58 protein-coding genes, 1 tRNA gene and 3 pseudogenes (1 of these 62 running past the window's edge) are annotated in these 55382 nt (G+C 63.0%); 43 read left to right on the top strand and 19 right to left on the bottom strand.

The features are described 5' to 3' along the window. Nucleotides 1-495 carry the end of a tetratricopeptide repeat protein gene (locus EOA78_RS17150; RefSeq protein ID WP_245477539.1) on the top strand. The gene continues 699 nt to the left of window position 1, outside the view, so 495 of the gene's 1194 nt are visible here — the last part of the coding sequence; its start codon lies off the left edge, out of view; the stop codon is at nt 493-495. Between the two features lie 7 nt (nt 496-502). Here the strand turns inward: EOA78_RS17150 and EOA78_RS17145 are convergent, their stop codons facing one another. Beyond that, nucleotides 503-1510: an aldo/keto reductase gene (locus EOA78_RS17145; protein WP_127316146.1), complete on the bottom strand. Its 1008-nt coding sequence runs from the start codon at nt 1508-1510 to the stop codon at nt 503-505. Nucleotides 1511-1717: 207 nt separating this feature from the next. Between EOA78_RS17145 and EOA78_RS17140 the strand changes: the two genes are divergently transcribed. The 8 genes from EOA78_RS17140 to EOA78_RS17105 all read left to right on the top strand — a co-directional run bounded on the left by EOA78_RS17140 (nt 1718) and on the right by EOA78_RS17105 (nt 11913). Further along, entirely contained in the window at nt 1718-1942 is a 225-nt protein-coding gene (locus EOA78_RS17140; protein ID WP_029351283.1) for a hypothetical protein, read from the top strand. A gap of 100 nt (nt 1943-2042) precedes the next feature. Beyond that, nucleotides 2043-4520, top strand: coding sequence for a DNA ligase D (gene ligD, locus EOA78_RS17135; RefSeq protein ID WP_127316145.1), 2478 nt, complete (start codon nt 2043-2045; stop codon nt 4518-4520). Nucleotides 4521-4609: 89 nt separating this feature from the next. Beyond that, nucleotides 4610-5524 carry a Ku protein gene (locus EOA78_RS17130; RefSeq protein WP_127316144.1) on the top strand — a complete coding sequence of 305 codons (915 nt, stop codon included), beginning with the start codon at nt 4610-4612 and terminating at the stop codon, nt 5522-5524. Beyond that, nucleotides 5521-6615, top strand: coding sequence for a tetratricopeptide repeat protein (locus tag EOA78_RS17125; protein ID WP_127316143.1), 1095 nt, complete (start codon nt 5521-5523; stop codon nt 6613-6615). The genes EOA78_RS17130 and EOA78_RS17125 overlap by 4 nt, the downstream gene beginning before the upstream one ends. 73 nt (nt 6616-6688) lie before the next feature. Then, the gene (locus tag EOA78_RS17120) at nt 6689-7327 is read left to right on the top strand and encodes an alpha/beta family hydrolase (protein ID WP_127316142.1); all 639 of its coding nucleotides are present in this window, start codon (nt 6689-6691) and stop codon (nt 7325-7327) included. 10 nt (nt 7328-7337) lie between these two features. Continuing rightward, nucleotides 7338-8108 carry an exodeoxyribonuclease III gene (locus tag EOA78_RS17115; protein ID WP_127316141.1) on the top strand — a complete coding sequence of 257 codons (771 nt, stop codon included), beginning with the start codon at nt 7338-7340 and terminating at the stop codon, nt 8106-8108. A 125-nt stretch (nt 8109-8233) separates the two neighbouring features. Beyond that, nucleotides 8234-9799 (top strand): WD40 repeat domain-containing protein, encoded by a 1566-nt coding sequence (locus EOA78_RS17110; RefSeq protein WP_127316140.1) that lies wholly within the window; start codon nt 8234-8236, stop codon nt 9797-9799. A gap of 98 nt (nt 9800-9897) precedes the next feature. Beyond that, complete coding sequence (locus EOA78_RS17105) at nt 9898-11913, top strand: amidase (RefSeq protein ID WP_127316139.1); 2016 nt, start codon at nt 9898-9900, stop codon at nt 11911-11913. A 191-nt stretch (nt 11914-12104) separates the two neighbouring features. Here the strand turns inward: EOA78_RS17105 and EOA78_RS17100 are convergent, their stop codons facing one another. Next, nucleotides 12105-12404 carry a hypothetical protein gene (locus EOA78_RS17100; RefSeq protein WP_245477537.1) on the bottom strand — a complete coding sequence of 100 codons (300 nt, stop codon included), beginning with the start codon at nt 12402-12404 and terminating at the stop codon, nt 12105-12107. 211 nt (nt 12405-12615) lie between these two features. Between EOA78_RS17100 and EOA78_RS17095 the strand changes: the two genes are divergently transcribed. The 6 genes and pseudogenes from EOA78_RS17095 (at nt 12616) to EOA78_RS17075 (ending at nt 18531) form a co-directional block, all read left to right on the top strand. Continuing rightward, on the top strand, nt 12616-14238 hold the full coding sequence (locus EOA78_RS17095; protein ID WP_127316137.1) for an ABC-F family ATP-binding cassette domain-containing protein: 1623 nt from the start codon (nt 12616-12618) through the stop codon (nt 14236-14238). A gap of 138 nt (nt 14239-14376) precedes the next feature. Beyond that, a pseudogene (locus tag EOA78_RS36005) lies at nt 14377-14562 on the top strand (ABC transporter ATP-binding protein); the annotation flags it as partial. 109 nt (nt 14563-14671) lie between these two features. Further along, nucleotides 14672-15976: a mechanosensitive ion channel domain-containing protein gene (locus EOA78_RS17090; RefSeq protein ID WP_127316136.1), complete on the top strand. Its 1305-nt coding sequence runs from the start codon at nt 14672-14674 to the stop codon at nt 15974-15976. 122 nt (nt 15977-16098) lie between these two features. Further along, a complete protein-coding gene (locus tag EOA78_RS17085) occupies nt 16099-17235 on the top strand; it encodes a KamA family radical SAM protein (RefSeq protein WP_127316135.1) in 1137 nt (378 codons plus the stop codon). A gap of 171 nt (nt 17236-17406) precedes the next feature. Continuing rightward, nucleotides 17407-18078 carry a BA14K family protein gene (locus EOA78_RS17080; protein ID WP_127316134.1) on the top strand — a complete coding sequence of 224 codons (672 nt, stop codon included), beginning with the start codon at nt 17407-17409 and terminating at the stop codon, nt 18076-18078. Nucleotides 18079-18201: 123 nt separating this feature from the next. Then, nucleotides 18202-18531: a DUF2934 domain-containing protein gene (locus tag EOA78_RS17075; RefSeq protein WP_127316133.1), complete on the top strand. Its 330-nt coding sequence runs from the start codon at nt 18202-18204 to the stop codon at nt 18529-18531. A gap of 277 nt (nt 18532-18808) precedes the next feature. On the opposite strand, the gene EOA78_RS36000 is transcribed toward EOA78_RS17075, so the two are convergent. Next, nucleotides 18809-18994, bottom strand: coding sequence for a hypothetical protein (locus tag EOA78_RS36000; protein WP_164783791.1), 186 nt, complete (start codon nt 18992-18994; stop codon nt 18809-18811). A gap of 136 nt (nt 18995-19130) precedes the next feature. On the opposite strand from EOA78_RS36000, the gene EOA78_RS17055 reads away from it, so the two are divergent. Then, on the top strand, nt 19131-19391 hold the full coding sequence (locus EOA78_RS17055; protein ID WP_127316132.1) for a hypothetical protein: 261 nt from the start codon (nt 19131-19133) through the stop codon (nt 19389-19391). A gap of 3 nt (nt 19392-19394) precedes the next feature. Beyond that, entirely contained in the window at nt 19395-19655 is a 261-nt protein-coding gene (locus EOA78_RS17050) for a hypothetical protein (RefSeq protein WP_127316131.1), read from the top strand. Here EOA78_RS17050 and EOA78_RS17045 read toward each other — a convergent pair. Beyond that, nucleotides 19652-20365 carry an SOS response-associated peptidase gene (locus tag EOA78_RS17045; protein WP_127316130.1) on the bottom strand — a complete coding sequence of 238 codons (714 nt, stop codon included), beginning with the start codon at nt 20363-20365 and terminating at the stop codon, nt 19652-19654. The two genes, EOA78_RS17050 and EOA78_RS17045, sit on opposite strands and share 4 nt — an antisense overlap. A gap of 277 nt (nt 20366-20642) precedes the next feature. On the opposite strand from EOA78_RS17045, the gene EOA78_RS17040 reads away from it, so the two are divergent. From EOA78_RS17040 to minE, 4 genes are all read left to right on the top strand, one after another. Then, nucleotides 20643-21080: a hypothetical protein gene (locus EOA78_RS17040; protein ID WP_127316129.1), complete on the top strand. Its 438-nt coding sequence runs from the start codon at nt 20643-20645 to the stop codon at nt 21078-21080. A gap of 168 nt (nt 21081-21248) precedes the next feature. Then, complete coding sequence (gene minC / locus EOA78_RS17035) at nt 21249-22007, top strand: septum site-determining protein MinC (RefSeq protein ID WP_127316128.1); 759 nt, start codon at nt 21249-21251, stop codon at nt 22005-22007. A 110-nt stretch (nt 22008-22117) separates the two neighbouring features. Next, on the top strand, nt 22118-22933 hold the full coding sequence (gene minD / locus EOA78_RS17030; RefSeq protein WP_029351318.1) for a septum site-determining protein MinD: 816 nt from the start codon (nt 22118-22120) through the stop codon (nt 22931-22933). Next, nucleotides 22930-23202, top strand: coding sequence for a cell division topological specificity factor MinE (gene minE / locus EOA78_RS17025; protein WP_029351320.1), 273 nt, complete (start codon nt 22930-22932; stop codon nt 23200-23202). The genes minD and minE overlap by 4 nt, the downstream gene beginning before the upstream one ends. A gap of 390 nt (nt 23203-23592) precedes the next feature. Here the strand turns inward: minE and EOA78_RS17015 are convergent, their stop codons facing one another. Continuing rightward, nucleotides 23593-23817: a sulfotransferase gene (locus EOA78_RS17015; protein ID WP_245477540.1), complete on the bottom strand. Its 225-nt coding sequence runs from the start codon at nt 23815-23817 to the stop codon at nt 23593-23595. 1180 nt (nt 23818-24997) lie between these two features. Then, a complete protein-coding gene (yghU, locus tag EOA78_RS17005; protein ID WP_127316127.1) occupies nt 24998-25864 on the bottom strand; it encodes a glutathione-dependent disulfide-bond oxidoreductase in 867 nt (288 codons plus the stop codon). A 286-nt stretch (nt 25865-26150) separates the two neighbouring features. Here yghU and EOA78_RS17000 point away from each other — a divergent pair, with 286 nt between their 5' ends. Then, entirely contained in the window at nt 26151-27053 is a 903-nt protein-coding gene (locus EOA78_RS17000) for a S1C family serine protease (RefSeq protein WP_127316126.1), read from the top strand. A gap of 45 nt (nt 27054-27098) precedes the next feature. Here EOA78_RS17000 and EOA78_RS37065 read toward each other — a convergent pair whose 3' ends face one another. Together EOA78_RS37065 and EOA78_RS16995 are read right to left on the bottom strand one after the other, a co-directional pair. Continuing rightward, nucleotides 27099-27278: a hypothetical protein gene (locus EOA78_RS37065; RefSeq protein ID WP_245477536.1), complete on the bottom strand. Its 180-nt coding sequence runs from the start codon at nt 27276-27278 to the stop codon at nt 27099-27101. Next, a complete protein-coding gene (locus EOA78_RS16995; RefSeq protein WP_245477534.1) occupies nt 27268-27708 on the bottom strand; it encodes a hypothetical protein in 441 nt (146 codons plus the stop codon). Before EOA78_RS16995 ends, EOA78_RS37065 begins: the two co-directional genes overlap by 11 nt. Before the next feature lie 256 nt (nt 27709-27964). Between EOA78_RS16995 and EOA78_RS16990 the strand changes: the two genes are divergently transcribed. After that, nucleotides 27965-28564 carry a YdeI/OmpD-associated family protein gene (locus tag EOA78_RS16990; RefSeq protein ID WP_127316125.1) on the top strand — a complete coding sequence of 200 codons (600 nt, stop codon included), beginning with the start codon at nt 27965-27967 and terminating at the stop codon, nt 28562-28564. Between the two features lie 434 nt (nt 28565-28998). Continuing rightward, entirely contained in the window at nt 28999-31095 is a 2097-nt protein-coding gene (locus EOA78_RS16985; protein WP_127316124.1) for an EAL domain-containing protein, read from the top strand. A 140-nt stretch (nt 31096-31235) separates the two neighbouring features. Here EOA78_RS16985 and EOA78_RS16980 read toward each other — a convergent pair whose 3' ends face one another. From EOA78_RS16980 to EOA78_RS16965, 4 genes are all read right to left on the bottom strand, one after another. Further along, complete coding sequence (locus EOA78_RS16980) at nt 31236-31565, bottom strand: GYD domain-containing protein (protein ID WP_127316123.1); 330 nt, start codon at nt 31563-31565, stop codon at nt 31236-31238. Between the two features lie 398 nt (nt 31566-31963). Beyond that, nucleotides 31964-32173, bottom strand: a complete 210-nt coding sequence (locus EOA78_RS16975; RefSeq protein ID WP_127316122.1) for a hypothetical protein — start codon at nt 32171-32173, stop codon at nt 31964-31966. A gap of 197 nt (nt 32174-32370) precedes the next feature. Then, the gene (locus tag EOA78_RS16970; RefSeq protein WP_065009113.1) at nt 32371-32553 is read right to left on the bottom strand and encodes a DUF3606 domain-containing protein; all 183 of its coding nucleotides are present in this window, start codon (nt 32551-32553) and stop codon (nt 32371-32373) included. A 158-nt stretch (nt 32554-32711) separates the two neighbouring features. Further along, nucleotides 32712-32785, bottom strand: a tRNA-Gln gene (locus EOA78_RS16965). 125 nt (nt 32786-32910) lie between these two features. On the opposite strand from EOA78_RS16965, the gene EOA78_RS16960 reads away from it, so the two are divergent. Further along, entirely contained in the window at nt 32911-33297 is a 387-nt protein-coding gene (locus EOA78_RS16960; RefSeq protein WP_127316121.1) for an ester cyclase, read from the top strand. A gap of 238 nt (nt 33298-33535) precedes the next feature. Here EOA78_RS16960 and EOA78_RS16955 read toward each other — a convergent pair whose 3' ends face one another. Both EOA78_RS16955 and EOA78_RS16950 read right to left on the bottom strand, forming a co-directional pair. Then, nucleotides 33536-33880, bottom strand: a complete 345-nt coding sequence (locus tag EOA78_RS16955; RefSeq protein WP_245477531.1) for a hypothetical protein — start codon at nt 33878-33880, stop codon at nt 33536-33538. Nucleotides 33881-34492: 612 nt separating this feature from the next. Next, complete coding sequence (locus EOA78_RS16950; RefSeq protein ID WP_127316120.1) at nt 34493-34966, bottom strand: Lrp/AsnC family transcriptional regulator; 474 nt, start codon at nt 34964-34966, stop codon at nt 34493-34495. Between the two features lie 151 nt (nt 34967-35117). Here EOA78_RS16950 and EOA78_RS16945 point away from each other — a divergent pair, with 151 nt between their 5' ends. Continuing rightward, nucleotides 35118-35870, top strand: coding sequence for a tryptophan 2,3-dioxygenase family protein (locus EOA78_RS16945; RefSeq protein ID WP_127316119.1), 753 nt, complete (start codon nt 35118-35120; stop codon nt 35868-35870). Nucleotides 35871-35894: 24 nt separating this feature from the next. On the opposite strand, the gene EOA78_RS16940 is transcribed toward EOA78_RS16945, so the two are convergent. After that, entirely contained in the window at nt 35895-36731 is an 837-nt protein-coding gene (locus tag EOA78_RS16940; RefSeq protein WP_127316118.1) for a DMT family transporter, read from the bottom strand. Continuing rightward, the gene (locus EOA78_RS16935; protein WP_127316149.1) at nt 36728-37318 is read right to left on the bottom strand and encodes a TetR/AcrR family transcriptional regulator; all 591 of its coding nucleotides are present in this window, start codon (nt 37316-37318) and stop codon (nt 36728-36730) included. Before EOA78_RS16935 ends, EOA78_RS16940 begins: the two co-directional genes overlap by 4 nt. A 241-nt stretch (nt 37319-37559) precedes the next feature. On the opposite strand from EOA78_RS16935, the gene EOA78_RS16930 reads away from it, so the two are divergent. Then, nucleotides 37560-37985, top strand: coding sequence for a DoxX family protein (locus EOA78_RS16930; RefSeq protein ID WP_127316117.1), 426 nt, complete (start codon nt 37560-37562; stop codon nt 37983-37985). A gap of 155 nt (nt 37986-38140) precedes the next feature. Next, entirely contained in the window at nt 38141-38494 is a 354-nt protein-coding gene (locus EOA78_RS16925) for a hypothetical protein (RefSeq protein ID WP_127316116.1), read from the top strand. 36 nt (nt 38495-38530) lie between these two features. On the opposite strand, the gene EOA78_RS16920 is transcribed toward EOA78_RS16925, so the two are convergent. Then, complete coding sequence (locus EOA78_RS16920; RefSeq protein ID WP_077382773.1) at nt 38531-38836, bottom strand: hypothetical protein; 306 nt, start codon at nt 38834-38836, stop codon at nt 38531-38533. A gap of 260 nt (nt 38837-39096) precedes the next feature. Then, nucleotides 39097-39558: a hypothetical protein gene (locus tag EOA78_RS16915; RefSeq protein ID WP_127316115.1), complete on the bottom strand. Its 462-nt coding sequence runs from the start codon at nt 39556-39558 to the stop codon at nt 39097-39099. Between the two features lie 329 nt (nt 39559-39887). Here EOA78_RS16915 and EOA78_RS16910 point away from each other — a divergent pair, with 329 nt between their 5' ends. The 8 genes and pseudogenes from EOA78_RS16910 to EOA78_RS16875 all read left to right on the top strand — a co-directional run bounded on the left by EOA78_RS16910 (nt 39888) and on the right by EOA78_RS16875 (nt 46711). Then, a complete protein-coding gene (locus EOA78_RS16910) occupies nt 39888-40292 on the top strand; it encodes a hypothetical protein (RefSeq protein WP_127316114.1) in 405 nt (134 codons plus the stop codon). A 3-nt stretch (nt 40293-40295) separates the two neighbouring features. Continuing rightward, nucleotides 40296-40694, top strand: coding sequence for a hypothetical protein (locus EOA78_RS16905; RefSeq protein ID WP_245477529.1), 399 nt, complete (start codon nt 40296-40298; stop codon nt 40692-40694). Then, nucleotides 40636-41292 (top strand): annotated as a pseudogene (locus EOA78_RS16900) (terminase family protein); the annotation flags it as partial. The gene EOA78_RS16905 and the pseudogene EOA78_RS16900, both read left to right, overlap by 59 nt. 270 nt (nt 41293-41562) lie before the next feature. Further along, nucleotides 41563-42297 (top strand): annotated as a pseudogene (locus EOA78_RS16895) (terminase family protein); the annotation flags it as partial. 30 nt (nt 42298-42327) lie between these two features. Then, nucleotides 42328-42897, top strand: coding sequence for a hypothetical protein (locus EOA78_RS16890; RefSeq protein ID WP_127316111.1), 570 nt, complete (start codon nt 42328-42330; stop codon nt 42895-42897). 443 nt (nt 42898-43340) lie between these two features. Further along, entirely contained in the window at nt 43341-44504 is a 1164-nt protein-coding gene (locus EOA78_RS16885) for an acyltransferase (RefSeq protein WP_127316110.1), read from the top strand. A gap of 156 nt (nt 44505-44660) precedes the next feature. Further along, nucleotides 44661-46391, top strand: coding sequence for a portal protein (locus EOA78_RS16880; RefSeq protein WP_127316109.1), 1731 nt, complete (start codon nt 44661-44663; stop codon nt 46389-46391). Beyond that, the gene (locus EOA78_RS16875) at nt 46388-46711 is read left to right on the top strand and encodes a hypothetical protein (protein ID WP_029351760.1); all 324 of its coding nucleotides are present in this window, start codon (nt 46388-46390) and stop codon (nt 46709-46711) included. Before EOA78_RS16880 ends, EOA78_RS16875 begins: the two co-directional genes overlap by 4 nt. Nucleotides 46712-46935: 224 nt before the next feature. On the opposite strand, the gene EOA78_RS16870 is transcribed toward EOA78_RS16875, so the two are convergent. After that, nucleotides 46936-47250 carry a YMGG-like glycine zipper-containing protein gene (locus tag EOA78_RS16870; protein ID WP_127316108.1) on the bottom strand — a complete coding sequence of 105 codons (315 nt, stop codon included), beginning with the start codon at nt 47248-47250 and terminating at the stop codon, nt 46936-46938. Nucleotides 47251-47555: 305 nt separating this feature from the next. On the opposite strand from EOA78_RS16870, the gene EOA78_RS16865 reads away from it, so the two are divergent. The 7 genes from EOA78_RS16865 to EOA78_RS16835 form a co-directional block, all read left to right on the top strand. Further along, nucleotides 47556-48128 (top strand): hypothetical protein, encoded by a 573-nt coding sequence (locus EOA78_RS16865; RefSeq protein WP_127316107.1) that lies wholly within the window; start codon nt 47556-47558, stop codon nt 48126-48128. Nucleotides 48129-48647: 519 nt separating this feature from the next. Further along, on the top strand, nt 48648-49253 hold the full coding sequence (locus tag EOA78_RS16860) for a hypothetical protein (protein ID WP_245477528.1): 606 nt from the start codon (nt 48648-48650) through the stop codon (nt 49251-49253). A gap of 102 nt (nt 49254-49355) precedes the next feature. Further along, nucleotides 49356-50345, top strand: coding sequence for a Coat protein (locus tag EOA78_RS16855; protein WP_127316106.1), 990 nt, complete (start codon nt 49356-49358; stop codon nt 50343-50345). 296 nt (nt 50346-50641) lie between these two features. Next, on the top strand, nt 50642-50905 hold the full coding sequence (locus tag EOA78_RS16850) for a hypothetical protein (protein WP_127316105.1): 264 nt from the start codon (nt 50642-50644) through the stop codon (nt 50903-50905). Nucleotides 50906-51281: 376 nt separating this feature from the next. Further along, the gene (locus tag EOA78_RS16845; protein ID WP_029351743.1) at nt 51282-51875 is read left to right on the top strand and encodes a hypothetical protein; all 594 of its coding nucleotides are present in this window, start codon (nt 51282-51284) and stop codon (nt 51873-51875) included. Then, nucleotides 51875-54328: a hypothetical protein gene (locus EOA78_RS16840; protein WP_127316104.1), complete on the top strand. Its 2454-nt coding sequence runs from the start codon at nt 51875-51877 to the stop codon at nt 54326-54328. The genes EOA78_RS16845 and EOA78_RS16840 overlap by 1 nt, the downstream gene beginning before the upstream one ends. A gap of 368 nt (nt 54329-54696) precedes the next feature. Beyond that, the coding region (locus EOA78_RS16835; RefSeq protein ID WP_245477527.1) for an RNA ligase family protein at nt 54697-55382 on the top strand (686 nt) is incomplete at its 3' end.

The raw sequence follows: 55382 nt of genomic DNA, 5'->3' as shown, positions 1-55382 counted from the left end.
TGCGCTCACGCATGCCTTGGCAATGTCAAGGCATGCCTTGGCGATCTCGAAGGAGCGGAGCGCGCGCACCTGCGCGCACTCGAATACGGTTCCAATCACGCCGGCATACTGTCGCTGCTAGCCGGCAGCAAGGCGCTTGTCGTCGGCGATCCGGCCGAGGCGATCCCGCTCATCGAGCGTGCCATGCGCCTCAATCCATTGGCCCCGCCCTGGTATTTCGGCATGCAAGGCCGCATCCTGTTCGTCGCTGGCAGACACGGGCAAGCCATTGCGGCGCTCCGCAGGAGTTCGCCGGAGTCGCCGGATGTGCTGATGTTCCTGGCGCTTTCGCATGCGGCGATGGGCGAGACCCGCGAGGCGGCGCACGCCGCGGCCCGCTTGAGAGCCGAATTTCCGGGGTTTTCGGTCGAACGCTTCATCGCAGGCTACCCCGTGACCAACTGGGACGCGTTGCTTGCCATCCGCCGCGCTGCCGAGCTGGCGAAGCTGCCGTAGATGCCACCTACCGGTCGATCATGCTCATGGTGCGCTCGTTGTAGCGCTCACCCGCGACCTTGTCCGGCGCCAGCGCGTCGTCGAGCGCCTGCATTGCGGCGGCGTCGAGCTTGATCGCGGCGGCGGCGACATTCTCCTCGAGGTACTTTCTGCGCTTGGTGCCGGGGATCGGCACGATGTCGATGCCGAAGTCGCTGCCCTTGTGCAGCAGCCAAGCCAGTGCGATCTGGCCGGGCTTGACGCCCTTGGCCGCGGCGATGTCGCGGACAATCCCGGCTGCCTGCACATTGGCGTCGTAGTTGGCGCCCTGGTAGCGCGGGTCGCCGCGCCGGAAGTCGCCCTCCGGGTAGTCCTCGGCGCGCTTGACGTCGCCGGTGAGAAAGCCGCGGCCAAGCGGCGCGAACGGCACCAGGCCGATGCCGAGTTCACCGAGCAGCGGTATGATCTCCGGTTCCAGATTGCGTTCCCACAGCGAATATTCGCTCTGCACCGCCGACACCGGATGCACGGCATGCGCCCGGCGGATGTTGGCCGCACCCGCCTCCGACAGGCCGAAGAAGCGCACCTTGCCTTCAGTGACTAGTTTGCTGACAGCACCCGCCACATCCTCGATCGGCACCGCCGGGTCGACGCGGTGCTGATAGAGCAGGTCGATATGGTCGGTGGCGAGCCGGCTGAGCGAGCCGTCCACCGCCTCCCGGATATGCTCGGGCCGGCTGTTGCGGTCTGTGCCGATCTGCCTGCCGTTTTCGATACGGAAGCCGAATTTGGTGGCGATCGTCACCTCGTCGCGCCGGCCCTTCAGGGCGCGGCCGAGCAGTTCCTCATTGGTGTGCGGGCCATAGACTTCCGCCGTATCGAGGAAGGTGCAGCCGAGCTCGATGGCGCGGTGCAGTGTGGCGATCGATTCCGCCTCGTCGGCGGGGCCGTAGGACTGGCTCATGCCCATGCAGCCGAGGCCGATCACCGATACCTGCAGCCCCTGGCTGCCGAGCTTGTGTGTGCTCAAGGTCATAGATGAGATCTCCGGATAGTGTCAGGGTTCGTATACATCAGGACTATTGCGTCAGGACCATATAGAGCTCCCGCTCAGTTTCCATAGTCGCTCGGGAAGGGTAGCCTGAACGCGAGGCGATCAAACCCCAAATTGACACGACACCCGGTCTCGGCCATCCTTATGCCAGCCGCCTTCTCCTGCGGCGGCGTGTGTATGAGCGAGTCCATGGCCAGTTCCGTCACCAGCCAGAATTCCAAGCGTGCCGCGGTGCGCAAGGCGCTCGACCGCCACAAGGTCTATATCACCGCACAGAGCTTTTCCGCCGGCGCCTACAAAGCGCGTGTCCTCGTCGACGGCGAGGCCTATTGGGTCGACGAATTCCGGCTGAGCCAGCTCCAGCAGGGTCTGTCGCCGGCCGAGCTCGAACTAACGCCGGCCACCGACGATTGAGCTGTGCGAGGCTCGACATCGGCCTGCCGCATGCTGACAAAATGATTCAAGCGATGCGGGTCAAGTCCTTGTTTTTGCGCAGCCGGCTTGGCATGCGGACATGACGCCGAAACTCAAGGCCTATCGCGCCAAGCGCGAATTCAGCAAGACGCCGGAACCCGTCGGCGGGCTGGTTGCCGGAGAAGGCAATCGCTTCGTCGTGCACAAGCATCACGCCACCGCTGACCACTATGACCTACGCTTGCAAGTCGGCGACGTGCTGAAGAGCTGGGCGGTGCCTCGCGGCCCGTCGCTCAACCCCGCCGACAAGCGGTTGGCGGTCGAGACCGAGGACCATCCGCTTGAATATATCGACTTCGAGGGCGTCATTCCCGAGGGCGAATATGGCGGCGGACCGATGATCGTCTGGGACACAGGCGTGTGGGCGCCGATGGACGATGTCGAAAAGAGCCTGCGGACCGGTTCCTTCAAGTTCCGTCTCGCCGGCGAGAAGCTCAATGGCGGCTGGATGCTGACCAGGCTAAAGGCCAAGCCCGGCGACGACGAGAAGAAAAACTGGCTGCTGTTCAAGGAGCGCGATCTCGCCGCCGATACAGCGCTCGACATCCTTGCCGAGCGGCCGGAAAGCGTCAAATCGGGACGGCGCATCGAGGAACTGGTCGAAACGCCGAAGCCAGTCCCCAAACCTGCGAAACCGGTCGTGCTGAAGCCCGGCACTTTGCCGGGCGCCGTCAAGGCGCCACCGCCTCCCCGGATCGGGCCGCAGTTGGCCACGCAGGTTCCGAAGCCGCCTGGCGGCGATGACCCCGCGGACCGCACCGGCGAAATCTGGCTGCACGAAATCAAGTTCGACGGCTATCGCACCATGGCGCATCTGGCTGAGGGCGAGGTGCGGCTGATCACACGCGCCGGTCTCGACTGGACCAGGCGCTACGGCGACCTGCCGCATGCCTTCGCCAGGCTGCCATGCCGTGAGGCTGTTATCGATGGCGAGATCGTCGTGCTCGACGCCAAGGGCATCAGCCGCTTCGCTCTTTTGCAGGAGGCGCTGGCCGAAGGCGCCGGCAACAAGCTCCACTTCTACGCCTTCGATCTCTTGCATCTCGACGGCTGGGACCTGAGAAAAGCGCCGCTCGGCCGGCGCAAGGCGCTGCTGTCGCAATTGCTGTCCGGCTTGGGCGCCAACTCCGCCATCCAGTTCAGCGACCACGTCGAAGGCGATGGCCAGGCGCTCTACGCCCAGGCTTCCGAGATGGGATTGGAAGGCGTCGTCTCCAAGCGCGCCACGGCAATCTACCAGAGCGGCCGCACCAAGACCTGGACCAAGATCAAGGCGCTGAAGAGCGGTGGCTTCATCATCGCCGGCTATACCACCTCCGATGCAGCCGAGGGATTGGCCGCACTCGGCCTCGGCGAATTCGAGGATGGCGAACTGCACTATCGCGGCAAGGTCGGCACCGGCTTCGACGCCGCCACCGCCGCCGACCTGCTGGCTCGGCTGGAGCCCTTGCGCGCCGGCGCGTCTGCACCCGAAGGGGTTCCGCGCGAGATCATGCGCGAGATGAACTGGGTGCGACCGCTGCTTTCGGCCCATATCCACTATGCCAACCGGACCACCGATAATGCGCTGCGCCATGCGGTGTTCCGCGGACTGCGCGACGTCGGCCTATCGACGCCGGTGTCGGCCAAGCGCAAGCGGCTGATTGCGGAAGCCGATCTCGCCACAATCTGGGTGACCAATCCGACGCGGCGGTTGTTCGGCAAGACCGGACCGACCAAGCTCGACATCGCCGTCTACTACGCGCTGGTCGGCGACTTCATGCTGCCGCACATCCTCGGCCGCCCAGTGTCGCTGGTGCGCTGCCCGACCGGCAAGCCGCAGGACTGTTTCTTCCAGCGCCATGCCTTCACCGGCATGCCTTCATCGGTGGCGACCTTCGAGGCGACCAATTCCGAGGGTGAGAGCAAATCCTATTTGTCGGTGGAAGATGCCAAGGGCTATCTGGCGCTGGCGCAGTTCGGCGTAGTCGAGTTTCACACCTGGGGCACCCACCGCACGCGGCTAGACAAGCCCGACCTGATCGTCTTCGACCTCGACCCGGGCGAGGGGATTAGCTGGCGCGAGGTGGTCGAGGCGGCAGTGCATATCCGCGCCGAGCTGGAGGCGATGGGGCTGATGCCGTTCGCGAAAACGTCGGGCGGCAAGGGCATACACATCACCGTGCCGGTGACGCAAAAACAGAACTGGAAGAAACTGCACCAGGCGACCAGCGCCATTTCCTCGGCATTGGCCGCCTCCGCGCCGGACACTTTCACCACCACCATGGGCAAGGACAACCGCAAGCGGCGCATCTTCATCGATTTTCACCGCAATGCGCGCGGCCACACCTCGGCGGCACCCTATTCGCTGCGCGCCCGCACCAACCTGCCGGCCTCGACGCCGGTGAGCTGGTCCGATCTGGAATCCATCGACGCTCCGGAAGATTTGAATTATTCTTCGCTGCCGGGCCTTCTGGCCACCTCCGGCGATCCTTGGGCCGACATGGAAGATTTCGCTAGGGATTTACCGGTATTGTGAGGGCGATGTAGGTTTTGCGCAGCGTCGTTCGTCCTTTGGACGAAGCGCTGCGAACAGTTCGACAGTGCACGGCCGCGTAGGAGAGTTTCATGGCGCCCAGGGCAAGTTGGAAAGGTTACCTCAAGCTCAGTCTCGTCAGCTGTCCGGTCCGGCTATATCCGGCTACGAGTGCCAGCGAGCGGATCAGCTTCAATCAGCTGCACAAGGACACCCACAACCGCATCAATATGAAGCCGGTCGATCCCGAGCTCGGGCTGGTCGAGCGCTCGGATCTGGTCAAGGGCTACGAATACGAGGATAAGCAGTACATCATCATCGACGATGCCGACCTCGAGGCGGTGCGCATCGAATCCAACCACACGATGAACATCGAAGCCTTTGTCGACGAGCATTCGGTCGACGTCATCTACCAGGACGCGCCCTATTATCTGGCGCCCGATGGCGCGATGGCGGAGGAAACCTTCGCCGTGCTCCGCGAAGCGATGCGCAAGTCGGGCAAGCTGGCGATCGCGCGGCTGGTGCTGTCCAGCCGCGAGCGCGTCGTGACGATCGGCGCGCGCGAGAACGGCATGTTCGTCTGCACCTTGAGGAACCCGAATGAAGTGCGCGGTACGGCTGAATATTTCGGCAACATCCCGGCCGGAAAACCCGACCCGGAAATGCTGCAGCTCGCCGAAGCACTGATAAAGCAAAAGGAAACCACCTTCGATCCGAAGAATTACGAGGATCGCTACGAGATCGCGCTGATGGCGATGATCCGCGAGAAGCTCAAGGGCCACAAACCGATCATCGCCGCCGCCCCCGAGCGCGGCAACGTCATCAATCTGATGGATGCGCTGAAGGCCAGCTTGTCGCAATCCGCCAAGCCGCCTGCTAAGTCGAAGAGCAAGGCAGATGAGGCAGCCAAGCCTGCCGCGAAATCCGCCAAGGCTGGCGCCGGCGCGGCCAAGGAAAACCCGCTCAAGGCCAACCTTCTCAAAGCAGTCGGCAAGAGCAAAGCGTGACGGCTCTTGCCGGCACCGTCTTCGGCACCATCGGCGCGCTGGCGGCGTTTCCGCTTCGGCTAGCGGCGCGCGAGGTCGAGCGCCAGCTGGGCCAGCTGCGGCGCGGCGTCAACAGGCGCACCACCCATGTCGTGTTCGGTCGCTTGTATCTCGCCCAGGCAGGGGATGCCGAGATCGAGCGCCGCGTCGCTGCTGAGCGCGCGTTCGGCCGAAAGCTGATCAGCGAAAACGGTTTTTTGCGCCTGCTCGGGCTGATGAAGCCGCCGGAGGCCTCGGCCATGTCGCGGCAGTCACTTCTCGATCAATCGCGACTGGCTGCATCCGATCTCGACCTTCTCAGCCTGTTCGATGCCTTCGAGCATGATTGCGAACCTTATTCCTTCCGCGATCTGATCCTAGCCCGCAAATATGCCGGGCTGATTGCCGGCGGCGCCTCATGGGGAGCGATCGCGCGTTCGGTGCACCGCTCCGGCCCGGTCGCCTCGCTCACCGCCAAGTCGCTGAATGTCGGCTCACAGCGCGGGCGTGCGGATGCGATCTACCTCGATGGTGGCCAGAGCGAACTCGACGGCCAATTGCTGTTCGACTTGGGGTCGCCGGATGACGACACGCTGGAAGAACTGTTCGCCGAGGCTGAAGCCGCGGAAGAGGCTGAACGTCACGAACAGGCGGCGGCGCTCTACCAGCGCTGCTTGGCCATCGACCCGACCGACGCCATCGCCGCCTTCAACCGCGCCAACTGCCTGCGCGCCTCCGGCCACGCGGCCGAGGCTGCGCATGACTATGCCCGCGCCATCAAGTGTGACCCCGGCCTTGTCGAGGCCTGGTTCAATCTGGCCGGGCTGATGACCGAGCAAGGCCGCGAGGCCTCAGCACGGCGGCATCTGCAAAAGGCGATCGCGCTCGATGCCAATTATGCCGACGCGGTGTTCAACCTGGCACGGCTCGAATTCGACGCCGGCAATCTTGCGGAGGCACGGCGTTGTTGGGTCCGCTATCTCGAACTCGACGCCAGTTCCGAATGGGCGCGCATGGCGACCAAGGGTATTCAGTTCGTCGATTTGCAGCTGGCGCGGATGTCGGCGGGGTGAGGTCTTCGATTTCTGTGTTTGAACACCCCCCTCTGGGCGCGAAGGAACTCGGCCTTGATCTGCGGGCCACCCAATGACCGCCTTCCTCTTCGACGGGCCCGAAACCGCCCCCATCACCGTCCTGCTCGCCCATGGCGCTGGGGCGCCGATGGACTCGGCCTCGATGACCGCCACGGCAAAAGCACTGGCCGAGGCCGGGTTCGGCGTCGCCCGGTTTGAATTTCACTACATGGCCGCCCGCCGCTACGGCCACCGCAAACCGCCGCCGCGCGCCGAGACGGTGAACCCCGAATACATCAAGGCGATCGCCGACCTCAGGTCGAAGGGCGTGAAGGGGCCGCTCATCATCGGCGGCAAGTCGATGGGCGGCCGTGTCGCCTCGATGATCGCCGACGAGATGTTTTCGAAGGGCGAGATTTCAGGGTTGCTCTGTCTGGGCTATCCGTTCCACCCGCCGGGGAAACCGACGCAGTTGCGCACCAAGCATCTGGTGGGGCTGAAAACGCCAACGTTGATTTTCCAAGGCACACGCGACGAGTTCGGAACCAGGGAAGAGGTCGCGACCTATGATCTTTCCGACCGCATCGAAATCCTCTGGCTGGAAGACGGCGACCACGATTTGAAGCCGCGCAAGAGCATCTCCGGCTTCTCCACCGCCGATCATCTGAAGACGATGACTGATGCGGTGAAGGTGTGGGCGGACCGGCTCTGATTCCTGTCCGATGAAGATCGCCACCTTCAACATCAACAATATCAACAGCCGGCTGCAAAACGTGCTGGCCTGGCTGGCTGTCGCCAAACCCGACATCGTCTGCCTGCAGGAACTGAAGGCAAGGCAGACGCAGTTTCCGCGCACGGCACTCGCCGCAGCCGGCTATGGCGCGGTGTTTGTGGCGCAGCCGACCTGGAACGGCGTCGCCATACTCGCGCGGGGTTCAGAACCCGTTCTGATCCGCGAGGCGCTGCCCGGCGACGAGAGCGACAACCAGGCCCGCTACATCGAGGCAGCGGTCAGCGGCATCGTCATCGGCTGCCTCTATGCGCCCAATGGCAACCCGCAGCCCGGCCCGAAATTCCAGTACAAACTTGCCTGGCACCAACGGCTGAACGCGCATGCGGCGGAACTGTTCGACACTGGCCTGCCGGTGGTGCTGGCCGGCGATTACAACATCGTGCCCGAGCCGCGCGACATCTATCCGACCCGCTCCTATGACGACAATGCGCTGGTGCAGCCGGAAAGCCGCGCCGCTTTCGCAGCACTGCTCGACCAGGGCTGGCTAGATGCGCTGCGCAAGAAGCACCCGAAAGAAACGCTTTACACATTCTGGGATTATCGCCGCAACCGCTGGCCGCGCGACGCCGGCCTGCGGCTCGATCATATATTGCTCTCGAAGAAACTGGCGCGCCGATTGGCCGGGGCAGGCATCGACCGCGAAGTGCGCGGCGAGCCCGGCGCTAGCGACCACGCGCCGGTGTGGGTGGAATTGCGGTGAGGGGCGAGAGAGCCAATCTCGCCCACAAGAGGGGAGATTGGCCATCAACAGAAGGACATCGACAAGCCCGGCGCTGACCGGCATCATTATGGGCGAAACTGATAGCGGCCCGAGGGGGGAGCCCGATGAACAGGTTTGTCGACAGGCTGCTCGCCGCGCTGCTGCTGGCGATCGGCATGCTCTGCCTCACACGCGCGTATTTCGCGCTGGGCGGCGAGGGCGCCGGCGACGCTTCCGCGTCCGCGCGCCTGGCTTTTTTCGGCGCAGCGGGCGTTTTCTCAGCCCTTGCAGCCCTGCTGTTCTGGGCCGGCCTGTTGCCGGGCCGGTCGAAGCCCGGACCAGCCATACCCTTGTTCGGCAGAGGCGCCGAAAAGCAACCCGCCGGACGGCCACGCCTGCGACAGCTCTTCGCCGTCGTTCCGTTCCTCGCCGTGCTCGCTCTGGTGGCCGACCAGCTCGGCCCCTGGTCGCGACAGCCACAGGACGTCGGCAAAAGCCTGACCGCCGAGCAAGCTGCGCCGAGCGCGCCGAAGGGCGAAGACGTCGCCAGCGCACCGGCCCCAGCGCCGGAAGCGCTCGAGCGGCCTGAACAGACGGCTGCGCCTCCGCCGCCGCAAGGTGCAAACCCTGGCGCCAGCGCGAAATCGGCACAGCCGCCGGCTCCTGCTTCGCCATCTGAGGTCGCGCTTGCCCCCTCTGTCTCACCGCCGACGGCTGCTCCAGCCCCGGCTCCACCGCCGCAGACCGTCGCGCCGCTGCCCGGGGCTCCGCCGCCGCTGCCGACGCAGCCCGATGGCCACCGCGAGCCCGTCGTCTGGCTGGCGGTGGCGCCCGACGGGCACTCGATCATGAGCGCCAGCACCGACCGCACGGTCAAGCTCTGGGATATCGACGGCAAGCGCCTGATCCGCACCCTCGGCGTCCACAAGGACATGGCGCGGACCGCGCTTTTCCTGCCCGATGGGGCGCGGGCGCTGACGGCGGGCGACGATGGCGAGATCGTGCTGCGCCAGCTCTCCGATGGCGCTGTGCTGCATGTCTTCTCGTCAGGCCAGAACGGCGGCGTCAACAAGCTGGCGATCAGCCCCGACGGCAAACGTGCTGTCAGCGGGCACGATACCGGCAGGGTCATTGTCTGGGATATCGAGAAAGGCTCGGTGCTGCATGTGACGCCGGGGCACGACTGGTCGATCAGCGGGATCGCCGTCTCGCCCGACGGTACACGCGCGATCAGCGGCAGCATCGACGGCACGCTGAAGCTATGGGACATCGGCACCGGCAAGCAGCTGCGCAGCTGGCACGGGCATGAGCGCGGCCCCTATGGCGTGGTGTTCATGGCCGATGGGCGCCATCTGATCACCGGCAGCGGCGATTATACGATCAAGCTCTGGGATCTCGACACCGGCCGCGAAGTCCGCCGCCTCGAGGGCCATTCGGGCACAGTCTATGCGCTGGCGCTGTCGGCCGACGGCAAGCGGCTGCTGTCCGGCTCGCTCGACGGTACGGCACGGCTGTGGGACATGGAAACAGGCAGCGAGACCGCCCTGTTCGACAGCCGGTCCGGCCCGGTCTACGCGGTGGCGTTCGCCGCCGACAGCACGGTGCTGACCGGCGGCTACGACCGCACAATTTGGGATTGGCCGGCGGGCGGCGGCGACGGCGTAGTGCTCTTCGCCGGCGCGCCGGAGTGATCAATTTCCTGACCGGAGCTTGAGCACCCCCCTCTGAAGGGTCGCGACCTATACAAAATCGACGTAAGGCCTCATCGTCGCGCAGGTGCAGGAACACCATGACCGATCTCCACATCGTCGAGGCCTCGATCGAGCAGTTGCGGCAAGCTCTGGAGGACCGCACGGTCACCAGCGTCGAGCTGGTCGGCGCCTGCCTGCGCAGGATTGCGCATTACGACCGCCATGGCATCACCCTCAATGCCGTCCCAGTGCTCAATCCCAAAATGTTCGAGGAGGCGGCCGCGTCCGACCAGCGCCGCAGGAATGGTGCGGTGCTCAGCCCGTTGGACGGCATCCCGTATACCGCCAAGGACAGCTACAAGGTATTCGGCCTGACGGTCGCCGCCGGCTCGCCGGCCTTCGAACATCTCACGGCCAACGAGGACGCCTTCACCATCGCACAGCTGCGGGCCGGCGGCGCGGTGCTGATCGGGCTGACCAACATGCCCCCGATGGCCAATGGCGGCATGCAGCGTGGCGTCTATGGCCGCGCCGAAAGTCCCTACAATGCCGACTGGCTGACCGCCGCCTTCGCCTCGGGCTCATCAAATGGTTCGGGCACCGCGACCGCCGCCAGTTTCGCCGCCTTCGGGCTCGGCGAGGAGACATGGTCGTCCGGCCGGGCGCCGGCGTCGAACAATGCGCTGGTCGCCTACACGCCGTCGCGCGGCGTCATTTCCGTGCGCGGCAACTGGCCGCTGGTACCGACGATGGACGTGGTGGTGCCGCATACGCGCAGCGTGGCCGATATGCTCGAACTGCTCGACGTGATCGTCGCCGACGACCCGAACACAAGAGGCGATTTCTGGCGCGCGCAGCCCTGGGTGACGCTGCCGAAGAGCTCGGCCGTGCGGCCGCCACGCTATACCGGGCTCAGACTGGAGGGAGCGCTGCAAGGCGTGCGGCTCGGCGTGCCCCGCATGTATATCGGCCGCGATACGGAGGCTGATGTGCCGATCCAGACCCGCGCTTCGGTGCTTGATCTGTGGGAGCGGGCGGCAGCGGATTTGCGACGGCTCGGCGCAACCGTGGTCGAGGTCAATTTCCCCGTCGTCTCCAACTACGAGCGCGACCGGCCGGGCACAAAAAACATGGTCGATCGTGGACTGGTTCCGGAAGAATTCGCCGAGCGCGAGATATGGGACCTATGCGTCTTCGCCTGGGACGATTTCCTGCGCGCCAATGCCGATCCCGCCATCCCCGATCTGTCCTCTGTCGACGGCCCAAAGATCTTTCCGCAGCCGCCTGACACGCTGCCGGACCGCTATGGCGACAGTTTCGATCTGGCGGAGTATGTCGAGCGGGCCAAGCGCGGCGTCAAACCATTTGAGGCCATTCCCGAGCTGGAGGCCGGCCTGAAAGGCCTGGAGGCGACACGGCGCATCGATTTCGAGGATTGGCTCGACGCGCAAGAGCTCGACGCGGTGGTGTTCCCCGCCGCCGCCGATGTCGGGCCGGCCGATGCGGATGTCAACGAGGCCTCCGCAGCACTCGCCTGGCGCAACGGCACCTGGGTCGCCAACGGCAATCTGGTGTGGCGGCATCTCGGCATTCCGACCGTCACCGTGCCGATGGGCACGATGGCCGATATCGGCATGCCGGTCGGCCTCACCTTCGCCGGCAAGGCCTATGAGGATACGAAGCTGCTTCGGCTGGCCGGCGATTTCGAGCGCGCTGGCCAGCGCCGCACCAGCCCAACCCGCACGCCGGAACTTCCCGACGATGTCTTTGCCGCTCGATACAACGCAAGCGGGCCCGGCGAGACGCCGCCGCTGACCGTTACGCTTGACGCCGAAACGCGCCGTGCTGGTGATCAGGACGAGATAACAATCACGCTCGACGTGCATGGCGAGATCGGAACCGAGACCAGCGTGAAAGTCCATGTCAACGGCGAGCCCATTCGCACGCAGCGAACCGGCGCGCGCTTGACCGGGCGTACGGTCGTACCGGCCAAAGAGCATGAGAGGAGCCACAGCGTCTGGCGCGGCTCGTACGGCTCGATCGTCACCGCCGTCGTGCGTCTTGAGGACGGGCGCGCAGCTGGCGCCTATGCGGTGACGGGAGGGATCGGATAGCTAGCCAGGACTCGTGTTCGGCCATTCCGTCGTATTTCCATTCTGGGCTGGAGGAACGGCGCTACGCTCAAGATGACATCGCCCCAAGTCTAGGGGAAGCTGCGGATGGTGCTGATCGGGCCGACCTGCATGCCCTCGATGGTCAATGGCGGCATACGGCGCGGTGCCTGCGGCCGGCCTCTCAATTAGCGTCAGTCCGGCTTGCAGGGGTCGGCTTTGGCCGCCGCTGTCTTCTCGCCCTCCTGCTGCGCCTCGACATCCTGCTGCGAGGTGGCAAGGTTTTTATCCCCACCGGCTTCCTGGTTGGCAAGCGGCATGGTGTTGGCGTCCTTATTTGCCGGGCCGCCCTCAATCCTGTTGCCGGCATTCGCGTCAGTTTCGAGGGGCGCACGCGTTGCGTCTTTTGCGATGCCTGGTTGAGCTTCGCCGCCGATCGATGCGGTCGTGTCATGGCAGGTGGCGCTTGCCGTGCCGGCGGTCAGGCCGATCATAGAGGTGGCGAGCAAAATAGCGGTTAGGGTCCTCATCTCATACTCCTTCGCTGTTGAGGTCATCTTTCTAAACTGCCGGCACTATCTGAGGTTCCGCTGATTCAGCTCGAACTTCGAATATGGCGTCGTGTTCCCATTGATTTGCGGGCTTCCGCAGGCGAGGCCTATCGCGTATTGGCGCGGGGAAAATCCTTTGGCACGCGTGGAAAGCATGATTCGACTGGAAAGTATCAGCAAGCAGAACGGCCGGCAGATCGTCTTCATCGAGGCCTCCGCCTCCTTGCAGAAGGGTGAGAAGGTCGGGCTGGTCGGCCCCAACGGCGCCGGCAAGACGACGCTGTTTCGCATGATCAACGGCGGGGAGCAGCCCGACGAGGGCCAGGTCTCGGTCGATCGCGGCGTCACCATCGGCTATTTCAGTCAGGATGTCGGCGACATGGAAGGCCGCAGCGCTGTCGCCGAAGTGATGAACGGCGCCGGGCCGGTGAGCGAAGTGGCGGCCGAGATGCGCGAGCTCGAAGCCGCCATGGGCGACCCGGACAGGGCCGAGGAGATGGACGCCATCATCGCCCGCTATGGCGACCTGCAGGCGCGGTTCGAGGAGCTCGACGGCTATGCGCTGGATGGCCGCGCCCGCGAGGTGCTGGACGGCCTCGGCTTCAGCCAGGAGATGATGGACGGCGACGTCGGAAAACTTTCCGGCGGCTGGAAGATGCGCGTGGCGCTGGCCAGGATCCTGCTGATGCGGCCCGACGCCATGCTGCTCGACGAGCCGAGCAACCATCTCGACCTGGAAAGCCTGATCTGGCTGGAGCAGTTCCTGAAGAACTATGACGGCGCGCTCTTGATGACCTCGCACGATCGCGAGTTCATGAACCGCATCGTCAACAAGGTGGTCGAGATCGACGGCGGCTCGCTGACCGCCTACTCCGGCAACTATGAATTCTACCAGCAGCAGCGGGCGATCGCCGACCGGCAGCAGCAGGCGCAGTTCGAGCGCCAGCAGGCGATGCTGGCCAAGGAGATCGCCTTCATCGAGCGCTTCAAGGCGCGGGCGTCACATGCCGCCCAGGTGCAGAGCCGGGTGAAGAAGCTGGAGAAGATCGACCGCGTCGAGCCGCCCAAGCGCCGCCAGAAGGTGTCGTTCGATTTCCAGCCGGCGCCGCGCTGCGGCGAGGACGTGGTGACGCTGAAGAATATCCACAAGAGCTATGGCAGCCGCTCGATCTATGAGGGGCTGGATTTCCAGGTGCGCCGCCGCGAGCGCTGGTGCGTGATGGGGATCAACGGCGCCGGCAAGTCGACGCTGCTGAAGCTGGTGGCCGGCGCGTCCGAGCCGGACAATGGCACGGTGGCGCGCGGCCCGAGCGTCAAGATGGGCTATTTCGCCCAGCACGCCATGGAAGTGCTGGAGGGCGAGCGCACCGTGTTCCAGACGCTGGAGGACGCCTTTCCACAGGCAGGCCAGGCGCCGCTACGCGCGCTGGCCGGCTGCTTCGGCTTTTCCGGCGACGAGATCGAGAAGAAATGCCGGGTGCTGTCGGGCGGCGAAAAGGCGCGGCTGGTGATGGCGCTGATGCTGTTCGACCCGCCCAACCTTCTGGTGCTGGACGAGCCGACCAACCACCTCGACATCGCCACGAAGGAAATGCTGATCACGGCGCTGTCGCAGTATGAGGGCACCATGCTATTCGTCTCGCACGACCGGCATTTTCTGGCGGCGCTGTCCAACCGGGTGCTGGAACTGACGCCCGAGGGCATTCATACCTATGGCGGAGGGTATACGGAGTATGTCGAGAGGACGGGACAAGAGGCGCCTGGGTTGCGGAGCTAAGCCTGCCGCGAGCTCGCAACAGGGGCCGAGCGGCCCGGCGTCGTTGGCCTGAGGGGGGGACTGGCGCCGAGCCTAACCGGTTGGGGGGTAGATCACCGGCCGTATAGATACATACGCTGAAGCTAATGTAAGCGCAAGCTAATGTTATGCGTTAGCCGTTTCCAGCGGTTGTTTCTGACCATGGATGTTTCTGCCGGCCGCTTCCTGGCCGCGCGCTTAAACCGGGTGCTGGAACTGACGCCAGAGGGCATCCACACCTGTGGCGACGGCTATTCCCGACATGTCGAGCGCACCGGCCAAGAGGCGCCGGGACTGCGGGGCTGAAGCGCAGAGCAGGGGCCGCTTGAAGGCGTCTCGATCGCCGGCTTGACCCTTCACGAGGCCGGCGACATTGTGGATGTGCGGTTCGCCAGTCCATAACGGTCGTGTGGGAATGGATTTTCGCAACGCCCTCGATGAATCGCTGGCCCGGGCCAGCCGGTGGTTCGACTATGCCGTCACGCCGTGGTTTTTCTATCAGGCTGCAATCATCGTCGTGCTCTTCCTGGTCGCGAAGCTCGCGGCGCAGCGCATCGAACCGCTCGTGGAGAACCGGGCACGCCAGATCAAGGGGCATCCCGGACTGTTGAGGGTCGTCGTTGCGCTGTTGCGGCGCACCGACTGGATTCTGTTCTCGGTCTTCCTGCTTGCCGCGCTCACTCTCATGCGCGCCGTTACCTGGCCAAGCCGGACCCATTTCATCTATATCGCGCTCTCGCTATCCCTCGCGTGGCTGTTCGCATCGGTGCTGTCGCGCATCATCCGCAACCGCTTTGTCGCGCGGGCTCTCGCCTGGCTGACCTGGATCTATGCGGCCCTCGTCATTCTGGGCATCGATGACGACGCCGCGGCTTTCCTGGACAGCCTCGCAATACCTTTGGGCGCGGTGCGCCTTTCGGCGCTCATGGTGCTGAAGGCGGCGCTGCTGCTGATCGCCACGGTTTGGCTTGCGGTGGTCGTCGGCAAGTATATCGATGAGCGCGTCCGGATCTCCGAAGAGCTGACACCCTCGATCCGCGTCCTCGTCGGCAAGGTCGCAAAAGTCGGCCTTGTGCTGGTGGCGGGTGTCATCGCCCTGTCTTCCGTCGGTCTCGACCTGACGGCTCTGACGATATTCTCCGGTGCCGTCGGCGTCGGTCTTGCTTTTGGGCTGCAAAAGGTCGTTTCAAATTTCGTCTCCGGCATGATCATCCTTCTCGACAAGTCGATCAAGCCGGGCGACACCATTTCGCTCGAAGGCACTTTCGGCTGGGTGCGCGAATTGCGGGCGCGGTTTGTCTCGGTGGTGACGCGCGACGGCCGCGAATACCTGATCCCGAACGAAGACTTCATCACCCAAAGGGTCATCAACTGGTCGTTCAGCGACAACCTTGTGCGGCTCGACGTGAATTTCGGGGTCTCTTACGACGCCGACCCGCATAGGGTCAGCGAACTGGCGATAGCGGCCGCCATCAGCGTCGGCCGGGTCGAAGCGGACCGGCGGCCGGTCTGCTGGCTGACGGACTTCGGCGACTCCTCGCTCAATTTCGTGCTGCGCTTCTGGATCCACGACCCGCAGCAAGGTCTGACCAACGTGCGCGGCAGGGTACTGCTGGCGTTGTGGGACACTTTTAGGGAAAACGGCATAGACATCCCTTATCCGCATCGCGAGATCATCATGAAGCCGGATGGGCGCGCTGGGAAATCAAGCGGGCGGTGATGCGTTTCGACCGAGGTGCCCGGCGCCGGGCGCGGCCTTTCGTCCGTGCCAGCCCAACACCGCTTATTGCCTTCAAGCCATGGCTCCAATGCTGTATCCAGCTCCGATTCAAGGAGCTCGCGATGACCTCACACCTCGACATGCCCGACGCCAGCATGGCTGCCGATGAAAGGCGCGCGCACGATGATGACGCAGCGTGGCAGGACGATGTTCGCGCGGGCGTGCGGCATGTTCGCGATCTGGATTCCCTGCCGCTGTCGCCGGCCGAGCGCGCGGCGGCTCAAGTCGCGGCGACGCGCCACAAGGTTCGCATCCCAAAATCCTATCTCGATCTGATCGACTGGAGCGACCCCGCCGACCCCATCCGGGCGCAGGTCATCCCGTCGCCCGAAGAACTGGCCGAGCTGGAAGGCGAACTCGATGATCCGATCGCCGACTATGCCTTCAGTCCGGTGCCGCGATTGACGCACCGTCATGCCGACCGGGTTTTGCTGTTCCCGACCTATCAATGCGCGGTCTATTGCCGGTTCTGCTTTCGCAAGGAGTCGCTGACTTCGATCGGCCGCGGTTTTTCGCGCGAGGCGCTGGAGCCGGCCTTCGCCTATATCGAGGCCCATCCCGAAATCCGCGAGGTGATCCTGACCGGCGGCGATCCGCTGTCCCTGCCGGACAAGGCGCTGGCGGAAATCCGCGCCCGCATCGAGGCGGTTCCGCATGTGCGGCTCTTACGCATCCACACGCGCGTGCCCGTCGCGCTGCCCTCGCGTGTCACATCAGGGCTGGTTCGCTCCCTGCAGGGCCGGCTGATGGTCACGGTTGTCACCCATTTCAACCACGCGCGCGAAATCACTGATGCCGCTGAGCAGGCCTGTCGCGCGTTGCGGCAAGGCGGCTTCGTGCTGCTGAACCAGAGCGTTCTCCTGAAAGGCGTCAACGACACGGTCGAGGTGCTGGAAGAGCTGTGCCGCGAGCTGATGTACCGCCTTGGCGTCAAACCCTATTACCTGCACCACGGCGACCTCGCGCGCGGCATGGCGCACCGGCGCACCACGATCGCCGAGGGACAGGCGCTGGTCAGCGCCTTGCGCGCGCGCCTGTCGGGCATCTGCAACCCCGTCTATGTGCTGGACCTGCCGGACGGCGGCGGCAAAGTGCCGCTCGGCGCATCCTATGTCGAGGCGCAGGACGGAGAGACCTGGCGGATTCGCGGGCAGGATGGCGAGCTGAGGACCTATACGGAGCTTGTCGGCGACCTTTGAAACCTGGGTTCCTCGCCCCGCAAAGCGGGAGGGGTGGCTCGGCGAAGCCGAGACGGAGAGGGGTCTTTCGAGAAACGGAGACTTCCTTCAGCGCGCAAGCTTGTGCCACTCCTCGTTGGAACCGGATCCAATGACTCGCATTTTAAGAGATGACGGGCAAAGGAGCGTGGCGTGAAAGCCTTATCGGCGGTACTTGGCGGCTTTGTGCTGACGCTGGCGGTTTTCGCCAGCGGATTGGCCTTCGCCGTCTGGATTCTTTCCGCCGAGCCGGTGCGGCAGGCCGCCCCGACTTCCAGCGTTGCCGAACTGTGGCCGAGGGAGCCGCGGAAGGTGGACCCTGCTTCGCAGCGTCTTGAGCGCCTTCCCGCCCGCGAGCTCCCAGAGCTCCCAGTCGATCAAGTCTCAGTTGATCGCACCTCGAAACCTGTCGATGCCGCGGCTTCGGCGCCCGACTCCACCGCTACCGCCTCTATCAAGCCGGCAGCGGACGAGCAGCAGGAGCTGCCCGCCGCCCATGTGGAATGGTGCGCAAGCCGCTACCGCTCCTACAGGCCAGGCGACGACCACTACACATCTTACAGCGGAGAGCAGCGTCCCTGCATCTCGCCCTATATCGATGCCGGCGCGGCCAAGCGCGTCGCACTGCGTCCCGACGAAAGCGCCAGCTATGTCGAGGCGACCGACACGTGGTCCATGGATGGGAACGTTTCGGCGGATGAAACCGGCGGTGCCTGGCTTCCGCCCGACCACGTGCAATATTGCTTCAACCGCTACCGCTCCTATCGGCCGGAAGACAACACCTACCAGCCCTATTCCGGCGGCCCGCGCCGGCAGTGCGAGTAGGCAGGACGGGTGGCGGGTTGGCGGCCGCAGTGCATGGCGCCTTGTGCGACCCCGATCACGCAGATTTCTTGGATCGTTCGGGTTTGGCGCGGCGTTCATCCGATACCCAAAGGAGGAATCAACATGGGCGACGACCGGGAAGACAAGATTCGTGAGCGCGCATACCAGATCTGGGAACGTGAAGGCCGCATCCATGGCGATCCCGAGCGGCACTGGCACCGGGCCGAGGCCGAGATCGACAGGGAGGCAGCCCTGCCGCTGACGGCAGGCGATGCCCTGCCGGAAACCCGCGAGGTCGCGAGCTCCGACGTCTTGACGGTGGAGGCCCTGGCGGTGCGCACCGGCATATCGGGCGACCAGGCGCAGGAGCTGCTCGACAGGCTGGGCAACGACCGCGCGGCGATCGAGCAAGCCGCGCGCAACCTCAAAGGGAAGCAGCGGCTCGGGGAGTGACAGACGATCAGAAAAGTCAAAGACGGAAAATACCGGCTCTATTCGCGCAAGAAGCACGAAAAGACCGGCAAGCGCCGCAATCTCGGGACATTTGACAGCCGCGAGGCTGCGGAGAAGCACGAACGCGAGGTGCAGTATTTCAAGAGGATTGAGGGGGTTTGCTTTCCTGACGCTGCCCGGTGGCATCAGCGCGGCTGGCGCCGAACTTGCGCTGGTCGAAGCCCGGACGCGGCCGCCGCTACCGCTCCTATCGACCGGAAGACAACAGCTGCCAGCCCTATTCCGGCGGCCCGCGCCGGCGCCGTCCCTCAACCGCATCCAGCCGCTCTTGCAAATGCCCATTAAGCACGATCATCTCCTTGAGGGCCTTCACCGCATCGCCCTTGTGCCGGGCAATGAACCTGTCGGCGATGGCCTGAAGGGCGGCCTCCTGGCGGCTGTCCAGCGTCACGATGTGGTCCATTGCGATGCCTCCAAATGTTTCTGCTCAAATTGAACAAAACGGGAACAAAAGCGTCAAGTGTGAATTGACTCTGTGAGGAATGCCTTCCTATTTGTCAGCAGGTGGGGCGGTTGCTCACAAGCTGGGGAGTGCCGCGATGGGCAGACGAAAAAGCCGGTTTGACAGGCTGTCGACGAGGCATGCGGAGGCGATCATCAGCGACGCTCTGAGCCTGCGCAGGACGGTGCTTTCGTCGCAACTGCATCTGAAGGCGCATGGCGAGCTGTATTGGCAGCTTAGTGGACTTGTCGACAAATTGCATGAGGTGATGGGCAGCCTAGCGGAGAAGGAGCCCGATTTCCGGATGCCGAATCTTGGCCTGCTCCCGCTTCCCGAGGATTACCTGACTCGGAAATGACCCATGGCCGGGCCGATGGACAGCGTTGGACGTGCCGCGAAGGCCAACATGCTGCTGATCGTGGAATGCGGCCACTGTTACCATGTCGGACGCTTCAGGGCGAACGATGTCGCGCAGGTGGTCGGCTGGAACAAGCCGCTGGAAGCCATCAAATTCAGGTGCAAACGATGCAGCCGGAAGGACACCACCGTGCGCACCCAGTTCATCGACCAGGACCACCCGCCGAAGGGCTACATCTGGGTGCTGCAGAAGTTCAAGCTTTAGAACAGCGAGCCCTGTACGGGCGCCTGTGGCGCCTGCGGCGGAAACTTGATCTGCGTCGCCGGCTTCTCGACGATCACCAGCGTGTCATCCGCTGCCGTGCGCTGCAGGTGCCTTGCCTCCGACCATGGCGCGGTCAGCCAGGTCTCGGTTTCCTCCTGCGTGGTCAGGATGACTGGCATCGCCTTCTCGTGGATCGGCGCGATCAGGGCGTTGGGTCTGGTGGTCAGGAAGCCGTAGAGCTCGAAGTCGCCGGGGCCGTCCTTGACCTTGCGCACGCCTTGCCAGCGCGTCCATAGGCCGGCGAAGAAGAACAGCGGCCGCTCCTCGTTCAGCGCGAACCAGTAGTTCCTCTGGATACCGGTATCCGGGTCCTTGTCGCCGGGCGTCGGGCTTGGCTCGGCAAAGCTGGTGAGCGGCACCACGCAGCGGTTCTCGACGCCGAGATATTGCTGCCAGTGGCCGTATTGCGGGTTGCGGATGTTGGTGGTGCCGTAGTCGGCCTTGCCCTTCACCCGCTCAATCGGCGTCGGCATGCCCCACAGCAGGTTGGCCAGTTCCCGCGTCCCGTCCGGCGCGTTGCGCACCACCGGGCCGGGCTGGTTGGGGTAGATGTCGATGGAAGGCTCGAGATTGCCGAGGATATCGCGCAAGGCCCGGGTCCACTGGCGGATCGCTTCCTGGCTGGTGGTGATGTTGTAGAGGTTGCACATGTCGAGCCCTCAGGGACGTTCAGACATCTTGTGGGAAAGGGCAGGCAATTTCCAGCGCTGTCCGCTCGGCTGCTGACACGCTAGCCAAGCCGCCACCACAGGGCCGCGATCAACCGCCGCCACCCCGGCGATCGACCGCGCCAGATGGACACTGCCGTGCGCAGCGGCGAACCACGGGCCCCACTTACGCAACGGACGCCGATTGTGCGCGTTCTACCCATTAAGAGGAGCATAGCGACGGCTGGTCTCATGCGCTCACAATCGGAGGCAAACTATTATGTCCAAGTTCAAAGAAGCCCTTGATCGGGGGAAGGAAGCTCGCCGTGAGCAGGAGGGGAAGGTCGGCAATGAGAAGACCGAGGGGGTGGACTTCGGCGCGCAAGCCAGGGCCTGGCTAAACGACGTCGTGGTTGCGTCGTTGGAAGCGGCCAAGGCTGACGTGGCGGGCGAGGTGACTGTCGAGATGGACACCGCGCCACGCCGCCAAGCCAAAGCGTCAACACCATCTCTCCGGTTCAAAGTCTACAGGAAGCGAGGCAGCGAGAAGGAGGAAGTCGGAAGGACGTTCACGGTCAACGTTCAGCTGAGTGGGCAAGTGTCGGTCTCTTCGCCCGGGATGGTGGCAAGAGAAGTGGGAAACATAGGGGATAGGACTGACGAGCGGTTCTCTACCTTGCTAGCGGAACTGATCGAGGACGCAGCGAAGGGCACTTAGCCAGCAAGGTGTCGAGAAGGGCAGGCAATTTCCAGCGCTGCCCGCTCGGTTGCTGTTACCGCCGGGCCTGTCAGTAAATGGCTTACCTGATGTCGCGAATAGCCCTCCGTTAACCTTTCGTTAACCATGGCTGGCTAGCGTTTACCTATCAGTAAGGAATCGCTGTCCGTGACCTTCGCCGCCCCCGTCGAGACCAAATCCATTCGTTTTCGCGCCCGCTCCTTCGTCGCCTTCACGCTGACGCCGGAGGCCCCGCTTTCTGAGTGGCTGGAGAGCCTCGATCGCTGGATCGGCAACTCGCCCGGCTATTTCGCCGGCCGGCCGGTGGTGCTTAACCTCAACACGTTAAAGCCTGAAGTCGGCCGGATCGAAGCGCTGGTCGCCGAGCTTGGCCTGCGCGGCATCCGCATCTACGCCATCGAGCTCGACGGCAGCACGGCGCTCGAGGCCAATCTGCCGCCCGTGCTGATCGGTGCGAAAGAGGCCACCGCCGGACTGCTGATGCAGGCCGACAGCAAGGGCAGGCCGCAAGAGACGGGCAGGGCGGAAGAAGGCAAGGCGGAACAGGGCAAGCCAGAAGACAGGCAGCCGGAAGCGCCGGCCACGCTGATGGTCAAGACGCCGATCCGCTCGGGACAGTCGGTCTTCCACGCACATGGCGATGTCATCGTGCTGGGCTCCGTCGCCTCCGGTTCCGAGATCGTCGCCGCCGGCTCCATCCATGTCTACGGCACGCTGCGCGGGCGGGCGTCGGCCGGTGTGCTCGGCCATTCGGCGGCGCGCATCTTCTGCCGCAAGAACGAGGCCGAGCTGCTGTCGGTCGACGGCTGGTATTGCACCGCCGAGGAGATGGAGCCGTCCTTGCGTGGAAAAGCGGTGCAGGCGTTTCTCGAAAAAGACACGCTGCGTATCGCGCCGTTCAGCTAAGCATGCCGGCCAAGGTGCGCAATGTTTTTATAATGGCATATGAAACAAGCACTTAAGCGGATCGCCAAATCAGACGCTTAACAATACCAACAACAATAATGGAGGCATATATGGGCAAGGTAGTGGTGGTCACCTCGGGCAAGGGGGGCGTCGGCAAGACGACCTCGACGGCCGCCCTTGGCGCCGCCGTCGCGAGAACCGGCAAAAAGGTGGCCCTGGTCGACTTCGACGTCGGCTTAAGAAATCTCGATCTGATCATGGGCGCCGAGCGCCGGGTGGTGTTCGACCTGGTCAACGTCATCCAGGGAACGGCCAAGCTCTCGCAGGCGCTGATCCGCGACAAGCGGGTCGAGACGCTGTTCCTGCTGCCGGCCTCGCAGACGCGCGACAAGGATGCGCTGACCGAGGAGGGCGTCGGCGAGGTGATCGAAAAGCTAAGCTCGGTGTTCGACTACGTTTTCTGCGACAGTCCGGCCGGCATCGAGCGCGGCGCGCAGCTTGCCATGCGCTTTGCCGACGAGGCGGTCATCGTCACCAACCCGGAAGTCAGCTCGGTGCGCGATTCCGATCGCATCATCGGCCTGCTCGACGCCAGGACCGTCAAGGCCGAGCGGGGCGAACAGATCGCCAAGCACGTGCTGGTGACGCGTTATGATGCGGCCCGCGCGGCTCGCGGCGAAATGCTCTCGATCGACGACGTTCTGGAAATCCTGTCGACGCCGCTGCTGGGCATCATTCCCGAAAGCCAGGACGTGCTAAAGGCCTCCAACCTCGGTTCGCCGGTGACGCTCAGCGATCCGACGAATTCCGCCGCCCGCGCCTATATCGAGGCGGCCAAACGGCTTGAGGGCGAGGAGTTGCCGGTTGTCGTGCCGTTCGAGCGCAAGGGCTTTCTCGATCGGCTTTTTGGAAGGAGGGCAGCATGAACCTGTTAGACCTCTTCAAGCGGCGCGGCAGCGCGCCGGTGGCGCGCGAGCGGCTGCAGGTGCTGCTCGCCTATGAGCGCCGCAACCGCAGCCAGCCCGATCTCGTCTCGGTGCTGCGCGAGGAGATCATGGCCGTCATCGCCAGGCATGTGCAGATCGACCAGGATTACCTGCAGGTCTCGATGGATCGCGGCGAGACGATGTCGACGCTGGAGATCGACATCCAGATCCCCAACAAGAGCGCAAGACCACTGGCCATGTCGGCCTGAGCGGCAGTGTTGCGGCCAGAGAAGCGCCGGAAAACTCCGGCGCCGCGCGGCGGTCCTGCAACTGGTTCCATGAGTTGAGCGCGGCTGTCCAGCGCTGGTGGGTTTTACCTCAGGGCAATCGCTTCAACTTTGTGCTGCCCCTCATCTGCCTGCCGCCATCTTCTCCCCATATAGTGACGAGGAGAAGGGCTGGCCGCAACCTCGGCACGTTTTCTGCAACGCTGGAGACTGGCGAAATCCTTGGCGAAGTTGTCTTTCTCCCCGTCACTACACGGGGAGAAATGCCCGGCAGGGCAATGGGCGGCGGCGCCGTTATCGACAGTGGTCATCCCGACACCTGGTTGGGGCCATTTTTGTCTGAAGCGATTGCCCGGCGTTATCTCCTGGCCGCTATCCCAGCCACCACCAAAGCCCGCCCAGCACCGCCACCACCCCGGCGAACGACAGCCCGATGGCCAGCAATTCCCGCCATACGCAGCAGCCGGGATTGTCGACCGTCGCCGTGTAGTTGGCGAACACCCGGTCCCAGTCTTGCGGTGTGCCGGGCTTGCTGTTCGCCACCTTGCGCCAGAAGTCGAGATGGCTGTGATAGCAGGGGAAGCCGAGCCTGTTCAGCGCGGCAAAGGTCGACCGTTGCCCGTGCGTCCAAATCCCGCGCCGATTACCTTGAGCGCCAGGTCATTTCTCCCCCTTGGCCCCATTCCCCCCTGGACTGATATTCTTTTTTTGTGGCAGTCCGCAGGGCCCACGTAGCGCCCAGTGCGCCCGGCGGGCAACAAAGTTCCGTCGTGCCTTTCCGCAATAGGTCAGCTCTTTTTGAATGGAACAGCACGAGCCAGGAAGCATCTCAACCAGAGGATGCATTAAGCATGTGCACACTTCTGATCCATTTGCCCCTTGCGCAACCATTGAAAGGGTGAAAACGTTGGTCCGGGGTAAATGGGCAAGGGTGGCCGTCGCGGCTGTTAGAAGCTCCGGGACGGCTTTGGAAAGCGATGAATTTTCCACAGTTCCTGGTGGGGATGACCACCGCGTCATTCGTCGTGGCGCTCTCGACTTTTTTGGCAACGGGTTCAATCTGGAAGGCGCTGGGCTGGACGGTCCTTACCTTGATCGTTTCGCAGGTTGGATATTTTTTATTCGTCGTCCAGCTGATCTACAGAGCCGGGCGAAAGACACACAGGTAATCCGCGACCCGCGAGTACTGGACCATCGAGACCGTATCGGTTTTACGACGTGTCGAGATTCAATCACGCGCCGCAGAATATCGATGTGCCTAGATCATGACGTGACCGAAATAGATAAGATGGTCTAAGCCTTTTGAAAGCGGACTTGTTCGGTTCTGGGAATGTGCATTGGACGTTCCGTTACTTTAGCCAACCAGTATATATTTGCGGATACATATGTCTCGTGTTGGGCAGCACGGAAGCCTGCCTGCGGCTTGTGCAATAGGACAGGCTTGAGGGCGATCGCTGCTCTTCTCGGTCATCGTAACGGTATGGATCCCTAGGTCTGCGCTCCCGCTTCGCGTTCGCTTCGCCCTAGGATGACGAACGGGGGAGTGTTGTTCAGCCAATCTCGAAGTTTGCGATTTGCCATCAACCGCCATCCGCACGCGGCGACGCAATTGCCAATCTTCACCGTCCGCGATTGGCCTTAAGCAGTGATGCCTTCGTCATCCTAGGGCGAAGCAGGAGCGAAGCGACGTCGCGGAGATCCTAGGATGACTGCTGTTACAGTGGTCGAGGAGCGCGGCGCCGGACGTCCCCGGCCTCACGCGTCTGGCCAAAGCCGCTCATTCGGCCGCCAGCTTGTCCTGCGTCTTGGTGTCGAAATCGCTGGCGTCGTGGCGCTCATGCAACTGCATCGCCGGCTCGCCGAAGGCCCGGTTGACCATGCGGCCACGCTGCACCGCCGGCCGTGCGTCGATGGCTTCGGCCCAGCGCTGCACGTTCTTGTACTCGTCCACTGCCAGGAAGTCACCCGCGTCGTTGTACATGCGGCCCTTGGCCAGCCCGCCATACCAGGGCCACACGGCCATGTCGGCAATCGTGTAGGCATCGCCGCCGAGATACTCGCTTACCGCCAGCCGCCGGTCGAGCACGTCCATCTGGCGCTTGGTCTCCATGGCGAAGCGGTCGATGGCATATTCGATCTTTTCCGGCGCATAAGCATAGAAATGGCCGAAGCCGCCGCCGAGATAGGGCGCCGAGCCCATCTGCCAGAACAGCCAAGACAGGGTTTCTGCGCGCGCCGGCTGCTCGGTCGGCAGGAATTCGCCGAATTTTTCGGCCAGATGCACCAGGATCGAGCCGGATTCGAAGACGCGGATCGGCTTTGGCCCGCTGCGGTCCATCAGCGCCGGGATCTTGGAGTTGGGGTTGACCTCGACGAAGCCGCTGCCGAACTGGTCGCCGTCGTTGATCCTGATCAGCCAGGCGTCATATTCGGCACCTTTGTGGCCGAGCGCCAAGAGCTCCTCCAGCATGATCGTCACCTTGACGCCGTTCGGTGTCGCCTGCGAATAAAGCTGCAGCGGATGCTTGCCGACCGGCAGCTCCTTGTCATGCGTCGGGCCCGCGATCGGCCGGTTGATGCTGGCGAAGACGCCGCCATTTTCCTTGTTCCAGGTCCAAACTTTCGGCGGTGTATATTGGTTCATCTTGGGAGACCTTGTGTTGTGAGCGGGGAGCGTCTTGGGGAGGATCAGCTTGCGCGATGAGAGCGGGAGGGTGGATAGGGCAGGTTCGTCTACACATAGATACAGGTAGTGCGGTCGCCAGGAAGTTCAACTTATGTTGAACTATTGCCGATGCCGCGCGCCCCTTCTCCCCAATAGGCCCCGAGGGGGAAGGGCTAATCGATGCCCTTGCGCCTCGTCACGTGCGCCATACCTATAGGGATATCGGGCCTTGCCGGCCCACGCATCGCTTGCCGGGATTGAGAGCATGACCATCGATTCGATTTTGCGGTCCATCGTGGCGGTGCGGGCCTCGATCCCCGACGACGCCTTCACCGCCAATGCGCTGGGCACGAGCCGGGAAGGCAGCGGCGTAGTCATTCGCGATAACGGGCTGGTGCTCACCATCGGCTATCTCATCACCGAGGCGGAAGAAGTCTGGCTGACCGACCATAACGGGCGCGTGGTTCCCGCCCACGCGCTCGCCTATGACCAGGAATCGGGCTTCGGCCTGGTGCAGGCGCTGGCCCCGCTCGGCCTGCCCGCGGTGGCTTTCGGCGACGCGGCCAGGGCGATGGCCGGCGACCCCGTGGTGCTCGCCGACGGTATCGGCCAGGCGGTCAGGGCGCACATCGTCACCAAACAGGAATTCGCCGGCTATTGGGAGTATCTCCTGGACGAGGCGATCTTCACCGCGCCGGCCCATCCGTCATGGGGAGGTGCGGCACTCATCGGGCAGGACGGCAGGCTGCTTGGCATCGGTTCGCTGCGCCTGCAGATGAGCCGCGCCGGCGAGATCGCCGACATCAACATGGTGGTGCCGATCGACCTTCTGCCGCCCATTCTTGACGATCTCCTGACACGCGGCCAGGTTGCCAAGCCACCGCGCCCATGGCTCGGCGCCTTCTCCGCGGAAAGCAATGGCGAGGTCGTGGTGATGAGCGTCGCCGAAGGCAGCCCCGCCGCCGAAGCCGGCTTGCGCCAGGGCGACATCATCTCGGACGTCCGCGACGGCGAAGTCGACGGGCTCGCCGATTTCTACCGCAAGCTGTGGCAGAACCCGGCGGGCGCCGAGATCCCATTGCGGGTGGTGCGCGACGGCCGCGAAACCTGGCTGCGCGTCAAGTCGGCCGACCGCAACAGTTTTCTCAAGAAACCGCAGCTGCAGTGAAGCAGTCCGTACCGGTCAGATCTTTCTGATGCGGGGGCGCTGACCTCACTCGCCGCAGGCGCTGAAGCCTGTTCCAGGGTTCCACTCAGAAAAGGCAATGACCTTGCCTCCCACCGCCACGGTCTTCTGCTTTGTGGTGCCATCGGGCTGCATGTTGCTGCTTTTGCCCTTGCCGGTCAAAACATTGTAATCGCAGTCGCTTGCGACATTGTCTTCAAGAGTCATGATAATCATAGGCAAAGCCGGCGACGATAAAGGCGCCGTCGCGGTAAGCGAGCGTCAGCGTCTGGTTGGTCCGTTTGCTGCCGACCGGCATCGCCGGCAGATACAGTTTGATCGAGCCGTTGGGCAGTGCGGTCAGCTCCGGCTCGGTGTCGGAGGCCTCGTAGCCGGAGCGGTCGTAACCGTTCCACTCGCCGAGAATCTGGTCACGCACGATGCCGGCAGGACGCAAAAAGTTGTGTTCGCGATCCCTGAGAAAGAAATGCATGTCCATCGGTTCGCTTGGCTGGGTCTCGACGATCATCGCCAGGTCGACGGCGCCGTCGCCATTGAAGTCGCCGGTCAGCGCGGTGATGATCTTCTGGGTTTCTATCGGTTCCGCCAAGGCCACGGTTGGCGCCAGCAACATCAGGCCGAACAGCATCGCTCGCATGGCAACATCCCCAAGTTGAAGCCCGCCGTGCCTATCATGGGCCGGTTCTGCAAGAAGACTGTTACATCACGATTGGAAAAACCGCCATGGGCGCCGCGGGGACAGAGGGGGTGGACTGGCAGCTACATCCACCTGTTGACGCTTCCCCGCTGTTGCTTCATCCAGACGGATGCGGCGGCGCAGAGGGAGGAACTATGGCTGAGACATCCGATGAGCGAGCGCGGGGTGTCACCGGCACACAAAGGCAGGCCGGTTAATGCCGCCGGTCAAGGTCGACCCTGAAAAAGTGCGCGAATTCAGCGATGCCGAAAGCTTCTACACCTGGCTCGGCAAGCACCACGACACCGAGACAGAAGTCTGGATCAAGATACACAAGGTCGATTCGGGGCTGCCTTCGATCACGCCCAAGGAGGCCATCAACGTCGTGCTGTGCTGGGGTTGGATCGACGCCGTGCGCAAGGGGCTCGACGACAAGAGCTATTTGCAGCGCTACACGCCGCGCGGCAGGAAGAGCATCTGGAGCCAGATCAACGTCGACAACGTCGCCCGGCTGATCGAGGAAGGTCGGATGACCGAGCACGGGCTGAAACAGGTCGAGGCAGCGAAGGCCGACGGCCGCTGGGCGCGCGCTTACGGAAGCGGCAAGGACATGAAAATCCCCGGGGATTTGAAGGCGGCCATCGATGCCGAGCCCAAGGCGAAGGCGATGCTGGCAACGCTCAGCGCGCAGAACCGGTTCGCGCTCGCCTTCCGCATCCACAACATGAAGACCGAGGCTGGGCGCAAGAAGAAGATCGCGGTGTTCGTCGAGATGCTGAAGCGCGGCGAAACGATCTACCCGCAAGGGAAGAAATGAGGTTTTGTGGCTGGCGCCCTCGCGGCTGTGGCCGCGATGGCCGACCGTCGTCGTCCATACGCTCAAGGTCCGACGTTGCCTGCCGCTGGCCTTGAAGCTCTGTCCGGCTCCTCCATTTAATTCGCAATAGCGCGCAGGCGAAGCCACAAGCGGTTCGGAGGAGGCGGCGCGCTTCAAGGCCAAGGCGTGAGCCAACAGGCCTGAGCCAGGCTGGATCTGGTCTGCGCAGGTCGAAAGCGACAGCTCGCGGGGAGATCGCATAGGCGAAAGGTCGGATGACTTCAGACCGGCCGGGGTCAACGTGCCTGTCATCGGAGAAGCAACCGCCCCGCCGTGCCTCCTGTGGCCCCCTTCGCCGGCTCCTTGCGCAGTAACGGTTTCTTCTTTGCTTTTGCCGCACAATGGCCGCGACGGGGGCAGGCGAAGTCCAGGGCATGGCCGACAAGAAGAATCGCAACGGAGAGTTCTGGGAGCTGGCGCTCGAACGCGCGCATCTTGGCGTCTGGGATTGGGATCTCGCGAGCGGCGACTGTTTCTACTCGGCAATGTGGTCGCAAATGCTGGGCTATGGCGAGGGTGAGCTTGTCGAGGCGAGCGATCTCTGGCTGCAGCTGACGCATCCCGACGACCGCGAACGCGCGGTGGCCAGCGGCGACCGCCACATTGCCGGCCTGACCGATTCCATCGAGACCGAGCTCAGGCTGAAGCACAAATCCGGTCACTGGGTATGGGTTCTCGATCGCGGCGGGGTGGTCGAGCGCGATGTCGAAGGCCGGCCGGTCAGACTGATGGGCGTCCAGACCGACATCACCAAGCAGAAGCAAGCGGAAGCAGAGCTTGAACAGGTCAATGTGCGCTTTCGCCTAGCATTGGCGGCCAGCGGCACCGGCATCTGGCATCACGATCTTGCCGCACGCAAAAGCTACTGGGACGAGCGCACGCGGGAAATCTTCGGGGTTGTCGCCGAAACCGACGAGGTGTCTCAAGACCTCTGGCACAGCTATCTGCATCCGGATGACAGGGCCGACGCCGAGCGGGCCCACTTGGCGCCGCTGCAAACCCAAAAGGTCGTCGCCGTGCAATACCGCATCATCAAGCGGGACGGCGAAATCAGACATGTCGAATCGCTGATACGGTTCATCGCCGACGCCCAGTCGTCAGGCCAGATCCTGGGCACGGTGCGCGACATCACCGAGGCGAAGCAACGCGAGCAGGAACTTGCCCATGCGGCCCACCATGACGCGCTGACCGGCCTTCTGAACCGCGCTGCATTCGACCGGCTGCTGGCCGAGCATATCGCAACGGCGCGCCCGCTTGCGGTCTTCTACGTCGATCTCGACTACTTCAAGGCACTGAACGACTTCGCCGGCCACGCCGCCGGCGACCTTGCACTGAAGAGCGTCGCCGAGCGCATTCTGGGCTGTCTGCCGCCGTCGGTGCATGCCGCGCGCCTCGGCGGCGACGAGTTCGCGCTGCTGGTGCCTGGTTGCGACGCAGCGCAGGCCGAACGTCTCGCCGGCGCCGTTCTCGCGGCGGTTCGCGATGCCGATCTTGGCTCGACGGCGGCGTCGCGCAAGCTCGCGGCCAGCATCGGCATCGCCTTTGTCGCCGATGAGAATACCGCGGTGGCCGACGCGCTCGCCTGCGCCGACGACGCCTGCTATGCGGCCAAGGCCGCCGGGCGCAATCGCTTCGCGGTGTTCTCCCCTGAGACAACATCCGGTTCCAGCGGTCTCAATGCGGCGCGGCTGGCGGCCGACACCGTCGATGCCATGGAAGACGGAAGACTGAAACTGTTCGGCCAGGAGATCCATCGGCTCGGAACACCTTTGCAAGAGAGCCGCCATGTCGAGGTCCTGGCGCGGCTCGCCGGGCGCAACGGGCGGCTGATCCCGCCGGGCGAGTTCATCCCGGCGGCGGAGCGGTTCGGCATAGCCTCGCGGCTCGATCGCTGGATCATCAGGACGGCGCTCTCGCTCCATGGTCCGGCGCTCAAGTCAGGGGCGCTCACGCTCGGCTTCAACCTGTCAGCGCAGACCCTGAGCGATCCGCAGCTTTGGGATTTCGTCGACGCCGTCATCGATGAGACCGGGGCGCCGCATTCCGGCATCGGCTTCGAGATCACCGAAACCGCTGCAGTCACCAATTTCACTGCTGCCGAACAGTTCGTCCGCAAGGCGCGCGAGCGACGCTGCCGCGTCAGCCTCGACGATTTCGGGGCGGGCATGAGTTCGTTCGAATATCTCCGGCGCTTTCCCGTCGACGCGATCAAGATCGACGGCTCATTCATCGAGCATATTGCAGAGAGCCGCTTCGACCGCGAAATCGTCTCGGCCATATCCGGCATCGCCAGAAGCCTCGGCTGCTCCGTGGTGGCGGAGAAGATCGAAGAGCAGGATACGCTCGACATCCTCAGGGATATGGGCGTTGCCTTCGGCCAGGGATTTCTGCTGCACCGGCCGGAGCCGCTGCAAGCGATCGTGGCACGGGCGAGCGCGCAAGCGGCTTTGCCAGCTGGACGGCGAGCATAGCATCCGCTGGCCGGGTGCGAGGCTGCAGGACGGCCAGCGATCCGTCACGCGCGAGATCGGATTCGCGTCGGTCGAAGGTGAGAAAGCCTAAAAGCCGCGAGAACGTCCGGAACAGTTCCAGCGTTGACACTGCGAGTTGGTCAGGGCTTTCCCGGCGGACGATAGCGGATTGTCTTTGCCTTACCAAGGGCTTGCATCGTCTCCTCGACGCTTAGGAGAACGGTGGTCTCGTACGAGTTGATCGCTCCTCCCGCACCAATGGCAAGCATTACAGATGCCATCGAAACGTTGTCTGGCGCCTCCCACAGGTTCCAGCCATCGTGCTCTCCGAAGGCATACCAGAACCCGTGCAGCTTTCCGCCCACCGACTCGATGTAGGTGCGGGCTGCCTCGCGTCTATCCTCGGGGTTTTCGATCAGGCGCGCCCAGGTCTCGGGCGTATAGCTGAATCGTGAGAGATACATGGGCATGGTTCGCCTCCAGCGCTGCGGCTCGGCGTCAAGGGATCGAGGGGAATGGCGCCGAGCCTAACCGGCTTGGGCAGTTCGCCGGCTGACGAAATATGCTCTTAAGCTAATATAAGAGCAACAGCTATAAATCCGCGCTCCATAGGTCGCCTCATAGGCTTCCGCCGAAGAGACCGCAGAATGCCGGATGGTTCCAGTTCGATTTTTTTGGCCATGCCGGTTCGCCAATGTGAACCGATAGTCAGCTGATTTAGTACCTTTCTTTATCAAGCCAAGATCCGGCCTTAGCGCAAATGGCGAGCGGGCAGGCGCGCGACATTTCCCGCCGTGCCAATAACCCTATCCGCAGCCAAAGCAGCGTTACAAGCGGGTGGGAAATTATCCGGCAGTCGGCGCAATCATCAGGAGGCCCGGCTCTGCCGGGCCTGCTTCGAGCCTGTCTCGGAGCCTGTCTCGTTCAAGAGGCTGCAGAGCGAAACGGCCTCATCGTGACAGAGGCCGATCAGCGCAAGCGCCGAAAACTGGGCCGGCAGATCGAGCCTGACGTCCCACACCATCCATCTGCCGTTTGGCTCCATGATACATTCAAAACGCAATGCACCGTCCGACATTCGACCCCCCAACGATTGCCCGCTAGGTGGTATCGCGTCAAAGTAAAAGAGTTATTGCGCTCCTGAACCTGGCGTTGAATCCGGCCGATAGCGTGGCAGGCCGGAAACACGCGGCATGGTCAAGTCGCAGTGATGGATCCGGCCGCGATGATGATCCGGCCGCGGTGATGGTCCGGGTCGACGCCGCCGGATGCGGATCAGGCGTTGCGGCTCGCCATATGCGCATCGAGCTTCTTTCTCGAAGGCCCGTACCGCTTGATGATGGTCGCGGCCTCGCTCGGCGGTATGCCGTATTTTCTTGCAAAAGCCGCAACGTCGTAAGGCTCCTCGCCGGAGGCCGGTTTGCGGTCCTGCTTGCTCTTGGATTTGTCGTCGGCCATGTCGTCCTCCGTCACATCCGGTCGTTATAGGGTGCCTGGTCCGGCCGACCATCCTTACCATTCGGAAAAGGCAGGCACACCGGTCCCCCCGGGCATTGCTGCGCGTTGCAGCAGTCTGATCGGATCAACACCGATCGGTTGCCCGGCTGGGGAGCTGCTGGTTCCCGCTCATGGGCTCGAACCACGATTCACGCCTTCAAAGGGCGCTGTCCTACCATTAGACGAAGCGGGAGTAGAGGAAGTGAAAGCTGTCTAACACTTTCTCATCCGCGTATGAAGCCGCTTCATACCGTCATCTGCTTGAGCACGAGACACGCCCTTTTCAGCAGGGCCTTGTAGAAGATAGGAGCAATCGCCGTGATTAAAACCGACCTCTGCGACGTCTACCGACACTACATTGCCTGCCTGAATAAGCAGGACTGGCCGAAGCTGGGACAGTTCGTTCATGATGAGGTGATCCACAATGGCCGGCGGCTGGGGTTATCAGGTTATCTCGAAATGCTGGAGGGAGACTTTGCTGAAATTCCGGACCTTCATTTCAACGTTCAGATGCTGATTTCCGATCCGCCCTATATAGCGAGCCGGCTAGCCTTCGACTGTACGCCGAAAGAAATGTTCCTTGGCCTTCCTGTAAACGGGAGGAGAGTTTCCTTTGCCGAGAATGTTATCTACGAATTTCGTGACAAAAAAATTGTACAAGCATGGTCGGTTATAGACAAGGTGGCTATTGAAGCTCAGCTTTAGGACGGTAGATTGTCGCGTATCTTGTCTCAAAGCAGTCTTTACCATGCTGGACAATGTGGCCTGAGCCTAGACTCGTGTTATCGCCAACAGCCACGCCAGAAGGTCTAGCAACAATAGAAACAAGGCAAGCTGTAGCGACATGCGCAAGCGCTGAATGATCCGCCAATTGCTGGCCATGTCGGTTTTAATGCGCAGCGCAAGCGCGCGGTGCATCACATCCATGGTGCCGGAAGGGTCTTTATCGACAAAGTCCTGGAGCAGCTGCTCTGGATCGAAGCGGAACGTATAGGCGTAGTAGGGGCCACAACATGATCACGACCAGCAGCCCGATCAGGAAAAGCAACGCCAGCGCCAGCCAGTCCCACAGCCCCAGTCCGTCCAGGAGAGCCCTGCCGCCGAGGAGAGAACTCACGAACGCGGTTGCAAAGATCAGATTGCCCGCTCGCGTATTGAGGCTCTCCACCACGTTCTGCTGATGCAGGAGACCCCGCACCGCTTCCGCATAAACAAAGGCCAGGCGGGGGTCAGAAGCCGCAGCGGGCTGGGAGTGGTTTTCTCCCGCCGATGAAGAATGCTCGGCCATGAGGTGTCGTTCCACGTTCCGATATGAACCACGATATGAACCATGGCAGCTGCCTGTCTACCGCCTGTCAACGAGCCCGGCCTTGACGCCTGCACACATTGCCCCAGATTACGCGGCGGAGTTTCAGATATGCGATACGACTGGCAGGGGCGCAAATTCCTGGAACGGCATTTCGGCATTGTTATCGCAATTGGCCTGGTTGCAGGGCTGTCGGCCTTGGCTGCGCTGGGCTACACGCCTTAAGCCTCGGATTCAGCGCCAATCCCTAATGTAAGCGAAAAGCAACGGTGCGACGCAACCAGACCGGCGCCACGTGCATTTCAATGCATGACGATGTTTCGACCCGATATCCCTGCAAAATGCTGCGCTTATTGCGGCGGGCGCGACCACGGCTACGAAGACTGCCCGAAGCGGAAAGTTGACGCCGAACAGCAGAAGGTGCGGGATGTCGATCCAGCCCCAAGCCCGGCATCGGGGATAGAAAAGCCCGAGCCTGGCATCGGGGATAGAAAAGCCCGAGCCTGGCATCGGGATAGAAAAGCCCGACAAAACCGCAGCCTGAACCATCCCGTTGATTGGCCCAATCGAACGAACCCGGCCGCTGCCGAGCGCCTATCGCTTCTGCTGCGTATAACCAACGGCATTGGCGAAAGAAATGTCGCCCTTGATCTCGCGCATGGCCATCGAGGTGATCGTGCGGCGCACGCCGGGCAGGCGGCTGAGCTCGACGCGCAGCATCCTGTCCAGCGCCATCATGTCGACCGTCACGATCTGCAGGAGATAGTCGGCCTCGCCTGTCGTGGCGTGGCAGCGCCGGATCAGCGGGTGCGCCTGGACGGCGGCCTCGAAGGCTTCGGAAAGCTCGAAATCGATCGACACCTGGATGAAGGCTTCGATGCCGAAGCCGAGTTTTGCCGGGTCGATCCGTGTCGAGTAGCCGCGGATGATGCCGGCGTCCTCCAGCGCCTTGACCCGCTTCCAGCACGGCGTCTTGCTTAAGCCGATCTCGTCGGCGAGCACAGCGAAGGAGGTACGCGCGTCGCGTTCGAGCGCCGCGACGATCTTCCGGTCAAGGGCATCCAGCATCAAACGTTCTCCATGGCGGCTCACTGAATGGGGGTTCGTCCTTCATTTTTCGCTATTTGAATAACAGAAGGGAACAATGTTCAAGCCAAAAGCGCTTATTCTTCAGGCTCGGATGCCCTCAACCGACGGGCCGGGCAAAGGAGCAGCTGCCATGCACAAGCCGGACTATTATGCCCGCATCGAAGCGCCCGAGATGCGCGACTACGGCGTCTATCTCAGGTGCGACAAGCTTCTCGCCTGCCAAAAGCCGCTGTCCGAGATGGTGAATGCCGACGAGCTGCAGTTCCAGATCGTCCATCAGGTCGAGGAGCTGTGGATGAAGCTCATCACCTACACGCTGGTCGATGTCGTCGACTTCCTCGAACAGCAGAACACGCATCGCGTCGTTACGCTGATGGGGCGCGTGCATCGGCTGATGCGCATGATGACGGCGCAGCTCGACCTGCTCGAAACCATGTCGCCCAAGGAATACCAGGAGATTCGCCTGCAGCTCGGCAATGGCAGCGGCCAGGAATCGCCGGGCTTCAAGCTGCTCTTGCGCATGCCGCCGGACCTGTGGCGGGCCTTCAAGGCGTCCTATCTCGACGGTCGCGGGCTCTCGGTCGAGGATGTCTACGATATCAGGTATGATCACGGCGACAGCTATGTCGTCGCCGAGGCGCTGATCGAATTCGACGAGCTGTTCCAGAAATTCCGCGCCAATCATCTCTACCTCATCCACCGTTCAATCGGGCTAGGCTCGAAATCGCTCAAGGGCCGGCCGGTCGAATTGCTGCAGGCCGGCGCCCTTCATCGCTTCTTCCCGGAGCTGTGGGACATACGCTGCGACATGACCGACCGCTGGGGCAGCCAGTATGGGACGGTGCGGGATTCGATCAGCCATCCGGAGGCGGCAGCCGAGTAGGCCGCTTCGCGCCCCGCCGGAGTCTCACGGCTGATAGCCGAGGCAGATGGCGCCGAGTGCGACGATGGCGCAGGCGGCGATGCGCCGGGGCGTCAGCACCTCGCCGAGAAACAGCCAACCGATCAACGCCGCGAAGATGACGCTGGTCTCCCGCATCGCCGTGATCGGGCCGGCCGGCCCGAGCGCGAAAGCGGCGACCACGAGGCCGTAGGCCAGCAGCGCGAACACGCCGCCGCCGAGCGCCTTAAGCGTTTCGGCAGAGCGAACATCGACGACGAGCCGGCCACGGAAGGCAATGAAGACTGCCGGCAACAGGGCACCGTAGATCAGCAGAACCCATGCGGTGTAGGCAGTGGCGCTTCCCGCCTGACGAACGCCGATCGCATCGACCGTCGCATAGGCGGCGATGATCGCACCCGCCGCCAGCGAATGGAGGATCGATGTGATGTCTGTCCGTCCCTTTCCCAAGGCAAGGCTCATGATGCCGCCGGCGACGAGCCCGACGCCGAGGATTTGCGGTATGGCGAGATGCTGGTTGGCCAGGAGAAATCCGCCAAGTGTGACCAGCAGCGGCACGCTGCCGCGGACGATCGGATAGACCTGGCCCAGTTCGCCGTTCCTGTAGGCAGCCACCAGAAACATGGTGTAGCCGACCTGCAGGCAGGCTGAGAGCACGACGTAGGGCCAGGCATGGGGTGCCGGAGACGCGCTAGAGATCGCCAACGGAATGGCGACCACCGTGCTCGAAAAGCTCATTACGGTGACGGTCCACAGCCTGTCGGCTCCTGTTCGCAGAAAGGCGTTCCAGCTTGCATGCAGGATTGCGGCAAGCAGTGCCAGCCCGATGACCGTCGCGCTCATGGCGCGGTCATGGCGCTGGGAGCGGCGATGATGCTGAAGGCAGCCTTGCGGGCATCGCAAATGGCTGTGTCGGCCTGTCCCATCTGGGCCATGAGAGTTGCCCCCTCGATGAGCATCAGCAGCGCCGCCGCCGTGCTTGCGGCTCGGTCGGGCGGCATCATGTCCTCGAGGATGGACTGCATCCTGCGCCTGAGGCCGTTCTTCTGCCCCGCGACGGCCTTGAACACCGGGTGCTCTGGGTTGCCAAACTCTGCCAGCGCATGCGCAAACAGGCAGCCGTGGAAATCGGCGCTGCGAAACCAGCGCTCGTACCAGTCGAAGATGGTCGCGATCTTCTGCTCGGGCGTGACGGCTTCTTCAGCAAGGCGATCGAGCTGACGGTCGAAACGCCGGGCGCGATAGTCGAGCACCTGGACGATCAGATCGTCCTTGCTGGGGAAGTGACGATACATCGTCATCTTGGCGACCTCCGCCTCGGCGATGATCCGGTCGATGCCGGTGGCATGGAAGCCGTCGCGCTTGAACAGTGCATAAGCGATTTCGACGACGTGCCTGCGCTTGTCGGAGCCGAGCGGCGATGATGAGATCATGGCTTGTCACCCTAAGAAGTGAGACAGGTCTGTCTATTCACTAGGCGAGGAACTCCCGTCGGTCAAGGCCGTCGCTGGATCCTGGTGGTGAACGCAAAAACAGCAGCGGCGCTGCGACGATCGCAGCCGGACGGTTTATTCATGAGGAGATAGGGCATAGAAAGCTTCGGCCGATGTCGGACTTGCGGCCGACCGATCGTCCTTGGGTCGAAACCGTCGCAACAGCTGGGAGAGAGACATGCCGTCCGAAGTCCTTCAGACGCCGTGGCAGACCGCCGCAATCCTCATTGGCCGCCTGATCTTCGCGGCTGTCTTCCTGATGGCGGTGGCCTTCAAGTTCATGGATATGGGCGCCACCGCGGGCTACATTGCCGCCGCCGGATTTCCGTTCCCGTTGTTTCTGGCCTGGTGCGCGGCGCTGCTCGAAATCGTCCTCGTGCTGTGCTTCCTGACCGGCGCCTTCTTCTCGCAGGCCGCTCTTGTCGCCGCCGCCTATGTGCTGTTCCTCGCCTTTGCCTTCCACGGCCCGTCGCACTGGGCCGGCAACCAGGCCGAGTTCGGCTTCTTCGTCGATCATTTTTCTTTCCTGGCCGGGCTGCTGTTTGCCGCCGTGCATGGGCCGGGCCGCGTGCTGACGCTGAAACGTGCATTCGCCAGATCCTGATCCGGGAGTTGCGGTCGCAAAGTACGGAACAGGCCGGCGTAGTCCGATATATTTGCCGCCTCTAATGTTTCGGCTCGGCGAAGATGGACTTGTATTGCCTCTGTACTTGTGACTTTGAACGCGATAAGCAAGACGCGGGTCTTTAGGGGGAATTCATGAACATCGCCACGCGTTTTGCTGCCGTCATCGTCGGCATGTCACTGCTTGCCGGCTGCACCACGCTCACGGAAGGAGAGTTCAACACGATACATGCCTCACTTGAAGGCAGCCCTGCCGTGAAGCGCATGGCCATCAAGGACTGCATTGCAAGAGAGAGAGCCACGCCGCTCGGCGAAAAGAAGACTTACGCCGCGTTCATGAATGTGAGCGTGGCGAAGTACGAGACAGCCCTCTGCAGCCGTATCAGCAATGCCGTTGCCAATGGCAGGATGACCTACGCCGACTATGTGAAGCTGCAATCGCCCACCGCCGACAACAGCAAGGTCATCAGGATCATGCAGGGCCGCTAGACTGGCCGCCTCGGCGCGTCAGTTCTGTTCGCCGCCTCACATCTGGTCGTTGTAGGGTTCCTTCATTCGGCCGACCATGCGCGCCAGTTTCGAGAATGACGGCATATCTGCCTCCGGCTGGCACTGATTGGCCAGTTCCAGCAGCCGGATCGGGAAGTTGACGGCATCGCGGCTCGACGCCGACATGCCTTCGGACCGCTCCTCGCTGGTCTCGCTGGCTTCGGCCTTGCGCAAGGCGATGTCTATCTCTTCGACCGTCAGCACGCCCTTGCGGACAAGGACCTGATTGATCGATGCGACGGCCATCAGCAGGCCTTCGAGTTGCAGATTGGCGACATTCATGGCTTTGCTCCCATTGGTAAAATTGCAAACGCGCGAACGCCGGTTCCGATCCGGACAGCTGCAGCATATGGCGGCGCGTGGCCGAATTTTAGGCCGGCCCACGAGATTTCGCTTGCTTTGTGACGGCAGCTATGCTAGGAATATAGTCATGGTGCTGATTTGCGCCAACGACCCGCCCGCCGAGGCGGGTTTTTTGTTTCGGGGGGCGGTTCTGATCTTCCATCGCAACCTCCCTCCGACCATTTTGAAACAATTAAAGGTCAAAGGCAGTCGCTGGCAGTGATTTGCGACCCGTTCGGCCTCTCGCCGTCATTGAAGACATAGACGACCTGCTCCAGCCGTTTGGTCCTGAAGAGACGCCCCAACTTTTTGCAGGCGTAGGGCACCGCGTTGCGTCGGATGGCGGTCATCAAATTCTCGTCGGCATGGCCGGGTACCGAAAGATGGTAAGAAAGGGTTCGGTCCGAAAAGGTGACGCGTTTCAGTGTTACGCCACCCATGTCGGCGGGAAGATCGCGGTTGAGTTCTGCAATATCCGCTTCGGAAAATGCAGGCTTGAACCGTGTATATGTATTGGCCAGAGCCAGCGTGGCGACGATCAGAAAAGCTGCCATGCCGGCACGGCGCGACACCATCGCAAAGCCGAGCCCGCAAATCACGGCAAAGATGATCGGCATAACGATGTATGTCGACCAGTCCGGTGCGTTTTGAAGAAGCTCCAACAGCTTCGCCCTCCTGTTGAAGCAATCATGCCTGTGTCAGGAAACCAGACACGGGGAAGGGTGGCAAGCGGTGGCATGCGGTCATCTCAGACCATTGCCGCGTCTGATCGGTGACGGCAAATTTGCTATTGATTTGGGCATGGTGCTGATTTGCGCCAACGACCCGCCGCCGAGGCGGGTTTATTGTTTTCTGGGCCACCCTCGCTTGCTTGGATTGAATGTCGGCGTGAAGGAACGCGACGCATGTGATCGTCGGTTTCGCTCACTTACCCTTGTCAAAGTACCTCGATCCTCCCGCAACGCACCCCACGCCTGCCAGGTTATCCACCATGTCCAACCGTTATGCCACCATCATCACCGACGATGACGGCCGCGAGGTGGTCAGCGCCATCGGCGAATTCGAGGGCGTGCCCGATGCGCGCCGCGGCCGGGTCGAGCCGGTCGCGGACGGCGTGCGGATCGGCATGGTCCGGGGCGGTTCCGTCGATGCGGTCGGCGGCTTTGGGTTTTCGCAAACGGGCGTCGGCGCCGGTGCGATGAGCAGCGTCCGGGCGGCGCTCAAAGCCCTGTCTGGTGCCGGCAAGTCCGGCAGCGCGACTGGGGCAAAGCTCGATGCGGCAAGGTCGGCGCGGAAGCCGACCCGTGCAAAGCCCGGCAAGCGGGCGCGCAAGAAACCTGCGCGGCCGGCCAAGAAAACAGCGAAGCCGGCGATGTCCGCCGGGACGGCGGGGTAGGGCATGGCCGAAGATCCTTTCGAACCGCCTGATGTGACGGAACGGCCCTCCGGCCGACCGAGGCGGGCGAAGAAAACGCTGGCCGATGGCTTTCTGGAAGCGATCCGCGCCGATTTCCGGGCGCATGGCGCCGGCGTCATCGCCGAGGTTCGCACCGAAAAGCCCGACCAGTATCTGAAGATCGTGCTGTCGGTGCTGCCAAAGGATTTGCCAAGGGACCTGCTTGTCAACATCAACAGTCTGGATGCATTGAGCGATGACGAAATCAGGCAGCGCATCCGCGGCCTCGAAGCCGTCCTCCGGCCGTTCCTTCAGGAAAAGCCTGGCCTCGAAAAGCCCGGCCGTGGCGAAGAAGGAATATCTGAGCCTGCTGAAGGAGTTGGACCGGCGGCGCCGCACTAACCAGCTTGCCGCCTACCGGCCTTACCTCAGGCAGGCCGAGTTCCATGCGGCGGGCGCCACCAACCGCGAGCGGCTGTTCATGGCCGGCAACCAGCTCGGCAAGACAAGAGCCGGCGGTGCGGAATGGGCAATGCACCTGACCGGCCGATACCCTGAGTGGTGGCAAGGCAAGGTGTTCGACACGGCCGTGCGGCTGTGGGCGGCCGGCGTCACCGGCGAGGGCACGCGCGACAACCCGCAGCGCATCCTGATCGGCCCGCCGCAGCAGCCGGCGGCGTGGGGCACGGGCATGATCCCGGCCGACGCTATTCTCGGCACCATCATGGGGCGCGGCGCGCCGGGTGCGCTCGATAGCGTCGTGGTCCGCCATGGCGGTGGCGGCGATGTGCAGGCCGATGAATCGGTGCTGTCGTTCAAAAGCTATGAGAAGGGCCGCGAGAAATGGCAGGGCGAGACGCTGCACGGCGTCTGGTTCGACGAGGAACCGCCGCTCGACATCTATTCCGAAGGCCTGACCCGCACCAACGCGACAGGCGGCATCACCATCGTCACCTTCACGCCGTTGCTCGGCATGTCGGACGTGGTGTTGTTGTTTTTGTCGGCCTGCGAGGTGGAGGGAATGGGGAGGGGGTGACATCGCAGGACGTGGGTTCCTCGCCCCACGGAGTGGGGAGAGGTGGCCGCGCAGCGGCCGGAGAGGGGCTTTCGCAGGCGTCTTCCAGCAAGCGAGACTTCTTTTTACCATTCCCAACTGGAGGGACGGGCGTTCCCCTCTCCGTCTCGGCTTCGCCGAGCCACCTCTCCCCACTCAGTGGGGCGAGGAACCCAAGCTTTCCAAAGGCCAGCCATGACCCGCCACGTCACCTTCATGACCATCGACGATGCCGAGCATTATACGCCGCGGCAGCGAGCCGAGATCATTGCCGCCTATCCGGCGCATGAACGCGAGGCGCGGGCCAAGGGCATTCCGGTGCTCGGCTCCGGCCGCATCTTTCCGATCGCCGAAGAGCTGATTTCCTGCGAGCCGTTCCGGCTGCCGCGCTATTGGCCCAGGCTCGGCGCGCTCGATTTCGGCTGGGACCATCCGTCCGCCGCGGTCGAGCTCGCCCGGGATACGGAGGCCGACGTCATCTATGTCACGAAAGCCTGCCGCGCTTCGCAGCAGACGCCGGCCATGCAGGCGCTGACCTTGAAACCGTGGGGCGAATGGCTGCCCTGGGCGTGGCCGCGAGACGGCCGCCGCGAGACGCTGGAGGGTGCCGGCGTGGCGCTGGCCAAACAATATGGCGCGCACGGGCTGAACATGCTGACCCGCCATGCGCAATTCGCCGACGGCTCGGTCTCGGTCGAGGCCGGGCTGATGGAGATGCTCGACCGCATGCAGAGCGGCCGCTTCAAGGTGTTTTCGACGCTTTTGCCCTGGTTCGAGGAGTTCCGGCTCTACCATCGCAAGGACGGCCAGGTGGTGAAGCTGCGCGACGATTTGATGGCGGCGACGCGTTACGGCGTGATGATGCTGAGGGAAGCGGTGGTCGACCCGGCGGAGTTCAAGGCGGCGCGGCGAAAGGCCGGGCAGAGTGATCCGCTGGGGGCGTTTCGGTAACTTGACGGCAACCACAGACATGACCGCCTCATGACCCTGCGCATCATCCCCGCCACCTTGCGCGACCTCTCCTACATCGCCGCCAATCTGCGGCCCGAGGACCGGGCCGAGATCGACTGCCAGCTGGACAACTGGTCGCCGGCGCTGCTGGCGCTGACTGCGCTGCAGGGGTTTGCCTATGTCGCCGAGCTGGACGGCAATCCTGAGGCCGGCTTTGGCGCCGCCGAACAGCGCGGCGGCTTATGGATCGCCTGGAGCTGGGGCACGCGCCGCATGAAGCGCTGCGTGCCTGGCATCACGGAATTCTTCCACGCCGTGCTTGGGCCTCAGGTTGCCGCGCGCGGCGCCTGGCGGGTCGAGGCACGGGCGCTCGCCGCCAATGAATTGGCGCTGCGCTGGCTCGGTCGGCTTGGCGCGACGGAACGCTGCCGCTTGCCGGGCTACGGCCGGAATGGCGAAGATTTTTTACTCTATGACTGGACAAGAGAAAGCTGGAACCATGTGCCTCTTCCAAAAGCCGCCGGCGCTGAAGCCGCTGCCACCGACACCGACCATCGCCGACAAAGACGTGCAGGCGCGCGAGGCGGCACTCAGGGCTGAGCTCGAACAGCGCCAGGGAACGCTGAGCACGGTCAAGACCGATCTGTCGCCCGGTGATCTGACCGGCCAGCGCCGCGTGCTGCTGGGGGCGTGATTATGGGCGCGATGAAGCGGGTGTTCAGGAATCGCGGCGGTTTGCCCTGGTGGACCTGGCGGCGGCTGGCGCGCTTGTTGAAGCGGCGAGGGTGAGGTGCGTAATCTCCCCCCTTGAGGGGGAGATGGCCGGCAGGCCAGAGGGGGTCGTCTCGCGAAAAGCGCGACTCCATCTTCGCCTCAAAAAGCGTCTCGCCTGTTGAGGCGATCCCCTCCCCCTCGAGGGGGGAGAGATGGCAGCTTCCGCGTTTTCCGTAACAACCCGGAGCAATTCGTGTTCGTTCAGCCCGGTTGACAATCCTCCTTCAGCCGCCATGCTGCAGTGCAACATGGCAATCGAGGAGTTCGGCATGACGGAAGCCCGGTCATCGCGCATCGAGTGCCTGGACGGGCTTCGGGCGCTCGCCGCGATCTGGGTGCTGATCGGGCACTGCCTGCTGTTGACCGGCTGGCGCATTCCCGTCCTTGGCGAACCGGATCTCGGCGTCGATCTCTTCATCATGCTGTCCGGCTTCCTGATGGTGTTCCATTACCAGCTGCGCCAGGACAAGGAGCCGTGGCAAAGACCGGAAACCTGGCTGAAATTCTGGACCCGCCGCTATTTCAGGATAGCGCCGCTGTTCTATGTCATGCTTTTCGTCGCCCTGGCGCTCGGCCCCTATCTCTACCAGTCCAGGATGGTCATCGACGAGTTCCTGCTGAGATCGCCGCAGGCGCCCGAGCGCTATCTCGACAGCGGGCTGAAGAATATCGGCGCCCATCTGCTGTTCCTGTTCGGCCTGGTGCCGAATTTCGCCTATCGCACGCCGCTGCCCGATTGGAGCCTGGGCCTGGAGATGCAGTTCTACGCACTGTTCCCGGCCCTCATGCTGCTGGTCCGCAGGCTTGACTGGATATGGGCGGCCGTCCTGGTCGCGGCGACCGGCAGCGCGATCGTGTTCCTGATGAGACAATTGTCAATCCAGTTTCCGATGCCGTCGTTCCTGCCGCTGAAAATGCAGATTTTCTTGTGCGGGATGCTGCTGGCGGGCGTCGTCCATCAACGACAGAAGCGGCCTTTCGTGTATCTGGCATTGGCCATGCTGCTGGCCGCGCTGCCCTTCGGCGGCCGCTATGGACTTGGCAAGCTCTTGATGCGGGAAGCGCTGGTATTGGGTTTCTTTGCCCTGGTTCTCTACCGGATGCTGCCGGGAATGGCGGGTATAGTGGCCAGAAAGACAGCCATGACGCTCGCCAATGGGTTCTTTCATCTGATGGGTGAGCTTTCCTTCAGCATCTATCTGATCCATCTGCTGGTTCTCCAGCCGGTCGCGGCTTTCGTGATCACCCAGTACGGCCACGCGCTGTCGGCGCCGCTGCGCTTCGCGATCGTCGTTGCCGTCGTCCTGCCGGTGGTGTGCCTGCTGTCCTGGATCACCTATACGCTGATCGAAGTTCCCGGCCAGAAGATGGGCCGTTTCGTGGTGCAGCGTTTTGGGCGCAGCCCGGCGCTGGACACGACGCCCGCGGAATAAGGCGCTTCCAATCTCCCCCCTTGAGGGGAGATGTCGCCGAAGGCGACAGAGGGGGTCGCCGATCCACGCGAGACGACCCCCTCTGGCCTGCCGGCCATCTCTCCCTCAAGGGGGGAGATCCCCAGCGCATTTGCGCCAAAACTAGCGAGGCTGACCATGAGCGATTCCCGTGCTCGCGATATTCTGTCGCGACAGGCAGAACTGGAGAGCGAGCGCAGCCAGTACGAACATGTCTGGGAGGCGGTGGCCGAATTCTGCGATCCCGACGCGCCCGATGTCTGGAGCGGCCGTCGTCCCGGCGGTCCGGACTCGCAGGCCGACCGACAGGAGCGGCGCGGTGCGCGTGTCTACGCCAACACCATCAACTCGGCAGCCAACCGGCTGGCCGCCGGGCTGGAAAGCCTGATCATCCCGCAGTCGGAAAAATGGCACGGGCTGTCGACCGCCGCCATGAACGACGAAGAGAGCGACGAGGAAAAGGAATGGGCGGAGGCGCTTCGCGATTTCCTGTTCTCGCTGCGCTATTCCGCCAATTCGAACTTCGTGCCGGCAACGCAGGCCTGCCTGCGCAACGTCGTGCGCTACGGCCCGGCCTATCTCTACGCCGAGGAGGGCTTTGCGCCCCACACGCTGATCCGCTATGCCTCGATCCCCGTGGTCGAGGGCTATCTCTGCCGCAACCGCTGGGGTCAAGTCGACATTTTCCACCGCCGCTACGAGCGCACGGCGCGCCAGGCCGCACAGCTGCTCGGCTATGAGAAGCTGCCGGCGCGGATCAAAATGCTGGTCGATGATCCCGCCAAATGCGAGACCAAGATTTCGCTGATCCAGTGCATCCAGCCGCGCGACGAGCGCAAGATGTATCGGCTGGGCGGATCCTACCAGTATCTCGACACGGCCTTCGCCTCCTATCACGTCCTCGAGGACGAGGAGGTCATCGTCAGGGAAAGCGGTTTCCGCTCCTTCCCGGTGTCGTGCTTCAACTGGCGCCGTTACGAGGGCGACCCCTACGGCATTTCGCCGACGATCGAGGCGTTGACCACGGTGCGCGAGGAAAACGCCGTGCGCCGCTCCGGCCTCAGGGCGCTGCAGCAGATCACCGATCCGGCGACCGCTTCGAAGGCGCGGCTCGACTATGTGCCGGTGCTCAATCCCGGCGAGAACTATCCCGGCCTGATCGACGATCAGGGACGGCCGCTGATTGCGCCGATCGCTACGGGGCAGAACCCGACCTATGCGTTCAGCTACGCGGAAAGCCGGGCCGAGGAGATCCGCGACATGATGTTCGTCAATCTGTTCCAGACGCTGGTGCAGAACCCGCAGATGACGGCGACCGAAGCGCTGATCCGGCAGGAGGAAAAGGGCGCGCTTCTCGGGCCCTCCGGCTCGATCATCCAGGCCGGTTTTGCCTCGAATCTCGACCGCGAGCTCGGCATCCTCGAGGACAAAGGATTATACGAGGAAGACAGCCGCTTCCTGCCGCCGGCGAGCCTTGCCGGCAAGGCGGTGCGGCCGACCTTCACCGGCCCGCTCGACGTGCTGCGTCGCTCGGCCGAGGCGCGCGATACAATCCAGGTGGTGACCACGGCCATGCAGATGGCGCAGTTCGACCCCGGCGTGATGGACAATATCGACGGCGACGTGGCGCTTAAGATCGTGCAGAGCGCCGGCCGCAGTCCGCAGCGCATCTTTCGCCGCCAGGACGAGGTTGCCGGTATCCGCAATGCCAGAGCCGAGGCGCAAGCTGCGCAGGCCGCCATGGCCGCGATCGCCAACGCTGGCAAGGTGGCCAAGGATGCCGTGCCCGCCGCCGTGCAGGCGCGCGACAGCGGTCTGCTCGACAGTCTCAGCGGGCTGATGCCGCAGGGCGGCGAGGGCGGTGCATGAGCGGCAAACGCTTCGCCCATTCGAGCCAGGCCGGCGGCCCGGCCAAGGCGCAGGATGCGCTGACCAAGGCCTATCTCAGGGTGTTCTCAGGCCAGGACGGCGAGATGGTGCTTGCCGACCTGACGGCGGCGACCGGCTATTACCGCCGCCCGTCCTATGGCGAGTGGCTGGCCAAGACGAAGACGCCGAACGGCTTCGAACTGCACAGCGCGCTGAGCAATGCACGCGCCGAAGTGGTGCAGCACATCATGGGGTTCCTGACGCTGGACGAGGCGCAGCTGGCGGCGCTGGAGAAGGCGGCGAGGCTGGAGGGGAGGTAGGGTCAAGGCACCGGCGTTGGTGACACCTTCTCCCCTTGTGGGAGAAGGTGGATCGGCGCTTTAGCGCCGAGACGGATGAGGGGTGCTGGAAGAAATGAGGCGTTGGCGATCCCTGGAACACCCCTCATCCGGCCGCTTCGCGGCGACCTTCTCCCACAAGGGGAGAAGGGAAGACCAGCGCTTCTCCCACAAGGCGAGAAGGGGACGCCAGCGCCGGCGTCTACTCAATAATTGCCGCTGTAATAGCGGTCGTCGCAAGGCGCCGTGTAGATGCGGCCGTAGCGATCCTGATAGCGGCAAAGCTGTTCGCCGCGCCGCTGCGGCGTTGTCGCGCTGCCCACGACCGCCCCCAGCAAGGCGCCGCTGGCTGCACCGATAACCGTGCTCTTGGTGTCGCGGCCCAGGGCCTGGCCGACGAGAGCGCCGCCCGCGCCGCCGACCAGAGCGCCCGTGGTCGCCCTCTGCTGGCCTTCGGTCTGCGCACATCCTGCCAGCGCGGCAGTCACAAGCAGGGCGGCAATGGTTTTGTGCATGGTCATCGTCTGATACTCCGTTGAAGCCTATGAACTAATACACCGGCTGGTTTTGCCAAGTGTTTGCCAAGTGCGGTCGCATTGCGGCGGAACAGCGGCACCATGCCTCACGAAATAAGACATGGTTTCTTTCGTCTTGACGGCCAAGGCCTCCGGCTCGGAAAGCTCATGGTCAAACAAAAAGATCATAAAGATCAGGGTCAAACAAGACGTTAGGGTCAGGCCTATCGAAATGATCAGGCTTCGGCCGCAACGCTTCCGCTCGCGGCGGGTCCAGCCGATCCCTCAAATCCCCAAGAATGGAGAATGCAATGACCCGAGGTCTCCCCCGGACGCTTTCCCGTGCCGCCGCCCGAGAGGCCGGCCTTGCCGCGCCCAAGGCCGGGCTTGCCGCCAGCACGAGCGGGCAGGGCGGTTCCTTCCGCACCGTCTTTTCGCTCAACGCCATGCAGGTGCCGGTCACCGATGCGCTTGCCTATGCCAGCCATAAGCTTTTCGATTTCCTCGGCGGCAAGGTGCGCATCAAGGGCGGCACCGCAAGGCTGCAATTCGCCGTGCTGACCACCCGCGCCTCGACCATCAACGACAATGCGGCACTGACCTGGTCGCTCGGGTCGGCGGCGGCGTCAAGCGCTGCGCTCGCCGGCACCATGGTCAATGTGCTGGCTTCGACCGGACGTACGCTGGATGGTGCCGGTGCTGCACTGTCGACCGCTTCGACCGCCGATGCAGCGGCGGCTTTGACGCTCGATGGCACAGTGACGCCGGCAGACCTCTATCTCAACCTTGCCCTCGCCGCCGGCACCGATATCGACGCCGACGGCATGCTGGCCGTTACCGGAACGATCACGCTGCTGTGGGAGAATTGGGGCGATAACGCGTGAAGGCTTTCCCTTCTCCCCTTGTGGGAGAAGGTGGCCGAGCGAAGCTCGGTCGGATGAGGGGTGCTCCAACTTGGCGCACACCTTCGTCTAGATCGGGCGGGCGGCAACAGGATTGCCGGCGCCTCGTTTCTTCCAACACCCCTCATCCGGCTCGGCGCTAACGTGCCGATCCACCTTCTCCCACAGGGGGAGAAGGACAAGCAAAAAGGAACATCTCATGACAGATCTGGCAAACGCCGGGTCCGTGGTGGCTACGCCACCGGCGGGCAACCTTGCACGGCCGCCGGCCAACGGGGACAACGGGTCCGCCCCGCCTACGGCCAAGAGTTGGTTTGACGTCTTTCCGAAGGCAACCGCAAGCTCGCTGAAACCAAGGGCTGGACCAAGCCTGAAAGCCTCGATCGGGTTTTCACATCCTATGCGGAGCTGGAACGGCAGCAGGGCGAGAGCCTGCACATTCCCGCAGCGGACGCACCTGGGGAAGACTGGGACAGGTTCCATGCCCGGTTGCCTGAGGCGATGCGCCCGCTGACATCGCCCGACAAGGTCGAGTACAGGCGCCCCGACGGGCTTCCCGAAGACTTCGCCTATTCGGATGAGCTCGCCAACGCGTCCAAGGCCTGGGCGGTCGAGGCCGGCGCCACCCCGAAGGTGGCGCAGGCCTATCACGACCGGTTCGTCGGCTACATGGCCGAGCAGGCCAAGGTGCAGCAGATCGCCCTTGCCCGTTCGGTCGAGGCCACTCACGATGACCTGGTCAGGGATTGGGGACCGACCGACAGCGACGGCTTTCGCCAGAGACTGGAGGTCGCCAACCGGGCGATGAAGAAGCTCGGCCTGGTCGATGCCTACAAGGCGAAGGGCATCCTTCTGCCTGACGGCGCCTTGACCGATCCGCAGATCGCCAAGGCGTTCCACGCCATCGGCGAGGCGATGTTCAGGGAAGACACGATCGACGGTGGCGCGGCTTTGATCGGAGGCAATCCGTTCAAGCGCAACGCCGCCGGCGAACGCAACCTGACTGAGATCTCGGCCCTCGTCAGAAGCGATCCCGTTCGCGCCCGGCGGCTGGCACGCGAGGCCGGCGAAAACCCCGATCTCTGGATTCCCAACAACCCTCTTTAAAATTGGACCATGATCTCCAGCGAAACCGGTTCCACTTTTCACTGCGTGGACCTTCGGTTCGGGATCATGATCTGCCACCGCACAACCTGAAGGAAGACAAAAATGGCAGACGCCTATACCCGTATCGCGGACGCGATCGTTCCGTCCGTCTATGCACAATACTCGTTCGAGGAGCATGTCCAGTCGCTCGAGATCTACCAGGCCGGGATCCTGTTTTCCGACCCAACCATCGCCTCGAAGCTTTCCATGGGCGGGCGTTCCGTCGACATGCCCGGCTGGAAGGATCTCGGCAACGATCCGTCCGAGCCGGTCAATGACGACCCGGCCGACTCGATCGAGATGAAGAAGATCGGCGCGCGCCGCGAGGTCGCCGCCCGCAATGTTCGAGCCCAGGCCTGGGGCATTCCGGACCTGACCTCGATCCTGGCCGGCGACGACCCGCAGAAGCTGATCGTGCGCCGCCAGACCGACTATTGGCAGCGTGCCAACAAGCTGACGCTGCTCGGCATCCTGAAGGGCGTCATTGCCGACAACGTTGCGAACGACAGTTCCGACCTGGTCCGCGTCACCGGCGCCTCCATCGTCGACACCGACATCATCGAGGCCGCCTATCTGATGGGCGACCGCGCCGACAAGTTCAAGACGATCTGGATGCACTCCAAGCAGATGAAGGCGCTGAAGCTCGCCGACCTCATCGACTATGTGCCGCCGTCCGAGCAGGGCGGGCCGCTGATCCCGTATTACATGGGGCTGCGGGCCGTCGTCGACGACGACATCCCGGTGGCCGCGGGCGTCTACACGGCGTTCATGTTCAAGGACAAGGCAATCCTGTGGAACGAGCTGCCGGTCAACACCGAAGGTGGGCCGCTGGAGTTCGACCGCAAGCCGCGCCAGGGCCATGGCGGCGGCGTCACCGAAATGGTCGGCCGCAGGCATTTCGTCCCGCATGTGCCCGGCACCCGCTTCCTCGACGCCTCCTCGGCCGGCGAATTCGCCACCGACGCCGAGCTGGCGCTGGCGGCGAACTGGGACCGCACCGCGTCGAGCGTCAAGAACATGACGTTCATCGCGCTGAAGACGACCGAGGCCTGATTGGACCGAAAGGGGCGGGGGTAAAAGATCTCCCGCCCTTTCTGGACAAGCGGTTCATCGCCGAACCGCTCTATCTCTTTGTTTATGCGCAATTCCGGACGGAAAACCGTTCACACTTTTCCTGGAATTGCTCCAGATCGCCAATGTGGCGAATCTCAACTTCACCCGCTGCGCTGCACCAGAGTGAAACAAGACTTGGGGTTCGCAACATGTTCCTGTTGCACTTTAATCAATCGTCGTCACCAAATGGTTACAGAAATGGGCGATGCTGCTTTGTCTTGGCAAGGAGGGTAACCATGAACATGACATACAAGGCAGTTCAGGGAGTGCTCCGAAAAGCGGGCATTGTCATAAGCAAAAAGGGCGAAGTTCACCGCATAAACTTCTTCAGCGGTCTGGAAAACACCGCCTACTATACGACAAGTCTTCAGGAAGCCCTGGACCGGGGTTTGGCGATGGCGAGAGGTGCCGGAAGGCTGCAAGCAAGCGCCGTTGCCAAGTCGGCCGAAAACAGGGCGGCGGATCTCGACAAGCGTACGCTTCGGCTGATGCCGCAGTAATTCAGGCCGCAACTCATCGCCGCGTTGCGCGGCGATATCGTAAAACTGCATAGCTACAATATTATCGTCTTTTCCTCGCTCGAATGGGCACAGGGACGGATAACGCCGCGACGCTACCCGCTTCGACGGGTGGTGGCTGGCGTGACGGGTTCCACGCGCGAGACGTGCGAACGTTTTGCTCAAGCAAAAATCACAAGCGGTTCATCGTTTCACGGAAACGCCGAACCGCTCTATCTCTTTGTTTTTGCGCAATTCCGGACGGAAAACCGTTCACACTTTTCCTGGAATTGCTCCAAATCCTCAGCCGCTACGAAGCGGCTTTTTGCCGTGGGCCCATGCCTGCTTTTTCCGATCCACACAGACGGAGCCTAAAATCATGGCCATCACCCCGCTCGACATCGCCAACATGGCGCTTGGCGTCCTCGACGAGGCGCCGATCGACAGCCTCGATCAGGACGTGAAACCAGCCCGCCTGCTCAATCTGCATTTCGACCTGACCCGCGAGGCAGAGCTGACGAAACACGCCTGGGTGTTCGCAATCCTGGCGGCCGCCGTCGCCGGGTCCGATACCGGCAGTGGCGCGGGCACGCTGAACTTTGCCTATGAATTGCCGGTGGACTGCCTGCGGCCTTTGCCGCTGACCGATAATGGCGAGCCGGATGGCGTGCCGATCGCGTGGCGCCAGGAGGCCGGGCTGATCTATTGCGACCGGTCGGGGCCGCGTCTCATTCGCTACGTCGCCAACCTCACCGATCCGAACGACTGGGACGCGCTGTTCACCGAAGTGCTGGTTGCAGCGCTCGCCATCAAGATCGCGCATCCGCTGACCCACAAGGCCGGCATGATCGACATCGCCCGCGGTGCTTATGACCGGGCGCTCGACGCGGCATTCCAGTCCAACGCCATCCAGCGTGGCGGCAGGCTTTCAACGTCGTCCTGGGCGATCCAGCGCGGCGGGTTTGTGCGCTGATGACGACGCTCTATCCAGTCCAGGACACATTCGTTCGTGGCGAGATCTCGCCGCGGCTACACGCCCGCGCGTCGCTCGATCTTTATCGGGCGGCGCTTTCCAAATGCGAAAACTTCGTCACGTTGCCGCATGGCGGCATCCGCAAGCGCGGCGGGACATACTTCGTTGGCGAGGTGAAGACTTCGGCCAAGAGGACGCGCGGCATACCGTTCATCTTCTCGGCAGATCAGGCCTACATGCTTGAATTCGGCGATCTCTACGTCCGCGTCTATGCCTATGGCGCGCGGGTCGGCACGGTGGAAGTGGCGACACCCTATCTCGAAGCCGATCTGTTCGACCTGCAATTCGCCCAATCCGCCGACCAGATGTGGATCACCCACAGGGACTACCTTCCGCAGGTTCTCACCCGCACGGCGCACACGATATGGACGCTGGCCGAGTTCGTTTTCCTCGACGGCCCCTATGACGACATCAACACAAGCGCGACCACCATGGCGCCTGCCGAGACCGGCGCCGTCCATCCCCTTATGACCAACAATACCGCTCCAAGCGGCACTGCTGCCGACAGCAGCGGGTCCGCCGACGCCTACAAGGTGTTTGACCGGGACAATGGGTCAAACCTTTCGTTCGGCACGACGATCGGCTTCTTGTCCTATGACTTCGCCGGTACAGCGACCAGGGTTTGTGACGGCTACTGGCTTCGGGCAAACTCCACTGGTGGTACAAAGGCACCCATCGCGTGGGATTTCCAGGGCTTCGACGGCACGAACTGGATCTCGCTTGACAGCCGGACAGCGCAAACCGGGTGGTCGCGCAGCGAAGTGCGCTTCTTCGAGTTTCAGAATGAGACTGCCTACCAGTCCTATCGGTTGAATATCTCAGGCTCGGAGGACGACGCCAATCTTACGATCGCGGAAATGGGATGGCATGAGGATGGCGATACACAGACGCCATTCGATCTCACGGCGTCCTCGATCGTCGGCATCAATGACGGCACCGGTTTCCAGACCAGCGATGTTGGCCGTAGCATTCGTTTGCTCGGCTCGGATGCTGTCTGGCGCTGGGCGCGTATCACGAGCCGCATCAGCGCTACTGTGGTCAAAGTCAGGTTGTATGGGCATGCGCTTCCCAATCTCAGCCCGATCGCCCGCTGGCGTCTCGGCACCTTCGTTCCCGGCAAGTACGTCGAAAGCGGTTCGCTGTACGAGGAGCGATTAGCCTTCAGCCGAAAATTCTCCGTCTACGCATCCGCAACCGGCGACTTCGACAATTTCGCACTCGGGGAAAAGGACGACGACGCGCTCGAATTTATCCAGGCCGGCGGCGGGCAGGCCAATGACATTACGTGGATCTCCGACTCGGATGGTGCCCTGCTGATCGGAACGCTTGGCGGGGTCCGCGCTCTATCGGGTTCCGGCATCGACGAAGCGCTGACCCCTTCGTCCTTCAAGAACCGTCGGTCCCGCACCTTCGGCTGTGCAAAAATCCGTCCGGTGGATGCCGGGCAGTCGTTCCTTTACGTGACGCGCTCCCGCAAATCGATCGCCGAACTTGCCCAGAGCGCCACCGGCCGCTTCACGTCGGATGATGTCGGACAGATATCGGAGCACATTCCAAAAAAGGGTGTCGTTGAACTGGCGTTCCAGACCGATCCCGATCCGCTGCTGTGGTTCCCGCTGGATAACGGAGAACTTGGCGGCTACACGCACCAGCCTTCGCAGGATGTCCGCGGCATGCACCGGCATCGCATCGGCGGGACGTTCTCAGGTTCGGCATGGGGCATCGTTGAAAGCGCCGTGGTTACGCCGGGCCAGGATGGCAATGATGATCTCTGGCTGTTCGTCAAGCGCACCATCGGCGGAGTCACCAAGCGCTATATCGAAATCAAGACCATTCCGTTCGAATATGGCGAGATCGCCGACGCGTTCGAAGTCGATTGCGGCCTGACCTACACCGGCGCTGCAGTCACAACAGTAGGTGGCGCAATACATCTCGCCGGCCTGATTGTGGACGTGCTTGCGGACGGGAAGGTCTACCGCGGCCTGACAGTCAGCGGTGCTGGCAATGTCACACTCCCGGTTGGTTCGCCCGCCGCTGCTAAATGGCAGGTCGGGCTTCCATACGAGGCCGGCGCCGACACGCTTGAGCTTGATGTCGGCGGTAAGGACGGGTCGGTTGTCGGACGCCGAAAGAAGGTGGCGGCGGTGATCCTCTCCTTCCTGGAGACCGACACGACCGGGCTTGAAATCAAATCGCTGCAGCGCGGACGATGGGAGCCGGTCAGGATACCGTCGATCGTGGCACCGAACGGCATGGCAACCCTTTACTCCGGCAACATCACCGTTCCCATCGAGGACAGCTGGGAAGGCCAAGGCCGCGTCACGATCCGCCATGTGAACCCGACGCCGTGTACTGTCCGCGCGCTGACTCCGGTGTTCGACGTTGAGCCCTAGCGAGGACCTTTAAGCATCTCTATGCTGGTGTGGCCGCCAACGGCCCGCCAGAACACGAGGCGATTGTCGCCCTGCTTGCCATCCCGGCAATGTCACCGTGCCGATCCGCTTATCGGAGGTAGGCTCAGATTTCTAGCGGGTGTGTTTCCCAAGTGGAACTTTAGTAAATCCTAATGATTGTCTATGACCAGTGGGCACGCTCCCTCCGCTGCCCGCTGTAGATCGGGCCGCAACCCGATCGGCCCGCGCTCTCCGCCAGAGGCGCGGGTTTTCTCCGTAACCTTTCCAAACATTCAATTTGCCTAAAATGTTCCGGAACTGAATCCGATTTGGCGGCTTGAGTCCGCGTCTGTGGCGTGGGGTTCAGTATGCGTAAGAGTTCCGGCGATGGCCGGTTGCAGTTCATCGAACCGCTGATGCCCACCCTGGTCGACAAGCCTCCGGAAGGCGATGCCTGGATCCATGAGGTCAAGTTCGACGGCTACCGCTCACAGATCATCATTTACGAGGCCGGAGTTCGTATCTTTACGCGCAATGGAATGGACTGGACGGCGAAGTATCCCGACCTGGTCGAGACCGCCAAACGGCTCGTTGTCGAAAGCACCATTATCGATGGGGAGATCATCGTTCCGAATGAAGCTGGTCTTGCCGATTTCGTTGCTTTGCGAAGGGCGATCACGCGGCGCCAGCACGACCTCTATTTCGTCGCCTTCGATCTCCTGCACCTCAACGGGCACGACCTGCGCGACACGCCCCTGGAGCATCGGCGCGATCTGCTTGCCGGTTTGATCCCTCCGGGGAGTCGCATCCAATTCAGTGAGGCTCTTCCGGGCAATTCCAAGGCTATCTTTCATCTGCTTGACCAGGCCGGTCTGGAGGGGATGGTCTCAAAGCGCCGTGGCAGCAAGTACCGCAGCGGGCGATCGCTCAACTGGCTGAAGGTCAAGTGCTACACCGTCGACGAGTTCGAACTGCTCGGTGTCGAGCGTGAGGCCGGCAAGCCGGCGTTCGCCCTGATGGGCGAGATCGGCACGCGCAAATATGTTGGATCGGC

Origin of the sequence: Mesorhizobium sp. M5C.F.Cr.IN.023.01.1.1, from assembly GCF_003997585.1 — a bacterium.
GTDB lineage: Bacteria > Pseudomonadota > Alphaproteobacteria > Rhizobiales > Rhizobiaceae > Mesorhizobium > Mesorhizobium wenxiniae.
The sequence above is the reverse complement of the archived record's forward strand: the minus strand, read 5'-3'. Positions and strand labels throughout refer to the sequence as shown.

Coding starts and splice junctions, on each gene's coding strand:
- EOA78_RS16925 (WP_127316116.1), top strand. CDS start 38,141: ATGAACATCGCCACGCGTTTTGCTGCCGTCATCGTCGGCATGTCACTG.
- EOA78_RS16885 (WP_127316110.1), top strand. CDS start 43,341: ATGACGGAAGCCCGGTCATCGCGCATCGAGTGCCTGGACGGGCTTCGG.
- EOA78_RS16970 (WP_065009113.1), bottom strand. CDS start 32,553: ATGGCCGACGACAAATCCAAGAGCAAGCAGGACCGCAAACCGGCCTCC.
- EOA78_RS16870 (WP_127316108.1), bottom strand. CDS start 47,250: ATGACCATGCACAAAACCATTGCCGCCCTGCTTGTGACTGCCGCGCTG.
- EOA78_RS16840 (WP_127316104.1), top strand. CDS start 51,875: ATGACGACGCTCTATCCAGTCCAGGACACATTCGTTCGTGGCGAGATC.
- EOA78_RS17045 (WP_127316130.1), bottom strand. CDS start 20,365: ATGTGCAACCTCTACAACATCACCACCAGCCAGGAAGCGATCCGCCAG.
- EOA78_RS17110 (WP_127316140.1), top strand. CDS start 8,234: ATGAACAGGTTTGTCGACAGGCTGCTCGCCGCGCTGCTGCTGGCGATC.
- EOA78_RS16855 (WP_127316106.1), top strand. CDS start 49,356: ATGGCAGACGCCTATACCCGTATCGCGGACGCGATCGTTCCGTCCGTC.
- EOA78_RS16880 (WP_127316109.1), top strand. CDS start 44,661: ATGAGCGATTCCCGTGCTCGCGATATTCTGTCGCGACAGGCAGAACTG.
- EOA78_RS37065 (WP_245477536.1), bottom strand. CDS start 27,278: ATGACTCTTGAAGACAATGTCGCAAGCGACTGCGATTACAATGTTTTG.
- EOA78_RS16850 (WP_127316105.1), top strand. CDS start 50,642: ATGAACATGACATACAAGGCAGTTCAGGGAGTGCTCCGAAAAGCGGGC.
- EOA78_RS16975 (WP_127316122.1), bottom strand. CDS start 32,173: ATGTCGGACGGTGCATTGCGTTTTGAATGTATCATGGAGCCAAACGGC.
- EOA78_RS16875 (WP_029351760.1), top strand. CDS start 46,388: ATGAGCGGCAAACGCTTCGCCCATTCGAGCCAGGCCGGCGGCCCGGCC.
- EOA78_RS17000 (WP_127316126.1), top strand. CDS start 26,151: ATGACCATCGATTCGATTTTGCGGTCCATCGTGGCGGTGCGGGCCTCG.
- EOA78_RS16910 (WP_127316114.1), top strand. CDS start 39,888: ATGTCCAACCGTTATGCCACCATCATCACCGACGATGACGGCCGCGAG.
- EOA78_RS17050 (WP_127316131.1), top strand. CDS start 19,395: ATGGCCGGGCCGATGGACAGCGTTGGACGTGCCGCGAAGGCCAACATG.
- EOA78_RS17085 (WP_127316135.1), top strand. CDS start 16,099: ATGACCTCACACCTCGACATGCCCGACGCCAGCATGGCTGCCGATGAA.
- EOA78_RS16990 (WP_127316125.1), top strand. CDS start 27,965: ATGCCGCCGGTCAAGGTCGACCCTGAAAAAGTGCGCGAATTCAGCGAT.
- EOA78_RS17090 (WP_127316136.1), top strand. CDS start 14,672: ATGGATTTTCGCAACGCCCTCGATGAATCGCTGGCCCGGGCCAGCCGG.
- EOA78_RS17100 (WP_245477537.1), bottom strand. CDS start 12,404: ATGATCGGCCTGACCGCCGGCACGGCAAGCGCCACCTGCCATGACACG.
- EOA78_RS17130 (WP_127316144.1), top strand. CDS start 4,610: ATGGCGCCCAGGGCAAGTTGGAAAGGTTACCTCAAGCTCAGTCTCGTC.
- EOA78_RS16940 (WP_127316118.1), bottom strand. CDS start 36,731: ATGAGCGCGACGGTCATCGGGCTGGCACTGCTTGCCGCAATCCTGCAT.
- EOA78_RS17105 (WP_127316139.1), top strand. CDS start 9,898: ATGACCGATCTCCACATCGTCGAGGCCTCGATCGAGCAGTTGCGGCAA.
- minE (WP_029351320.1), top strand. CDS start 22,930: ATGAACCTGTTAGACCTCTTCAAGCGGCGCGGCAGCGCGCCGGTGGCG.
- EOA78_RS16945 (WP_127316119.1), top strand. CDS start 35,118: ATGCACAAGCCGGACTATTATGCCCGCATCGAAGCGCCCGAGATGCGC.
- EOA78_RS36000 (WP_164783791.1), bottom strand. CDS start 18,994: ATGGACCACATCGTGACGCTGGACAGCCGCCAGGAGGCCGCCCTTCAG.
- EOA78_RS16920 (WP_077382773.1), bottom strand. CDS start 38,836: ATGAATGTCGCCAATCTGCAACTCGAAGGCCTGCTGATGGCCGTCGCA.
- EOA78_RS17115 (WP_127316141.1), top strand. CDS start 7,338: ATGAAGATCGCCACCTTCAACATCAACAATATCAACAGCCGGCTGCAA.
- EOA78_RS16955 (WP_245477531.1), bottom strand. CDS start 33,880: ATGGCCGAGCATTCTTCATCGGCGGGAGAAAACCACTCCCAGCCCGCT.
- EOA78_RS16980 (WP_127316123.1), bottom strand. CDS start 31,565: ATGCCCATGTATCTCTCACGATTCAGCTATACGCCCGAGACCTGGGCG.
- EOA78_RS16845 (WP_029351743.1), top strand. CDS start 51,282: ATGGCCATCACCCCGCTCGACATCGCCAACATGGCGCTTGGCGTCCTC.
- EOA78_RS17095 (WP_127316137.1), top strand. CDS start 12,616: ATGATTCGACTGGAAAGTATCAGCAAGCAGAACGGCCGGCAGATCGTC.
- EOA78_RS17075 (WP_127316133.1), top strand. CDS start 18,202: ATGGGCGACGACCGGGAAGACAAGATTCGTGAGCGCGCATACCAGATC.
- EOA78_RS17120 (WP_127316142.1), top strand. CDS start 6,689: ATGACCGCCTTCCTCTTCGACGGGCCCGAAACCGCCCCCATCACCGTC.
- EOA78_RS16890 (WP_127316111.1), top strand. CDS start 42,328: ATGACCCTGCGCATCATCCCCGCCACCTTGCGCGACCTCTCCTACATC.
- ligD (WP_127316145.1), top strand. CDS start 2,043: ATGACGCCGAAACTCAAGGCCTATCGCGCCAAGCGCGAATTCAGCAAG.
- EOA78_RS16950 (WP_127316120.1), bottom strand. CDS start 34,966: ATGCTGGATGCCCTTGACCGGAAGATCGTCGCGGCGCTCGAACGCGAC.
- EOA78_RS17145 (WP_127316146.1), bottom strand. CDS start 1,510: ATGACCTTGAGCACACACAAGCTCGGCAGCCAGGGGCTGCAGGTATCG.
- EOA78_RS16985 (WP_127316124.1), top strand. CDS start 28,999: ATGGCCGACAAGAAGAATCGCAACGGAGAGTTCTGGGAGCTGGCGCTC.
- minD (WP_029351318.1), top strand. CDS start 22,118: ATGGGCAAGGTAGTGGTGGTCACCTCGGGCAAGGGGGGCGTCGGCAAG.
- EOA78_RS16930 (WP_127316117.1), top strand. CDS start 37,560: ATGCCGTCCGAAGTCCTTCAGACGCCGTGGCAGACCGCCGCAATCCTC.
- EOA78_RS17140 (WP_029351283.1), top strand. CDS start 1,718: ATGGCCAGTTCCGTCACCAGCCAGAATTCCAAGCGTGCCGCGGTGCGC.
- EOA78_RS16865 (WP_127316107.1), top strand. CDS start 47,556: ATGACCCGAGGTCTCCCCCGGACGCTTTCCCGTGCCGCCGCCCGAGAG.
- EOA78_RS16905 (WP_245477529.1), top strand. CDS start 40,296: ATGGCCGAAGATCCTTTCGAACCGCCTGATGTGACGGAACGGCCCTCC.
- EOA78_RS17055 (WP_127316132.1), top strand. CDS start 19,131: ATGGGCAGACGAAAAAGCCGGTTTGACAGGCTGTCGACGAGGCATGCG.
- EOA78_RS16995 (WP_245477534.1), bottom strand. CDS start 27,708: ATGCGAGCGATGCTGTTCGGCCTGATGTTGCTGGCGCCAACCGTGGCC.
- EOA78_RS17040 (WP_127316129.1), top strand. CDS start 20,643: ATGTCCAAGTTCAAAGAAGCCCTTGATCGGGGGAAGGAAGCTCGCCGT.
- yghU (WP_127316127.1), bottom strand. CDS start 25,864: ATGAACCAATATACACCGCCGAAAGTTTGGACCTGGAACAAGGAAAAT.
- EOA78_RS16860 (WP_245477528.1), top strand. CDS start 48,648: ATGCGCCCGCTGACATCGCCCGACAAGGTCGAGTACAGGCGCCCCGAC.